Here is a 57,671-nt window from a genome sequence, read left to right as displayed (position 1 = left end):
ATCGATGATCTCCACAACAACGGGGCTACCCTCGGTATACTCTGGGAGAACACCTATGTTGGCGTACCCTTTATGGTACCGGCCAAAGAGATGACCATGAAAAGCATTGAGACGGTCATGAACGGTCCTTCTGCAAACGACTACTTCGCCGCGGCCACTTTTTACTTCCAGGAAGGTGAAGACCTAGGAAAGGCCAAGCAGTGGATAGACAAGGCGGTATCTATGAACCCCAATGCCTTCTGGATGATGCGGGCACAATCCCTTATCTATGCAAAAATGGGTGATAAGAAAGGTGCGATAGAAGCCGCTAAAAAATCTCTGGCTGCTGCGAAAGCCGCTAACAATGCCGATTACGTTAAGATGAATGAGGATTCCCTGAAGGAATGGGGTGGCATGTAAAATGATTTTCGGAACTCGATATGAACCCTTGCTTTTGCAGGGGTTTTTTATATCTCTACGGCAGGGTTTTTCAGTATTCTGTCAAAGCCTTCAAGGATCATTGCGAGGACTATGACCAGGGTACATCCGAAGGCATTCAGCCAGAGATAAGACATCCAGTCGCCCATAAAGCCGAAGATCACAACGGCCTGGGTGATGATAGCTGCAACAAAGACTGCATTCCCCTTGACGAACTTCAGGAAGAAGGCCAGCAGAAAGATGCCCAGAACATTCCCGTAGAAGATGGAGCCTATGATATTGACCAGTTGGATGAGGTTGTCGAACAGGTCGGCCACCCCTGCAATCACAATGGCAATGATCCCCCATACCAGGGTAAACCCTTTAGAGGCCCGTACGTAATGTTTCGGGGTCATTTCTTCCTTTCTGTTACGTTTGTAGAGGTCTAATGCCGTAATGGTACCCAGGGCATTCAACTCTGAGGCCGTGGACGACATGGCGGCAGACAGGATCACGGCCAGGAGCAACCCGACCAATCCTCTCGGTAAATTGTTGAGAATAAAGTGGATAAAGACGTAATCCTTGTCATTGGTCTCCACCAGGTTGTCTGCCTGGGTAATAAGGAGTTTGGCCTTTTCCCGGTTCACCTTCTCCTTCTGATTCACAGCGAGGATATGCTGCTTAGCTTCTACGGTAGCCGCGTATTCCTTTAATTTTAAGGCCGCATAGAATTCGTCCTGGGCCATGATCTTTTCGGTCTCTATCTCGCGATGCCTTTCTTCCAGTTCCCGATAGTCATCCGCGTATTCCGAATTTTCTACGGCGATACGGGCTGCGGGATTAAAATTCAGAGGAGAGTGGTTGTACTGATAGAAGACGAATACCATTACGCCCACAAGTAGGATAAAGAACTGCATCGGGATCTTCAGCAAGCCGTTGAATACCAGGCCCAGCTGACTCTCCCTTACTGATTTTCCGGACAGGTAGCGCTGCACCTGACTTTGGTCTGTCCCGAAATAGGCGAGTGCCAGGAAGAATCCACCAGTGATTCCGCTCCAGAAAGTATACCGGCTGGAGGTATTCAGGTCAAAATCGAGGATGTTGAGTTTTTCGCTGGCCCCTGCCACTTTTAAGGCATTGCCGAATGACAGCTCCGGGGGTAGGGCGCCCAGGATAAAGAAGAAGGCGACAAACATCCCGGTCATGATGATGATCATCTGTTGTTTCTGGGTGACGCTCACCGCTTTGGTTCCCCCTGAGACCGTGTAAATGATCACCAGGATTCCGATGATGATATTCAGGGTCAGAAGGTCCCAACCCAGAACGGCAGAAAGGATGATGGAAGGGGCATAGATGGTTATCCCGGCCGCGAGCCCCCTTTGGATGAGAAAAAGGATGGCTGCCAGGGACCTGGTTTTCAGATCGAATCGCTTTTCCAGGAATTCATAGGCGGTATACACCTTAAGCCTGTGGTACATAGGGACAAAGACCATGCAGATCACGATCATGGCCAGGGGTAGTCCAAAATAGAATTGCACAAAGCCCATCCCGTCGTGAAAGGCCTGCCCGGGGGTGGAGAGGAAGGTGATCGCACTAGCCTGGGTGGCCATCACGGAAAGCCCGATGGTCCACCAACGCGCCTGATTTCCCGCGAGGACATAGTCGCTGACGTTCTTGCTTCCCCGGGTTTTCCACACCCCGTAAACCACGATGAACAACAGGGTACCCGAAAGCACAAACCAGTCTAAATTCCCCATTTTAGGCGTTTGAGATCATGATGTAATAAAAAACAAGGACGTAGATGATATTCAGGATGATCACCAGGGAGTATTCCCGTTTCCATTTACTTACTTCTTCCATTATTTGCCCTTTACCGGATTTTCCTGTGGGAGTTTCGCCTTGTTCTGGGAAAGCATGTTCGCAAACAGCTTGAAGGCACCCGGCACTCCTGCCGGTAGCTCCCTGAAGAAACTGAGTCCGGTATAAATGTACGTTCCTTTTCCGTAGGAGGCAATCAAAAGGCTGCCTTCTTTTGGAGTTTCTCCCTGGTCGGCCATGGACAGTACAGGTATAAATGCTTGGTCCCACTCATCCGGAAAGTAAAGTCCGCGTTCCTGTACCCACCCTTCAAAATCGGCCTTGCTTACCTTGTTGGGAAAGCTCATAAGGGGATGTTCGGGGTGCAGGATCTCCACCGGAGAGTCTTCTTCGGTGACGCGGTCTCTCGATATGTGTAAGGAATAGGGTGCCAGGTTTTCGAAATCGAGGCCACTTCTGCCAGAGGTGTTGTACTGTACGATCAGGTTGCCACCTTTATGGACGTAATCGAGCAGTGCATCCTGTTTGAATCGCATCTCATCCACCACATTGTAGGCCCTGATACCGACTACGATGGCGTCGTAATTACCCAGGGTACCCATCTGTATTTCCTCAGGCTTTAGCTCATGTACGGTGTAGCCTATTTGTTCCAGGCTGCTCGGGATTTCATCTCCTGCACCCATTATATAACCTATGTTCTGCCCCGCTTTTTTTATGTCGAGCCTAACGACCTTGGTTTCCGCTGGGAGCAATACCTCCTGAGTGGGGATATGGTCATAGGCGATCGTAACCAGTTCTTTCATCAGTTTAACGCCATCAACAGTCATTACAGGGGTAATGATGCCTTCGCTTTCCTTCTCAGGGGGTGTTACCATGAATGAGAAAACCTTTTCTTCCCCTTTTTTCTTCATGCTCACGGGATATTGCATCCTGTCTACATGCCATCCCGAGGGTACTTGCAAGCCCAGGCTTCCTTCCAGATCGTCTTTGAGGGCGCTGACCACCACATCGATCTGTCTCGGAGAAGCCTGGTCAAAGATCAGCACCTTGTCGCGTATCGAAAGGGATGCCGGTGGGAGGATGTTAAAAGGACTGTAAAGCTCCCCCTTATCCGGACGTGAATACCTGTAAATGACGGGTCTTGAGATCCTGAGGGACGTTCCGTTGATCTCAAGGTCGAAATCGGCAATGAAGGCCGGAGGGGTCTCAGGACGACCTATCAGTTCGAAGTCGTCTACCCTGTACATACCCAGGCTCCCTTTTTCACTCAGCCAGTAAGGGCTTGTAAACGAAGTGGAAGAGGGAACTTCGAAGGTCAGGGTGTGATTTTCCTTTTCGTTATTCTTCAGAACTGAACCGGGTTGGGTCGTTGCGAGTTGGCCAATGCTCACTTTATTTAATACGACCGATGCATCGCTTCTGTTGATGGCCTCAACTTCCACCCGGACCCTGCTTTCAGGGTTTGAATATGGCGCATCCGAAGAGGCTTCCAAATACAACCCCGTCACCTGGGTGATGAGTTCTTTTAATTCGGCCAGTTTTATCTTTTTCCAGTGCTCGTCCTTGATATTTTCGAGTAGTCGATAGGCTTTTAGCAAGGCATTGAGGTGGATGGAGGGATTCTTGAAATCGAAGTTCTCTTCCACTTCGTAAAGGATCTCGCCTATGGCTTTGCCTCCCTCGATTCGGGACCAGGAGGTGTCAATCCCCTCAAAAAGGTCGGTAGGATTATCACTGGGCATCTCGCCCTTTAGCAATTCTATATATTCCTCTTCGCTTCCCCTTGTGGTGGGCCTTCCAAATCCCTGGCATCTGTGCTGACTGCTCGCGATGGATGCGATCTCGTTGTTAGACAGACCCAGCATGGGATAAAAGACCCCCGTATTCAGTTCTATCAATCTCGACTTATCAGCTTTTTCAAAGTTTTCCTGACTCCCATAGAACCACCAGGAAGTATTAAAGAAGAGCCTTTTGGGAGACCATGGCTCCAGTTTTGAAAGTTGTTCCGGGTAGGCCTTGGGATCTGAGACCAGGTCGAATGCCTCCATACTTAATATGGCCGAAGAGGTATGGTGGCCATGGGTAGATCCCGGGGTTCTGTGATCAAAGCGATTTATGATCACATCGGGTCTGAATTCACGGATTATATGCACGACATCTCCCAGGACAGCTTCCTCGTCCCATATTTTAAGCGTCTCATCGGGATGCTTGGAGTAGCCAAAATCATTGGCCCTGGTAAAGAATTGTATTCCCCCATCGACGCGTCTGGCCGCGAGCAATTCCTGGGTCCTCAGTACCCCCAGAAGTTCCCTGAGTTCCGGACCGATGAGGTTTTGTCCGCCGTCTCCCCTGGTGATGGACAGATACCCCGTCCTGGCATGTACCTCGTTGGAGAGGTAAGAGATCAGGCGGGTATTCTCATCGTCAGGATGAGCCGCAATATACATGGCCGAGCCTAAAAAATTGAGTTTTTCGAGGCTGTGATAAATCTCGGTTGAAGAAAGTTTGGCCGGACTCTGCCCAAAGTTCGATTGAAAAAATAGAAACAGACAGATAAAGGTCCGAAATCTCATACCCATAAAACGGATTTTTATTCGGTCCTCAAAGATAGAAAGATCATAAAGCTTTGGCCTGTTTTTACGACTTCTTTAACAGCTCAGATGGCGTCACTGCCTTCATTTTCAATGATTTCATCAGAGACCACGCATACGGCTTTCTGAAGCATCAGGTTGTTCGGATAGGTGACCAGTTGGCCGTTGTCCTTTCTGAGGTGGATGTGATAGGCCCTGATATCCTCTATCAGATAGGTGCCGGAAGTTTCGAGATCCTTGTCCATGATCTGGATCCGATCGCCAATTTTAAAGGGAAAGGAGAAGAACAGAATGATCCCCGCAGTGACGTTGCTCAAAATAGACCACTGGGCGAAGAGCGCCACTCCGATCACCGCAAATACGGAGGAGAGGATCAGCCCGAGTTCTTTGATGTTAACTCCCCAGATCAGTATCAGGGCCACCACGGCAAGTACCGTGAAACCAAAGGAAATATACTTGCTGACCAGCCTGGTGCGCGCCTGATTCAACTCGCTGATACTGCCTACCTTCCGAACGGTCTTGTGTGTCAGGAAGCGGAGAATGACCACCACGACCAGGATGATCCCTGAACTCAGCAATTCGCTGTAATGCCCTAAAATAAAGTCTTCCATATAAATTAAAGTCCCAATGTATCCCGCAAAGATACATCCTCAGTTCCATTTTGGCGCCAGTAAGGTGTCTTAAGGGAACTAATTTTCCTTGCTTTTGTGGTGAGAACTTTGGAATTCGACCCAAATCCGCTGGGATAGGTTTCCTCCCAGCTATCTATGGTATAGGGGAATTCCTCATCGAATCGGATGATCAGTTTGCGTTCAAGCTCGGGATAGTTCAGGGTATACGTGAAAAATCCGTCTTCCCGAACGAGTTGTGCGTCTGTTTTATAGGCCTGTACAGGTTTGTGCACCAGTCTCAGGTAGTCAAAGGATGGGATCATGGAAACAGTACCGACCGGGAGGTCCTCCGGGCGGATCCTGATTCTTGTCCATATCTCGTTTTCAAGAGGTACTTTATCCAGGCTGATCTGCTGGTCTCCCTCCGATTCGAAATACGAGTAGGTACTGACCTCAAATTGGTCCCTGTTGTTGAGTTGGGCAAATACATGTCCGCACCACTCCTGAATGGAGGAGGTCACTTTGAGGGCATGCTGGTTGTCTGTTACGGGATAAAATGTGCTGCTCATCACGGAATAGGGGTAGATACCGGTAAGGAAGTTCTTGGTAGCATTGAGTTTCAGGACGGATATGTTGGAGGGGGAACTCGCATCTGCCTTTACCTGTTTCCCTGGTACAAAAGGCTCCGTCACATAGATCAGTACGGCTTTGCCCGGGCGCAATTCGCCGTAGCGGGCCTGCTGGAGTTCGTAGGAGGTTATTTCGGCTTCGCCAGCATACCAGTAGTCCTTAAAAGGCTGGGTGAGGGGTTTGGGTTTGATCTGTTCTTGTTGTACCTCGTCTTCTTGTTGTGCCATTTTCTTCTCCACCTTCCGGCAAGAGGAAAAAAGGGCGATAAACAAAAGAAAAAGGATTGAAATTCTATTAGAAATAAGAAACATAAACGCTTTTTTGCGAAAGTACCCAACACAGTTCACCTCGCCATGGCCATTAACGTTTTGTAAACTAAATGCGTGGGCAATCCAACCACATTGGAATAGGATCCCCTGATTTCCTCAATCGCCACCATCCCCAGCCACTCCTGGATCCCATAGGCCCCGGCCTTATCCATGGGTCGGAATCGCTCTGCGTAAAAACGGATCTCATGCTGCGTCAACTCTCGGAACCTGACCTCGGTGGTGCTGTTCACCACTCGCTGGTCCTCCTTAGTCGTAAAGCACACCGAGGTGATCACCTCATGCCAGTCGCCTGAGAGTCTTTCCAACATCTCAATCGTCTCCTTCAGGTCCGATGGTTTTGCCAGGGAGGTATTATTATGCCAGACCACGGTGTCTGCAGTGATAAGTATATCTTTCTCCCTGAGATCTGCTTTTAAGGAATCTGCTTTTAGCACGGACAGATAGTCAGAGATCTCCGCACCCCAGAGATGGGAAGGATACTGTTCGTCTACGGGATTGCGAACCACTTCGAAGGAAATGCCCATTTCTTTGAGGTATTCCTGCCTTCTGGGGGAACCTGAGGCGAGCAGGATCCTGTAACTCCTTAGTCTTACGCTGAGTGGATCCTCAATCATTGGCAGCACTGAAATTTTGGAACCAATCTCCCCTCACTTTCAATACCTGTTCGATCACATCCCTCACACAACCCTCTCCGCCTTTTTTGTGGGAGATATATTTGCTGATGGCCTTGACCTCCGGGGTAGCGTTCTGAGGGGCACATGGCAACCCTGCCTTTTGCATGGCGGGGATATCCGGTATATCATCCCCCATGTAAAGGACCTCCTCCGGATCTATGGTATGCTGATCCATATACCTGGCCAGGATCTCTGCTTTGTTGTGTGTCCCAAGGTAAACGTCTTCCACTCCGAGCCCTTTCAACCTTTTGGTGACCCCCTCGTTGGTCCCTCCGGAAATAATACAGATCCGATACCCTTTTTGGATGGCGGTCTTAATGGAATAACCGTCCTGTACGTTCATTTTGCGAAGAAGTTCACCTTCGGAGGTTACCAGTACCAGGCCGTCCGTAAGAACACCGTCTACATCAAAGATAAAAGTGGTTATGTTTTTGAGTTGGGTCTTATAACTCTTTTCCATAGGTATTTTGGATTGATTTGCTGAGTAGTTCGTAGATCTCCTTCAGGCGGGGCGACCTGAGCATTTCGAGATGAGCATCCATGGTCTTGTTGTCCCCTCTGCGGGCTGGTCCGGTCTGAGCGTCATATGGCGACTGGGACAAGACCTTGGTATAGCTTTCGCGTATAAGCGGCCGGATCAGATCGAAATCCACCCCGTGATCCTCACAGATCTCCGAAGAGAGAAAGAACAAATGATTGCTGAAATTATTTGCGAATACCGCTGCGAGGTGGAGGTGTTTCCTTTGGTCCGAGTTGATGTGTTCTACACGTGGAGAAATGAAATGTGCCAGTTTTTCCAGAATGAGGTAGTCCTCTTCCTCTGAAGCTTCAATACAGATGGGGATATCCATCATTTTTTCGGGCAGGATCCCGCTCAGCGTCTGAAGAGGGTAGAGTACTCCACGCCTCACCCTGGCCGGGAGTACCTCCATGGGGATGCTTCCGGCTGTATGTACCAGCAGTCCACTTCCTATCTCCAGACTGTGGGCCACCTCCCCAATGGCCTCATCACTGATGGCGAGGATGTACACATCTGCCTTTTTGATCTCCCGGAGATCAATGCTTACGGCTGTACGATCCCTGAAGTGTTCCAGAGCCTTATCACTTCTTCCCAGAACCTGCACTATGGCCACTTCGGGATGATCGGACAGGACTTTGAATAGGAACTTAGATATGTTCCCGGTTCCGATAAGGGTTACCTTGAGCATGCCCAAAAGTACAATTTTTGGGAGGGAGTTGCTTTGAAAAGAATTAACAAAAATGTTTAACTTTTTATACTGCCAACCGGCAGGCTAAAAGGTAAAAAGGCTGTATTTTTGCGCCTGAATATCACTAAAGTGAATTGGTTTTATGATTAAGACCCTGAAGAAGATCCTTTTTTCCACTCGTCTGATGGCGGTTCTTTTCCTGTTGTTCGCTGCAGCTATGGCCATAGGCACCTTTATGGAGAGCATGTACAGCACTGAAACTGCAAAGATCTACATCTACAACGCAAAGTGGTTCGAGATCATCATGATCTTTTTCGTGATCAACTTCATCGGCAATATGTTCAGGTACCGCCTCCTGCAGTGGAATAAATGGCCAGTTCTCCTATTACATATTTCCTGGATCCTGATCATCGTGGGAGCGGGGGTTACGCGCTACATCGGCTATGAGGGGATGATGCCCATACGTGAAGGGAATACCGAAAACATTTTCTATTCGGACAAGACCTATCTGACCGTCCTCGTGGACGGGGAAATGGAGGGGGAACTCAAGCGAAAACCTTTGCAGGACGATCTTATAGTCACCCCGGAAGGAATTCAATCATCCCTTCCCTGGAGAGATGATTTCAACGGTCAGGATTTCGAGATCTCCTTTGCCGGTTTTATCAAAGGGGCTAAAAGAAGTCTGGTCCCTGACGAGAACGGAACCAACTTTCTGAAGATCGTTGAGTCGGGAGACGGAAACCGACATGAACACTTCCTTTCGGAAGGGGAAGTGGCCAATGTTCACAACGTGCTTTTCGCCTTGAACAAGGAAACCGAAGGAGCCATCAATATTTACTGGGACGGTACTTCTTATCAGATCAAATCCCCATTTGAAGGCAGTTTTATGCGGATGGCAGACCAGTTTCAGGGAGACCTCCTGAAAGACAGTCTGCAAACCCTGCAACTGCGTTCCCTGTATTCGCTCGGGAACATGCAGTTCGTCTTTCCGGAACCCGTGATCAAAGGATCATACGGCGTAGTGCAGGTACCTGAAGAAGAACAGACCCCGAACACTCAGGACGCATTGATCCTGGATATCACCACCGGGGGAGAGACCGTGAGAAAAGAGGTGTTGGGGGGTAAGGGCAGTAGCAGCTACATGGACAAATTTACCTTAGGCGGACTGGATTTTACCCTGGGATATGGTTCCAAGATATACGAATTGCCTTTTAGCATCAAACTCAACGATTTTATCGCTGAGAAATATCCGGGTACCGAAAAAGCCTATGCCTCCTTTATGAGTAAGATCACTGTGGAGGATGAGCGCCCTTTCGACTATGACATCTACATGAACCATGTCCTGGACCACAAAGGGTATCGATTCTTCCAGGCGAGCTTCGATCCCGATGAAAAAGGGACCGTCCTTTCGGTAAACCACGACCGACCCGGAACATGGATCACCTATACGGGATATTTCATGCTCTATCTCGGTTTATTGGGGATCATGTTCTTCGGAAAAACGCGGTTTAAGGACCTCGCAAACTCCCTGGAAAAACTGAAAAAGAAAAAAGCGACCCTCACGGCCGTTTTGTTGATAGGGATGCTACTGCCAATGAATGCACAGGTAGCGCCACAAACTGCGGATCACGTCCATACTTCCGGCCCTAGCGAGACCGATCTCGATTCTATGTTACGGGCATCCACCATCCCGGACGAACACGCAGCCAGGTTCGGTAAGCTCATTGTGCAGGATGAAGGAGGCCGAATGAAGCCTATCAATACCTTTGCATCGGAACTACTCAGGAAATTGAGCCTCAAGGATGCCTATAAGGACCTCAACGCAGATCAGGTTTTCCTCTCCATGATGCTCAATCCGGCCCTGTGGTACAATACGGATTTTATCGCGCTCGACAAGAAAGCGCAGAATGACAGTATCCGCAAGATCATCGGGGTTCCGCAAGGGCAGAGGTACATTAAGGCAACGGATTTTTTCGATGCCCAGGGCAGGAACAAATTGGGACCTTATCTACAGGAGGCTTTTGCCACAAACACACCCAATAAGTTTCAACAGGATTTCAAGGATGCTTATTTCAGGCTGAGTTTGCTAGACAGAACTCTTAGCGGGGAGATCCTGAAAATCTTTCCCCTTCTGGACGATGAGAACAACAAATGGATCTCCGCCACGGAATTCCGCAGCGGCAGATTCCAGGTTAGCGATTCCCTCTATGCCAATTTCATTCGCAATGTAGTACCCTATTATCTGATGTCTCTCAGGGAGGCAAAGGTTACCGGGGATTACACCGAAGCAGATAAGATACTCAAGGCTTTCTCACAAAATCAGAAGAATCACGGCTCAGAAGTACTGCCGTCAGAAAACAGAATTGAGGCGGAGACCATCTACAACAAGCTCGACATCTTCAACAGGCTTTACAAATACTACGCCCTGGTCGGGATCCTCATGTTCCTGGTACTCGTCTTAAGGATCTTTAAGGAGAGGGAGATCTGGAAGATCGCCACGTATTTCTTCAAAGGGGTGATCTACCTGTTCTTTATTTGGCATACAGCCGGACTCATAATGAGGTGGTATATTTCTGGCCATGCTCCCTGGAGCGATGCCTACGAGAGTATACTGTACGTTTCCTGGGCTACCCTGGCCATGGGTATCTCCCTGGGCAGGAAGAGCGATATGACCATAGCGGCCTCCACCTTTGTAACCTCCATGCTGCTCTGGATCGCACACCAGAGCTGGGTGGATCCGTCCATCGCCAACCTCGTCCCGGTGCTCGACAGTTACTGGCTGATGATCCATGTGGCGGTGATCGTCGGGAGCTACGGACCCCTTACCGTAGGAATGATCCTCGGAGTGGTCTCCCTCCTGCTTATCATCCTTACCAACAAGAGTAATAAGGCTAAGATGGATCTCAACCTCAAGGAACTGACGATCATCAATGAACTGGCCCTTACGGTTGGGGTGATCATGCTGACCATAGGAAATTTCCTCGGTGGGCAATGGGCTAACGAAAGCTGGGGTCGATACTGGGGCTGGGATCCCAAAGAAACGTGGGCCCTGATCTCCATATTCATTTATGCGTTTGTAATCCATACCAGGCTTGTTCCCGGACTCAGAGGCAGGTGGACGTTCAATTTTCTCAGTATCATCGCTTTTTCCTCAATTATGATGACCTATTTTGGGGTCAATTTTTACCTGGTCGGCCTGCATAGTTATGCGAGTGGGGCACAGGTCATTACCCCTTCATTTATATGGTACACGGTAATTGGGGTTATGCTGCTCGGGGCCGTTAGCTACTGGAGGTACCGCGTGAATTACACAGATTAACGGCTGTTCTCTCATCGTAACGCGATTTTTTGCAACTTTACGGCTTCAATACCCACCTTAATAATGGCTACCATGCCCATGGGTATGGCGGCTATGCTGTCCTATTTGGTTTAGATACTATGTGCGATGGAACAGAAAGCATCCGTTAATCCCATGTCGAAATTGTTTTCGAGCTTCATGGATGCGGTAAAAGGCAAACAGACCGATTTTACCAGCGGGAGCATCCGCAAGGCTATCTTTATGCTTTCGGTGCCCATGATCCTCGAGATGATGATGGAGTCCATATTCGCTATTGTCGATATAGCCTATGTTTCCAGAGTAAGTGTGAATGCCGTGGCAACCATAGGGCTTACGGAGTCGGTGATCACTCTGGTATATGCCCTGGCTATCGGATTGAGCATGGCTGCTACGGCCGTGGTAGCCCGCAGGATAGGGGAGAAGGATGAGAAAGGCGCGGCAAGGGCGGCTGTTCAGGCGATTTTCCTGGGAATCTTTATCTCTGTGGTCATTGGATTGGTAGGGTTGCGGTTTTCAAAAGAAATTCTCTCCCTTATGGGTGGTTCTTCCGATCTTATTTCCGAGGGTCACGGATATACTAAATTTCTGGTGGGAGGAAATATCACTATTGTTCTCCTGTTCCTCATCAACGCGATCTTCAGGGGTGCAGGGGATGCCTCCGTAGCAATGTGGACCCTCATTGTATCCAATGGGTTGAATATCATCCTCGACCCCATCTTTATTTTTGGCCTGGGGCCTGTTCCGGCTTATGGGGTCACCGGTGCTGCCATCGCGACGAATATCGGGAGGGGTAGTGCGGTCCTTTTCCAGCTTTACATCCTCTTTAAAGGGGGCAGCAGGATCCGGCTTGCGTTTTCCGATTTAGTATTAAATCTCAAGGTGATGTTCAACCTGGTGAAAGTTTCCCTTGGTGGGATCGCTCAATTCCTGATCGGCACCTCCAGTTGGGTCTTTCTGATGCGACTCATGTCCGAATTCGGGAGTGAGGCTCTGGCGGGGTATACAATTGCCATCCGGGTGATGATGTTCACCTTTATGCCAGCATGGGGCATGAGTAATGCAGCCGCGACCCTGGTAGGTCAGAACCTCGGGGCTAAAAAACCCGACCGGGCGGAGAAGTCGGTTTGGATCACAGGCAAATACAACGCCATCTTTATGTTTCTTATCTCCCTGGTATACCTTGTTCTGGCAAGACCTATCATTGCTGTTTTTTCGGATGTGACCCCCGTAGTGGAAAATGGCGCTCTCTGCCTTCAGGTCGTGGCCGCAGGTTACATTTTTTATGCATATGGTATGGTGGTCACCCAGGCATTTAACGGTGCCGGCGATACCCGAACCCCAACTAAGATCAACTTTATCGCGTTCTGGCTGGTGCAATTGCCGTTCGCGTATCTGGTATCTCTCTATCTCGACTGGGGGGTTCTCGGGGTGTATCTGGCCATCCTCCTGGCCGAGGTACTGCTTTCGGTCATGGCTGTGGTATGGTTTAGAAAAGGATCCTGGAAGCAAACCGTGGTTTGAGCTAAATTTGTACCTTTAACACCACCAAAAAAGGCCTTATGAAGACACAGAAAAAGGGTCTCAACACCATATGCACCCATGTGGGAGAGATCGAAGATACGTTGTTCAAAGGAGCGGTCTCTCCCTTGTTTATGAGCACTTCGTATGCGTTTGAGGATGTCGAAATCAAAAGATACCCCCGGTATTTCAATACCCCCAACCAGGTGGCATTATCCCAAAAGATAGCTGCCCTGGAACACGCAGAGGCGGCTATGATCTTCGGGAGTGGGATGGCAGCCATCAGTACAGCCCTCCTTTCCTTCCTACAGGCCGGAGATCACGTGGTCCTTCAGCAAATGCTCTACGGAGGTACCTACCACCTGATCACCGAACAGTTCGAAAAATTTGGAATCGAATACACCTTTATCGACGGGTCTGACCCTGCAGCCTTTGCGGATGCTATCAAGCCTACGACCCGTGTGGTCTATATTGAGACACCTTCCAACCCCCTTTTGACCATCACGGACATCAAGGCGTTTGCTGAAATCGCTAGGGAGCACGGTATCGTCTCAATGATTGACAATACCTTTGCGAGTCCGGTGAACCAGAATCCGATCGATTTTGGGATCGATGTGGTGATCCACAGTGCCACCAAGTATATGGGAGGCCATTCTGATATTCTAGCCGGCGCAGTGGCATGTTCAGCGGAGCATATGGAGCGTATTTTCAACCTGGCCAAGAACCTTGGGGGAAGTCTTAGTGACTACACGGTCTGGTTACTGGAGCGGAGCATTAAGACCATGGGGATCCGCGTCAGAGCTCAAAATGAAAATGCCGGAAAACTGGCAGAATGGCTTAGCCAGCACCCCGATATCAGCCATGTGTACTATCCGGGGCTTAAAGATCACCCGGACCACGAGATCGCAAAAAGGCAAATGCACGGCTTTGGGGGGATGATGTCATTTGAATTAAGAGAACAGATAGATGCCTCCCTTTTTCAGAAATCCCTGAAACTCATTAAATCTTCCATGAGCCTTGCTGGAGTGGAGAGTACCGTACTTTCTCCTACTCAGACCTCTCATGCTTTGCTCACTGCTGAAGAACGTGAAAAACAGGGTATCAGAGATGGCCTTATACGCTTCTCTGTGGGCATCGAAGAGGTTGAAGATCTTAAGGAAGATATAGAACAAGCCATTTTGGCGGTCAGGAAAAAGGGTGTAGCCGCACCTTCCCATTAATATCACGATTTTATGAAATTAGATATACTTGTATTTGGCGCCCACCCCGATGACGCGGAACTGGGCGCAGGAGGAACCATTGCCAAAGAGATATCCCTGGGGAAGAAGGTAGGGATCATCGACCTGACGAGGGGTGAGCTCGGAACCAGGGGAAGTGCGGAGATCAGGGACAGGGAGGCAGAGGCTTCTGCGAAGATCCTGGGGCTTAGTGTCAGGGAAAATATGGAATTCGCGGATGGTTTTTTTGTAAATGACCAAAAGCACCAACTCGCCCTTATAAAAAAAATAAGGACCTATAGACCGGACATTGTCCTTTGCAATGCAGTACACGACAGACATATAGACCACGCCAGGGGAAGTGAACTGGTAAGTCATGCCTGCTTTCTAAGTGGCCTGATCAAGATCGATACCATGGCAGAAGGGGATGATGAGTGGCAGGAGGCCTGGCGTCCGAAACAGGTCTACCATTACATACAATGGAAAAACCTGAAGCCTGACTTTGTAGTGGATATTACGGGATTTATGGAAAAGAAGATGGAAGCGATCGGCGCTTACTCCTCACAGTTCTACGATCCCAAAAGTAAGGAGCCCAATACGCCTATCAGCAGCAAAAACTTTACCGATAGCGTTACCTACAGGGCCCGTGACCTGGGCAGGATGGTGGGTGTGGAATACGCCGAAGGTTTTACCGTGGAGCGGTTTATCGGGGTGAAAAGTCTCAGTGATATCTTTTAACTGGCCTGGCTGTATTTGTCTTCGGCCTTGGGCAGGGTGAAAAAGAAGGTACTTCCTTTTCTCAATACGCTCTCTACCCAGATGGTGCCCCCATTCTTTTCCACCATCTCCTTGCAAAGGGATAATCCCAGTCCGGTACCTTTTTCATTGTTGGTTCCGTAGGTGGTAATATTGGAGTTCTTTTTAAAGAGTTTTTCGATGGTTACCTTATCCATCCCAACGCCCGTATCCCTTACGGATACTTCCCACAGATCGTTCTTTTCCTTTGCCGTGATCGTGATCATTCCGTTGTCTGGTGTGAATTTAAGGGCATTGCTGATCAGGTTCCTGATCACGATGTCTATCTGGTTACTGTCGGACCAGATCAGGGTATTACCTGAAAGCTCGCTGACGATCTTTATGGATTTGGATTTCGCCAGTTCCGAAAGCAAATTGATATTGTCGTCTACCAGGGATTCAAGCGCAAAAACACTGGGTTTGATCGTTGCTCCGTTCATCTGGGAGTTACCCCAGGAAAGCAGGTTGTTGAGGGTAAAATAGATATGGTCCACATCGCTTTTTAGCTTGGGGATGAACTGAAAAAATTCATCCTTGGTCATTTCCCCGTCACTAAACATCTGCAGTAATCCCTGCAGAGAGCCGATAGGCCCTCTGAGATCGTGACCGATGATGGAGAAAAGCTTGGTCTTTGTATCGTTGCTGTCTACCAGGGCCGCTTCGTGTTCTTCCAGGATCTCTTTCTTTGCCTGCAATTCGGCGTTGAGCCTCTTTTGGATCTTTTCCGCCCTCTTTATAAAAAAGGTAATGATGGCAAAGATGATCAGGACAATGATGGCCGCATAGATGAGGCCGCGTTGCTTGGCCAGGGCTTTTTGGTTAGCTTCGATAAGCTCTTGTTTTTGCTGATCGTATTCGGCCCGGGTCTTGAGCAGGGTAAGGCTCTTTTTGTTTTCCGTTCGGTGGAGGGTCTCGGTAATGTCCTGGAAGATCTCGTGAAAGGCCAGAGATTTTTCAAAATCCCCGTTTTTCTTGTTGATCTTGTATAACGTATAGGCGCAGTCCCTAATTCCTTCCGGAAATTTGATCTGATTGGAAATATCATAGGCCTCCATGGCGTATTTCTGAGACAGGCTGTCAATTCCTTGTCCAAGATAAGCTTCCGCTATACCATTGTACAGGTGGATCTTTCCCCTGTCGTCATCCAGTTCCTGGTGAATCAATTCGCCTTGTTTGTACCAGTAAAGAGCCCACTGATACTTATTTTGCTTGAGATAGACCTTGCCCTTGGTTTCGTACGCATAGGCCAGCCAGTCCATTACGCGGTGTTTTTCAAAAATGGAAATACTTCTGTTCACATTGAACATTGCATAATCGAGTTTCCCCATTTCGGCATAGAGGGAGGCCAGGTTACTCATGGTCTCTGCTGAACTGATATCATTGCCTATCTCATCGTTCAGTTTTTTTGCTTTCTGGTAGAAAATCAGGGCTTGTTCGTGATCTTCCTGGGACTCGTACAAGGCTGCGATATTTTCATTCAGGATGGACAACATTTCCTTTTCTCCTTTTAGTTCAGCCATCTCAACCCCTTCCAGGTAGTTGTTCAGGGACTTGGCATAATCGCCGTTATAGGAATATTCTGTTGCCAGGTTGTTGATGATCCTCAGGGTCAGGGCATTGTCCTCCATATTCCTCGACAGGATCAGGGCCTTGGTGAAATTGTTGATGGCCGCATCCCGTTCTCCTTTGTCAGAGTAATAATCGCCCTGACGCAGGTAAGCCATACTTTGCCCTCTTGTGTAATCGGCTTTCTTGCTGTATTCAAGGGCTTTCTCAGACAGGCTGAGCAGGCTGTCCGCATTGTAGAAACGAATTTCTTTTGCCAGGTCATTCAGGAGGTCGATATAGAGTGTATCGGTGACCTTGAAATCGATTTTGTCTTGCTGTTTTTTGATCTCGGCACGCAATTCTTCAACCTTCGACGCCTGAGCATTGCCTGGCGATGCAGCAAGCAAAAACGCGAGGCAGTACAAAGCTTTACAAAAGCTTTTGGATCGGCCGGAAAGAGAAATTGCCAGAAGGCGCATACCTTATAATATCAAACAGTCATAAAAATAGTTCTGGAGGGAGGCCTGTTCTAATAATTGTTGTGAAATGCCATTTTTTGTGTGTTATATCGATATTTGTGATCTTTTGGCCGAAATAAACACCTATTTATTCATAGACGAAAAGCGGAGTGGTTCCCTTCGTTTTGCATGCTCCCTTTGAAAATATCGATGGTTTTATGTTGACGTATTGCGTAAAAAAAATTACCTTTGCCACCGCTTATTGATGGTGGTTGTAGCTCAGTTGGTTAGAGCGCTGGATTGTGGTTCCAGAGGTCGCCGGTTCGAGCCCGGTCTTCCACCCAAAAGCTCGAAGTCCCGCTCATCAAAAGCGGGACTTTTCATTGTATCCCACGCACCTGCCGGATTACACGTAAAAAAAAACCCGCATTTTTGCGGGGTTTTTTGTTATACGATCTGTGATTTATTTGGGACCTTCTATTTCGAAAGCTTATCGACTTTCACTCTTTGATCCCGGTTTGCCACTGCCCAGGCCGTATGGAAGATCAGTCGGGCACGATTGGTGAGCAGGTCGTAATTGATTTTGTCCGGAGTATCCCCGGGACGGTGGTAGTCATCGTGTGTGCCGTTGAAGTAGAAAATGATAGGCACATTGTTCTTCGCAAAGTTGTAATGATCACTTCTGTAGTAGAACCTGTTGGGGTCATTCTCATTATTGTAGGTATAATCCAGGCTGATCTGGGCATACTCTTCATTGATCCTCTCGGAAAGGCTGTGTAGTTCTGAACTGAGCTTGTCAGAACCGATCAGATAAATATAGTTGCGATCGCCTTTCCTGTTGGGGTCTATTCGGCCGATCATGTCGATATTCAGGTTAGCGACCGTTTTTTCCAGGGGAAAGATAGGATCGTAATCCGTGTAGTACCTGGATCCAAGCAGGCCTTTCTCTTCTCCGGTAACATGAAGGAATACTATGGAGCGTTTGGGTCTGTTCCCCGCCTCAACTGCTTTCTGGAAGGCCTCTGCGATCTCCAGAAGGGCGACCGAACCTGAGCCGTCGTCATCAGCCCCGTTATTGATACTTCCATCTCTGGAGATTCCTATATGGTCCAGATGGGAGGAGATGACCACGTATTCATCGGGTTTTTCAGAACCTTTGATATAGGCCACTACATTCTCCGTATCGATCTGCTCATTGTCTGATTTCAGGGAAAGCGCTATGTCCGCCTTGCGAATCACAGAGCTTTTCAGATCATCCAGATTGGGTATAATGGTTTTAGCCATGGCTTCGCTTATAAATACCGTGGCGGCCGACTCGTCCTGATCCTTGATGATCATCCTGCGACGGGTACTTTTCTTACTCTGTTTGTAATACGCCAGAATCTGATCAAAATAATCCAGATCCAGATATAAAACGGCCCTGGCCCCTTTGGCCCCGGCCACTTTAGCCTTTCTCCCGGGAGGATCTTCCGTGATCACACTCCATTCAGAGGGTTTATCGGATCCGGAAATCACATAGGTGCCGTCTGCATTTTTCGGTTCGCCAGATCTTATTAAAAGTATTTTCCCGCGCACGTCGAGATTTTGGTAGTCCGAATATTCAGGGGTGTCTATTCCGTAGCCTGCATAGACGATTTCATCGAAAGAACTTTCTATGGGATCAGACGGGGTAAAATCTTCTCCGGCCGTGAAATTCTTCCCGTTTATAACCATGTAACCTTCGGGAAGCACCGGAATCTCCAGAGGTACCTTCTGGAAATAGTCCCCGTTTTCCTGTGCGGCGGGAATACCGAGGTCCACATAATGCTGACGCAGATAGTTGACCGCTTTTTTCTGGCCTTCCTTGCCGGTTTCCCTGCCTTCAAATTCATCCGAAGCATAGGTATACAAGTGATCTTTGAGTTCTCCCTCTGTAATGGTGCCCGCGTAGAGAACCGGGTCAGCAGGAGAAATGGAAACAGCAGGTGCGCTCGATGTCTTGCTGGTAGAATTACATGCGGCCACACAGATCAGGCCCATTAGGTACAAATACTTTGTCATCACGGATTTTTAAGTGGCCCAAAAATAGGTAAAACTCTCAGAATATGTACCAAAAGTGTCTTAAAATTCCCGGGCGTTACTCTTGTGAATCGCTGAAAATCAAGTGCTTCAGGCATGAAATCAAAAGTTGAATTCGGAGGGTGGAACACTTGTGTTTGCAGAGAAAGTAATGTACTTTGCATCTCTAAGTCCAAGCAATATGAGAGTAGTATGGGAAGGGGTCATGCCGGCTGTGACCACGAAATTCACGAAAGAGGATACCCTGGACCTCGACCTATTCCTGAAGAATATAAAAGTACAGGTGAACGCAGGGGTCAGCGGGATCATCCTAGGTGGCACCCTCGGGGAGGCGAGTACCCTGGAAGAGGGTGAAAAGGAAATCCTGGTCAGGACAACGGTAGAGAGCGTGGGAGAGGATGTACCTGTGATCATCAACATAGCGGAGCAATCCACGAAAGGGGCTATCCGGGCTGCGGAAAATGCGGCCAGGTTCGGGGCTGACGGCTTGATGATGCTGCCTCCCATGCGCTACAAAGCCAATGAAAAGGAGACCGTCACCTACTTTTCAGTGGTGGCTGATAGCACGGATCTTCCCATCATGATCTACAACAACCCTGTGGACTATGGGATAGAAGTGACCCTCCCCATGTTCGAGAAGTTGTTGCGCTTTCCGAACATACAGGCCGTCAAGGAGTCTACGCGCGATATCACGAATATCACCCGCCTGCGAAACCAATTCGGGGACCGCCTGAAAATTCTCTGCGGGGTGGATACACTGGCGTATGAAAGCCTGGTGGCCGGGGCAGACGGTTGGGTAGCCGGCCTGGTATGTGCTTTTCCCGAGGAGACCGTTGCCATCTACCATCTGGCTAAAACGGGACACTACAAGGAAGCACTCGCCCTTTACAGGTGGTTTATGCCTCTGCTCGAACTCGACATCAGTCCGCAATTGGTGCAAAACATCAAGCTGGCTGAAGTAGCTACCGGCCTGGGCAGTGAGTACGTGAGGGCACCAAGGCTTCCTCTCCAAGGGGCGGAAAGAGAAAGGGTTCAACGGATCATCGATACGGCTCTGACTAACAGGCCGGCCTTATCTGGTCTGAACCTGACGAATTAGAAGAAAAGAAAATGCTCGACGGAAAAAATATCATTGGATACAACAGGACCCAGAGGGGAAAGGTCACCTTCAAAACCATCAATCCCATTTTGAATCGGGAAAACGAGACGGTATTTTATGAGGCTTCCAAAGAGGAGGTCGAAGAAGCCGTAAAACTCGCACACCATGCGGCCCCTTTTTATGCGGAGTCTGGAAGAGAGGTAAGGGCCGCTTTCCTTCGGGGGATCGCTTCGGAGATCTCCGCCCTGGGGGATGACCTGATCGGTCTGTATTGTTCAGAATCAGGATTGCCGGAGGGCAGGGCAAAGGGGGAACGCGCCAGGACCATTGGCCAGCTGGAATTGTACGCCGGCCTGGTGGAGGATGGATCCTATGTTCAGCCCAGTATTGATACAGCCAAACCCGATCGGAAACCCAACCCCAAAGTAGACCTCCGGAAGATGATGGTTCCTATCGGTCCCGTAGTGGTCTTCGGGGCCAGTAATTTTCCATTGGCTTACTCTTCCGCCGGTGGGGATACGGCGAGTGCCCTGGCTGCAGGGTGCCCTGTGATCGTAAAAGGACACCCCATGCATGCAGGGACAGGGAATATGGTCTCCTCCGCCATCGCAAAAGCGGCTCGGAATCTCAATCTGCCCGAAGGTGTATTTTCTCACCTTAACAGCAAGGGCCACGAGGTAGGGGAGGCCCTGGTGAAACATCCGCAGGTCAAGGCTGTCGGCTTTACAGGAAGTCATGGAGGAGGGAGGGCCCTGTTCAATATTGCCGCATCCAGGAAGGAACCCATCCCTGTCTTTGCGGAAATGGGAAGCGTGAATCCCGTTATCCTGCTGCCTGAGATCCTTAAAAAAGAAAAAGAGAAATGGGCCGGAACCATTGCCGGATCGGTGACACTGGGTAGCGGACAATTCTGTACGAACCCGGGGATCCTGATGGGAATAAAAAATCAGAACCTGGATCTTTTTTCTGACCTCCTTTCCCAGGAGATCCTTAAGGTGGTCCCTTCGTCCATGTTGCATCCTGATATAGCGGATAAATTCAACAAAGGAAAAGAACAGGCCAGGCTTCAGAAAGGAACGGAAGTGATCGCAGAGCATACCCAACCCGTTGAGGCCAATGTGGGCAGGCCGACGATATTAAAAGTTAAGGCCTCCGAATTCAGGGAAAATTCCAAGCTGCATCAGGAAGTCTTTGGACCTTTTTCCCTCCTGGTAGAATGCCGGGACATAGAAGAACTGGAACGATCCGTTGCTTTGATTGAAGGACAACTCACGGCTTCTGTTATCGGTACTCCTGAAGAAATGGAGGGATACGATTTTCTGCTGAGACAGCTGAAAGACAGGGTAGGCCGACTCATCTTTAACGGGGTGCCCACCGGAGTGGAGGTTTGCGCCTCCATGCATCACGGCGGGCCGTATCCGGCCACTACAGATAGCAGATTCACCGCTGTAGGGGAGGACGCCATCAATCGCTGGCTCAGGCCGGTGTGTTTCCAGAATTGCCCGGACTCCCTTCTGCCGCCGGCCCTACAGAACGCCAATCCCCTGAACCTACTCAGGCGCTTAGACGGCAGGCTTTCACACGATAAAGTATAAGAATCCATGGCGCTTCAGACATTTTATTGCGTAGACGGACATACTTGTGGAAATCCGGTTAGGTTGGTGGTCAAAGGAGGTCCGGAGCTCAAGGGTAAAACCATGAGTGAGAAAAGACAACATTTTCTCAGGGAATACGACTGGATCCGCAAGGGCCTTATGTTCGAACCCCGGGGTCACGACATGATGAGCGGGAGTATCCTCTATCCTCCGGTCGATCCCGAAAACGACTTCGGAATCCTCTTTATCGAGACTAGTGGATGCCTGCCTATGTGCGGTCATGGCGCCATAGGCACTATCACTATGGCCATCGAGGAAAAGGTGATCCTTCCCAGGACTCATGGGGTGGTGCGAATGGAAGCCCCGGCCGGAACAATCGTGGCCACATACGGGATGGATAAAGGAAAGGTCTCCTGGGTAAAACTCGAAAATGTACCCTCTTATTTGGCAGCAGAGAAATTGGAAGTGAACTGTCCTGTATTAGGTCCTCTGACCTTTGATGTTGCCTACGGAGGGAATTATTACGCGATCATCGACCCACAAGAGAATTATCCCGGACTATCGCATTTTAGTGCGGGACAACTTGTCCAACTCAGTCCGGCCATACGCCAGCGAATCAATGAAAAGTATCCGGATCGATTCGTACATCCGGAGAACCACACGATCCGGGATGTGAGTCACCTCATGTGGACAGGAACGCCCATCTCCTCTACTTCAACTACCCGTAATGCGGTATTTTACGGAGACAAGGCTATCGACCGTTCCCCCTGTGGTACGGGTACATCGGCCAGGATGGCCCAATGGTACGCCCAGGGCAAATTAAAGGAGGGAGAACCCTTTGTACACGAAAGCATCATTGGTTCTACTTTTACAGGGACTGTAGAAAAGCAGGCCCGGGTAGGGGAGCACAAGGCAATCATCCCCGGTATTCAGGGGTGGGCCAGGACCACCGGGTATAATAGGATCACCATCGATGAGGCGGACCCTTTTGCCTGTGGTTTTCAGGTCATTTGACCCCTTGTAGTGCGCCGACCTATCAGCCCAGTACTTGTCTTTCCATACCCATAAAGGGCTGGTCGTAATACCGAACCCCGGTAGCTTTATACATGGCGTTGGCCAGAGCACCCATTGCCGGTGGAAGGCCAGGTTCACCCAGTCCCGTTGGGGCGATCTCGTTTTCTACAAAGAACACCTCTATCTCCCGGGGCGCCTGTGAGTGACGGATCAGCTTATAGGTATCGAAATTCATCTCCCTGGGCGATCCGTTCTCGAAGGTGAGCTGACTGTACATGGCGTGGCCAATTCCATCGACCACACCTCCCTGAATCATATTCACGGCACCATCAGGATTCACCACTATGCCGCAATCCACGGCACACCAGACTTTTTGTATGACCGGGTTTCCGTTCTCCATCACCATGTCGAATACTTCAGCTACATAGGTGGAATGACAGAAATAGGCGGCCACACCCCTGTGCACACCCGGCATGGGGGTTCCCCAGTTTGATTTTTCCTTGACCATCTTCAGGACGCCGGCATAACGCTCTGCATCGTAGTCATATTCACCTCCTACGGGATCCTTGATGGCGCGATCGAAAAGTTCAAGACGGAAGTCGATCGGATCTTTTCCAGCGAGTTCAGCGACTTCATCCAGGAAGGATTGTTCCGCTCCTGCCGTAAAATTGGACCGTGGGGCTCTCCAGGCTCCGGTAGTCACATTGGTAGGAGCCATGATTTTTTCGGCAGAATAATTCTCCACTGCTCCGGCCGGGAACCTGTTTGGGAATACTGGGCCTTCAGGCAATCCGGCTCCTCTAACTGAGAAGGCGATGAGGTTGTTATTCTCGTCCAGTCCCGCTTTGTACACGGAACTGTAGGTAGGCCTGTAGGTACCCTGGGACATATCGTCCTCACGGGTGTAAATCAATTTGACAGGCCCCCCTATTTTTTTAGATATGGCGGCCGCTTCCAGCCCGAAATGCACATAGAGACGGCGTCCGAAACCTCCTCCGATCCGGGTCATATTCACGGTAATGTTCTCAATGGGCATGTTCAGCATCTTTGCTACGGAGCCTTCGAGAGCTTCCGGGGTCTGGGTAGGCCCGATGAGTTCTGCTCCGTCAGCGGTGACATGGGCAAAGAAGTTCATGGGTTCCAGGGTATTGTGGGCGATGAAGGGACAGTTATAGGTGCGCTCGATGACCTTGGCCGCCTTCCTGAAGGCGGCATCCGGGTTTCCGTCCCGCCTGCTCTCCTGAACCTGTCCTTTTTCCAGGGCGTCGGCAAGGCGTTTTTTGTGCAAAGCGGTACTCTCCAGTTCCCCTGTGGTCTGCCATTTTACCCTCAGTGCTTTTTTGGCCTGCATCAGAGGCCAGGTAGAATCACCTACGATGGCTATGAGTTGGTGGAATCCTTTTTCGTCAAACATTCCGGGTTCGTTGATGGAAGTATCTATGACAAAGGCATCATCTACGCCGGGCATGGCTTTGATCTCGGCTTCATTGAAATCACCTACCGTCATCCCGAATGCCGGGGCGTGGGCGATCATAGCCAATTTCATCCCTTCTCTGTGGAAATCAAGGCCAAAGAGAGGTTCTCCTGTGACGATCTTTTTTCCGTCCACATTTTTCTGGCTGGTCCCAATAAGTTTGAAATCCTTGGGTTCCTTGAGTTCTACTTCCTTCGGAACTTCAATACCCACGGCTTTGGAAGCTATTTCACCGTATGTAACGGAACGATCCCCATTGATTTCCGTGATCACTCCCTCACTGGCGCTGAGATCAGCTACATTAACTCTCCACTCCTTGGCGGCCGCCTCGAGCAGCATTCTTCTTCCGGTAGCTCCGGCCATTCGCAAGGCATTCCAGCTCAATCGAATAGATAAACTTCCTCCGGCAAACTGATTCTGGTAGAATCCCGTATTGAGGGGTGCCTGTTCCACGACCACGTGGTCCCAGGGAACATCGAGTTCTTCGGCCACGATCATGGGCATGGAAGTCCGAACGTTCTGGCCGATCTCCGGGTTAGGAGAGTAGATGGTAACCAATCCGGTATCCCCGATCTTGATATAACCGTTGATCTCATACCATTCTTCGGGCAACGGGAGTCCCTCTGCCATTTCCGGAGCGTTGGGTTTACATCCATTCAGCCAGCTGAAACCGATGAGCATTCCTCCACCGGCTGCAGCCGATATCTTGATAAAGGAACGTCTGTTGTATTGTGTCTGTATCTTGGTCATGATCTATGAGTTTATTGGGCCTGTTTTGATCAGGCGGATTGGGTTTTGGCAGCAGTCTTGATCGCCTGTTTGATTCTCACGTAGGTACCACAGCGGCAGATATTGCCATCCATGACGGCATCAATGTCTGCATCAGAAGGGCTGGGATTGTTCTTTAGCAAAGCGGCTGCAGACATAATCTGTCCGGCCTGGCAGTAACCGCATTGGGGTACGTCGTGTTCCAGCCACGCTTGCTGTACCGGATGGTCCCCCTTTTCAGAAAGGCCCTCTATGGTGGTGATCTCCTGGCTGCCGACCACGGCGACAGGCAATTGACAGGAGCGTACTGCCGCATTGCCGAGGTGAATGGTGCAGGAACCGCATTGAGCGATACCGCATCCGTACTTCGTGCCTACTAATTGGAGGTGGTCCCTGAGTACCCACAGCATAGGGGTATTGGGATCCACGTCTACATCAACGCTTTTTCCGTTGACCTTCAGGGAATACTTTGCCATAATATTTTTGTAAGGAGTTGATTACGTTCAAGATAATAAATAATTCCTTTATCCGTGGTATTTTCAGGTTTTCACGGGAATAAAGTTATCAACATCTACGGAGGAGAAAACGTTTGTGAAATGCTTAAACCGGATGACTTGAATGGGATGCTCAGGCCGACTTCAAATCTCAAAAAAATCTTCTGAGAACAAAAAAAGCTTCCTATATTTGCACCCGCATCGGAGGAATGGCAGAGTGGTCGAATGCGGCAGTCTTGAAAACTGTTGAGGGTCACACCTCCGGGGGTTCGAATCCCTCTTCCTCCGCAAAAGAAAACCCGCAACGAAGGTTGCGGGTTTTTTATTTCCCTTCGCCTGTGAAGCTCGCTTCAAAAAGGCGAAGGGAAATAAAAATACCCACCAAGCGGAGCTTGGTAAGGGTTTTCATGCTTGCCTGGGATTCCCAATCTGGGATCAACGCAGTTAATCCCTACATAATCGAAACCCACCAAGCGGAGCTTGGTAAGGGTTTTCATGCTTGTTCAGGATTCCCTAAACGGGATCAGCGCAGCTAATCCCGATAAGATTTTGAGATTCTGATAAGGTGTAGCCGTGCCACCGCACCGGCTGGCCCCTCGCTAATAAAGGTCTGCAAGACCTTTTTTGGACGCTCGGTCCGGGTTTTTATGCTTGCCTGGGATTCCCAATCTGGGATCAACGCAGTTAATCCCACATGAATAGGATCAAGAATCAAAAGTGGACTGGCCACCGCACCGGCTGGCCCCTCACTAAAAAAGGTCTACAAGACCTTTTTTGGACGCTCGGTCCGGGTTTTCATGCTTGCCCGGGATTCCCAGAAATGGGATCAGCTCAGCTAATCCCTGGGATACTTTTCTTTTTATTTAATTACCACGGACCTCTGATTGCACGATGCAGCCTTCAGATGTAATTTGAATTTGGGGTGGGGATAGCAGCCCCGGAAATGTTCGGCTGATAGATTTAAATTTAAAATATGTGATTGAAGTTCAACCTCAAAAGATCAGTGAATCTATTCTCCAATATTATATTTTAGAAGACCTGTTTTATGGGATTAATCTACAATTCATATGTTCTTGGTCCTGATTGTATTATGCAGCCCTGGGGTTTAATTTAAGATTGGGGTGGGGTTAAGAACCCCGGGAAAATTGATTTATCAGCCGGTAGATCGCAAGGGAGTGATCGACCCCGGTTAGAGGAACCATTCGAATTGACAGGAAGGTCCGTTAGAAAGAATTTTTAAATAAGTATACGATGTAAGCTAGCCTTCTTCTGAAGGGTACTGCTAACCCTCAATTGGGATTACAATTGGTAAAGTTGGGTTTGGGAAGGGTCCATTGGGGGTTGTTAATACTAAACTCAAAACAAGAGGTTACATTATCCACGTTCCAGCCACTCAGATCCTGGTTGAATTGGGTATTAGAAAACATGTTAGCCATATCAGTAACATTTCTCACATCCCAGTTCCCGATAGGTTGGTTAAATGACTGATTTCCATTAAACATATAAAACATTTCAGTAACGTTGCTCACATCCCAGGCACTGATATCTTGGTTGAAAGTTGTATTACGAAACATCGTAGTCATTATGGTAACATTGCTGACATCCCAGATACCAATATCCTGGTTGAATGGGGAATAAGAAAACATACTGAACATAGTATTAACTTTACCTACATCCCATTTACTTATGTCTTGGTTGAAAGGAGTATTAGTAAACATAATTGACATATCAGTGACATTACTGACATCCCAGGAACTGATATCCTGATTAAAAGGCGTTTCCAAAAACATACGAGACATATTCTCTACCTTACTAACATCCCATGCGCTTATATCTTGGTTAAACGATGACTTTTCTAACATACTATTCATATTCGTAACATTCCCGACATCCCAGGCACTGATATTCTGGTTAAACGGTGTTAAACTAAACATAGCCACCATACTTGTTACATTCCCGACATCCCAGGCACTAATGTCCTGGTTGAATCTAGAAGCACGAAACATCAGACTCATATCCGTAACATTGCTTACATCCCAGGCACTGATATCCTGGTTGAATGGGGACTCTTTAAACATTCCATACATATTTTCAACATTGCTGACATCCCAGGCACTGATATCTTGATTAAATTCTGACCATCGAAACATTAAAGACATGTTGGTTACATTACTCACATCCCAGGACCCTATATCCCGATTGAATGTTGATTTTTGACCCTGACCTTCAAAAAGATTACTCATATTAGTAACCTTAGTGGTACATAGGGTAGTGACATCAGCACCCTGACTTACCATTCCCCGCAACATCTCCTCATCCACAACTGTATAGGTAATGCCATTGACTTCAAAAGTGTCGCCAACATTGGCCGAGGGATCGCATTTAATGGTAATGCCGTTGGGGGCTAAATAGATGGGGTCTTCAGTGGGATCTTTGGCACATGCCAGAATAAGTGCCAGGGATATCAAAACAGCTACTATGTTAAGAGCACATTTCATTACGGATTCCTGAAATTTCTGACCAATCTTTAAATGTATTCTAAACCTGATTTCCAACCAATGATTTCTGTCAGGTAGCCTAAATAGTGAACGGCTGAAAAAGCATGAGGAATTTGGATTAAAGCAGTGGACATAAATAAAGTATAGAAATTGTAAAGTCGACCATCAATTCATCGACAACCGACACCTTTTTTCGGATGAAATACAGGGCCATAGTTCTTGCTTTTAACATATGGTTTCCGCAGCATATCACCGGTCGATTTTTATGGTCGATTCACCGAAACTGTGAAAATTTATTAGCAAGACAATGGATTTTATGCCATTCATCGAAGTTTTACCAAAAAATCCTGTGAAAAATTGATAATACGTTGGAGGGGACTCTTGCGAAATTTATCCTGATGAACCCCAATATCTTACCTTATGAAGAATTTTACTCTCTGTTTACAAATCGTTGCGGCGGGATTGATGCCGTTGCTTTGCAGCCCTGTCCAGGCGCAGCAAAACAAATTTATCTCTAAGGAACTGACTAAAAAAATTGAGGCCGACAAGCGTATCGAGGACTATCTCGAACTCTCAAAGCTGGGTTATTCCGAAAAGGAGATCTTTGAAGACCTCGGTAATGCCAATTTCCTGGCTGAGAAGTACGCCACCGCTGCTTTCTGGTACCAGAAGCTGATAGACCTCGTCGGAACCGAGGAGATCTCTAAAAGTTATATGGAAAGGTACCAGGTTGCCATGCACAAGGCAGGGATCGCGAACTTTGAAAAATCCGTTTCCCAAACCGACTGGTACTCCGATATCCGAAAGGAATATCAGGGTGGTCGGGATGAGATGGTGGCGGAATCCACTCCTTCCAAAAAGCAGAACTTCCAATTCAAACCCGTGGATCCCCTGCAAAGGGAACGCGCTCTGGAATCCCTGCACCAATTGGCGGGAATCGACAAAGAAGGATCGGACATACAAGGCCCGGAATTTAGAGTGCCCGCAAAGGGATATACTCCCCCTGTCGCCCTCTCAGCAGACGGCCGGACAGCCTATTTCAGTAAAGCCGTTTATCTGAAGCCTGAAGTGGGTGTGTTTTCTAAAAAGGAACCGGTACACAAGATCTACCGGACCGAGTATCAAAACGGGCAGTGGATCAATGTGACCGAGGTCGGTATTGTCCCGAAATACGCGTCAGCCTTGCATCCTGCAATTTCTCCTGACGGGCAGCGACTCTTCTTTGCCTCTGATATGCCGGGCACCTTTGGGAAGTACGACATCTACGTGGCCGATATCCGAAAGGATGGTAGCTTCGGCGTTGCCAAGAACCTGGGTGAAAAGGTAAATACCAAAAAGAATGAGATGTACCCTAACCTGGTGGGTGATAACCTGCTTTTCTTCGCTTCCAATGGAAGGGAAGGGATGGGTGGACTCGACCTGTTCGCCGTGCAGGTGGAAACCCGAAAGGTAGGGGTGGCCGTGAACCTCGGCGCTCCCTTCAACAGTTCTCAGGACGATTTTGCACTGAGCCTGAAAGCAGAAGAAGGCCTGGCGATCATCATGTCTAACCGGGGTGCTTTGGATGCACAAGTCCGTCAGCTCGTATTTTCAATGAAAGAAGAGGGGCAGGACAGGACCACCGCAAAACGGAAATACGACTTTATGGAATTGCTGCCCATGGACCCCAACAGTGTATACACCAATATTTATTACGAAGACTAATCCGAAAGATCTGAAATATAAATACCTGCCAAATCTTATCGCATTAAATAAGGATTGACCGGATCCAGGAAGGCTTCGGGCAAGAATTCAAGGGAAATCATGAAAGAAATACAATCGGTCGGATATCAGTGGGGTTCATCTGCTCATTGCCAGTGTCCTCTATCCCCGGGCACAAGTGGCGTTCAGATGGTACCAGCCAATCAGGCAAACGCTCCTATCGGATGCCAGGCAATGATATGACCCGGAGAACAGGTTGTATTATGTATATCTGACCGATTTTTTCTTTCAAACAGACCAAAGGAGATCATGCGAACAAACTGGAAATTGGTAGCGTGGGATAGGGTCTGATTAGCCAGGGGTAAATACCCTCAAAACCTGCAATTTTACCGACCACCGGGTCGGTTTTTGTAGCTGATTTCCGATGAAATACACTCTTTTCTTACATTTTATCGAAAAAAACTGCATTTCCTAGGTCGGAATAGGGGTAATCTGTAATTTTTCTTTCAGTAAACGATACAACCCCAAATCTTTACCCTATGGAAATGAACTCTACCTACAGTTTTTTCGAATGGAGTATCCAGACCTTCCATTCCCAACTTCATCTGACTTCAGGACATCGCTCAGGACAGCGTAAAAAAGCAATGAAAAGAGCACCTTCTTTCGGGAATACCCATCCGAAAGACAAGGTTCATGTGGCTAACTGCTGAGCCGGCCCCTTCGCAGGTTTAATCTACCTGCTTCCTTCGGGTATTGGTCCATCCATTGCCTGCCCGTCTTTGACCAAGGGATTTTTATGTTACCGATCCGTAACGCGTAATTTCCCTCTGGTATGTTCGGGTTCTGCAGGGACCATAAGTGTATCCTAACCCAAAAATTGTGAAGATGAACAGAACTACTTTAAAGGTTATTGTAATCGACAGCGATCCGAGATTTCACGAAAGGTATAGCTACTATTTCAGCAGTTACCGGGAATATGACCTGGCCGGGATGTACTGGCGGGTCGAGGACGCTCTGGCCGACTTCGACAGGGTCTGTCCCGATATCGTTCTCTCGGAAACTTCCTTTTCCGGCCTGTCCGGTATCGACGGACTTAACGAATTCCAAAAAGCGGAGAATCAGGCTGTTGTGATCATGGTGAGTCTGGAGGATCAGTACGAGATGATCATGCAGGCATTCCGCCACGGAGCTGAGGGGTACCTGACCAAACCCGTGGGTAAGAAAAGGCTCAGACAGGCATTGAATGCCGTTCGGAAAGAAGGCGCTGCCCTTAGTCATGATGTGGCAAAGAAGCTCATCAGCATGTACCGTAGGAAGACCTACCAGCATTTCTCGGAACGTGAGAACCAGATCATAGAATGGCTTAGCAAAGGGGCCACGTATAAGGAGATCGCAGATCAACTTTACGTCACCCCGAGTACGGTCAACTTTCACATTCAGAACATCTACCTCAAACTCGACGTAAATTCTAAATCCGAGGCCCTGAAAAAGATACGCCAGATGGACGCGGCTTAATCGATGCTGTAGGTTTTATTGCTTATCTTTCAAAGGATAAAAGCAAAGTCAAAGCCAGTCCTTCCTGAGGTGAAAGCGTTTACGATCACAAAATACGGACCTCCTGCTGAAGTATTTCACATGGTGGATATTGAGGCACCCACTCCTAAAAAGAGGGAGGTAAAAATCAGGGTTTGCGCCACTTCGGTCAACGATTATGATTGGTGTATTTCTTCGGGAAAACCTTGGGAATACCGTCTTCTCTTTGGCGTTTTCCGACAGAGAAAAAAGCTCCGAATCCCAGGGATGGAGGTGTCGGGCATTGTAGAGGAGGTGGGTAATGAAGTTGCGAAATTCAAAGTTGGAGATACCGTTTATGGAGATATCTCGTATTACGGTTTTGGCAGCTATGCCGAATGGCTATGTATAGACGAAAGGGCTCTGGTACATAAACCCGGATGGATGAGCTTTGAAGAAGCTGCAAGCATTCCGCATGCATCCATGCTGGCCTTACAGGGACTTAGGGCAGTAGGTGAAATCACGGAGGGGATGCAAATCCTGATCAATGGCGGAGGCGGGGGTATGGGTACTTTTGCCGTACAGATATGGAAGCATTACCAAGCGCATGTGACCGGGGTGGATTCTGCAAATAAGCTGGATGCCATGAAAACTCTGGGCTGCGATGTTGTGATCGATTATAAGAAAGAGGATTTCACGCAGGGGAATCAAAAATATGACCTGATCCTCGATTGCCGTACCAACCGATCGCTATGGAAATACCTGAAAGTTCTCAAGCCAGGAGGAAAGTATGTGACCGTTGGGGGTGCATCGGGAAAATTATTGCAGATGCTCTATCTCAATCCCATTCTGAAGGTTTTCAGCAGAAAACGTGTAAAGTTGGTCATGCTCAGGTCTAATGAGGATCTTGATTTTATACAAAAACTGATCGAAAAGGGCGGTATCAGGTGTGTGATCGATGGTCCATTCCCCTTTGAGCAGACCCCCTTGGCAGTTCAGCGATTTGGGGAATCAGCTCACCTTGGCAAGATCGTGATCTCGATGGAGCGCTAAATCCCTGCTGCCTTACGACTCCTCTTTAGATCATTTGAACCCCGTCTTATCCAAACAATTGGCCCAGGCCGGAGGGTTGGTGCAATAACCACCCCGAGACGCTATGCCTGTTTTTCCTCGACGGTAAAACCCTGTGCGGGACCTCAGCACTTTTAAACAATACACAGCGGGCATCCAGAGGTTCCACGATGACCGTGTCACCGTTTTTCTGAAATATTTCCAGTTCTCCTCCGTCTCCTTTCTGCCAGTTCTCGTTCAGGTAAAATACCATCGTGATCAAGCGGTTACTTCGATGGTCGAACTGGTCCAGGTGTTTCTCGTATCCTGCTCCAGGCGGATAGACCGCATAGTGGAATTCATATCCCGACAGGCTGAGGTAACAATATCTGTTAAAGATATGCAGGGTCTCGTCCACAAGACCCCAGAACATTTTCATGTGGATATCCCTTTTTCTGTCGAGCCAGTAGGTATAATCCCCTCTGATATCCTGACGGATTATTTGTTCATGGGCAGCTCCGATCCCCGCTTTGGTAAAAGAGGAAAGATGGGTCTCAAAGCCCACCTTAATTTCGGCCAGCACATCCGGTTTTAGAAACCCGTCGACAACTACAAAATCCTTTTCGGAGAGCTCATCCACCCAGGCGAGCCATTGCTCCAAAGTATGATTATCTAACACTGCATAACAAAAGCCAGCGAAGATAATGAGAATTCCTTTTCAGCTGCTTGAGAAAACTCAGCAGTAAGCACAGATTTTACGGAATCCGATCTAATCGCACAAATGGAGTTGTTCCCGGTGTAGTTTTAAAAACCTAACCTTAACCTCCTGGTAGGCCTATGAGATTTTTACAATTTCGTTATCTTACCGTTCCACTCCATGTGTTTGTGGGGATTTCTGTTTTCTCAAAAAGGAATCACATCATTAAAAGGAACTAATGTCAACTAGAAAATATGCGATTGTAGGGGGAACCAGCTATCTGATTATTTTTTTTGCAGCTGTATTTGCCAACTTCTTTGTGATAGAGCGTATCCTGGCATCACCATTGGAGATGGTTCAGGAAAACGGGATGACGGTTCGCTTTGGTATCATGGCTTTCCTCCTTACCGTCGTCTTTGATGTGGTGGTGGCATGGGCTTTGTACGAACTTTACAAGAACCATGTTCTGACCTTCCCCAGCACCCTGTTCCGTATGATGCATGCCGCCCTCATGGGTATCGCCATCTTTTCGCTCCCACTTGTCTTTCAGAAAAATACAGAAGCGGAAATCTTGTACCAGGTAGATATATTTAATAACATCTGGCCCATAGGGCTCTTCTTTTTCGGGGTTCATCTCATCCTTTTAGGAATCATCATTGGAAAGCCTAAGATCATAGGGTTCCTTCTTATCGCTGCCGGGTTGATGTATATGGTGGATACCTCTGCTCGCTTTTTAATGCCGGATTACCAGGAACACGCAGACGTTTTCCTCCTGCTCGTAGCCATACCCAGCGTCATTGGCGAGCTGTCCTTCGCCATTTGGTTGTTGATCCGCGGAGGAAAGACCGCCTGAAGATATGTTGAGGAATAGAAGGTACCCACGACCTCTGTCCAGGGAGAATCCCTGGTCATGTTGCCGATTTTTTTGAAGTACATTGGAACCCATCTAGAATTTAGCCCGATGAAACTCGTATTCATTATCAACAACAAGCAAGACCGGCTGAGAAAGCGCCTTCCGGAGTTACTCTATCACTTTGATAACAAGTATTCGGGCCAGGTGGAATTTTTATATACACAGGGAACAAAGCACGCCATTGAATTGGCTAAGAAGTCAGCAGAAATGGGATGCGACTACCTGATTGCTGTAGGGGGGGACGGCACCCTGCACGAGGTGGTGAATGGAGTGATGCAGAGCGGTGTGGGGGATGAAAATTATCCCATTATAGGCCTGCTTCCGTGGGGTTCTGCCAATGACTTTGCCAGAACGGCCGGGCTGACTCCTTCTGTTGAAAGTCTCGCAAGGTCCATTGACTCTCATTCCATTCGCAGGATTGATGTCGGACAAATCCTATCCTCGAGAGTACCGGAAGCCCGTTATTTTATTAATGTGGCAGGGATCGGCCTGGGCCCGGAAGTTGTACTGCAGATGGAGAGGTCAGAGCCCAAGCTGGGTCCGGCCTTGCATTACTTCGGCAGTATCGTAAAAGGATTTCTCAAATACAGAAAGAAGAGGGTTATCTGCTCAGCAGGCTCATGGCGATACGAGGGAAGGTTACTACAACTGGCGGTAGGGAACGGACGATATCTCGGCCATGGTATCTGTATTACTCCGGATGCGCTTCTGGATGACGGAAAATTTGAATTAGCCATTTTCGGGGATCTGAGCCTTTGGGACTATCTCAGAAAACTCGGTAAATTGAAGAAGGGAATAAAAATCGACCATCCTGAAGTGCAGTATCACAGTGCGGATTCACTCAGAATGGAAAGCCCTGATTCATGCGGGATCGAAGCTGATGGGGAATATGTGGGTTTGTTACCGGCAAACATAAAAGTGCTACCCGGCGCCCTGCGTTTTTTGTTTCCTGCCTGATTGCTAAAGGATTCCTCCAGGCAAGGTAGGTCAGTAGGTCTTGACCGTAAATCCGAAGGTCAAAAACCTGTCTTCTTGTTTCTGACCCGAGATGACCACGCTTTCAAAGGTGTTGATATAATTGAGTTTTACATTTAAAAAGGACCATACGGGCAATTCCAGGCCCAGATCGGCCTGCCACCTGTAATTATCGCTTTGACCCAGTGAGGGTTGTATGTAACTTTCATGACTGAGGATCAGTTTGTCCTTGAACAGATAGTATTTTCCGTTGACCCAGAGCGTTGCCCGCATCGTGCGGATGGTTTCCTGCCCGTCATAGGAAGACCTGTTGAAAGAAGCTCTTGAAAAATCCGTGCGTTCGTATTCGCTGGAAACAGAAAATTTAAGCCAGTTCTTGTTCTGTTGAAGAAGCTGAAAGGAAACTCCGGCGCCCGTCAGGAGCCGCAGATCGATTTCCCTTCGAAAATTGGTACTCACGAAGCCCAGGAGAAATGGATAGATCTTGCGTTCCGGGTTGAAATACAAAAAATTGAGGCTCAGAATATCCTCATCGGCCTTTTCCCTGCCAAACTCCTGGTAGATATAGGAATTTCTTGTTTTAAATACCCCTTTTTTCCAGGGTTTAAAACTCAGATCCGATTTTGCCCTGAAGATCAGGGTTTCCACATTCCCTCCCTGCCAGAATCCGGTGATGGAAAGGTTCGCCTTAAAATTCAGGGTGTCACTCTCATTGATTTGTCCTAGTAGGATAACCGGTAAGCACAGGAATATAAAGACGACTTTATTCATACGTTCTGAATTCAATGCTCAGATTCCTGAGACTAAAACAGCACAAGGCTGTATTGCGAACGAAACTCATTAAGTGATCCGCCATGGATGATCTCAGTACTTTACTTTTTCTGGGTTCCAAACATACTTCAGCATTCGTGAATTTCAAAGTCGGAGGGTTTATTGTGTTATTTCAATTTGATTTTTGAAAGTGTTTCGGATCCTTCAGACAGGTTCTCCCTGTCTGTTTTCGGGACTTTCCCGAAAGGAAAGACAGTACCAGAAGATAAATATTCATGTATGCTTTTCATTAGATAGCCTTTCTTTATATCTGATTCAGTATTTTAGGAAACTGACTCGTATTCGTCCTTGAGGTAATAGTCAATGAAGTTTGGAAATCGGTATTAAATTCATAAAATGAAAAACACTTTTATCAGCCTATTGGTTCTTTTCGGGGGCTTTCAACTTTTTGCTCAGTCTATCATGGATCCAGATGATGCCCTTCTGGAGTTAACCGGGGATCGACAAAATACGGGGATCACGGCTGGCTATTCCGTCAAGGGAATTACGAAATGGACAGGTTCCGCCGGGTATGCATGCCTCGAAGACAAAAGACTATTCAGCATAGACACGCCTACGAGGATCGCCTCCATCAGTAAGAATTTAACCGCTGTGGCTCTGATGCAACTGGTGGAGAAGGGAATGATGAACCTCGATACACCTATCGGAAATTACCTCCCGAATCTACCGGAAGATAAAAAAGAGATCACTGTGCGCCAGTTGATGTCTCATACTTCGGGTATTCCCCAATATCGGGACGAGTCGGAAATTGAAAATACGGCGCAATTCGCTTCCCTGGAGGCAGCCATGAAGGTCTTCATAGATAGGCCTCTACTGTTTGAACCTGGAACCAGCTATTTTTATACGACTTATGGCTATGTGATCCTGGGCAGAGTGATAGAATCAGTGAGCGGTCTGCCTTATCGCGAATACATGAAAACGCAAATACTCGAGGTTGCGGGTATGACCCATACCGGTATTGAAGGCTTGACAGAAGATCGCGAGAACGCATCCTGCCTGTATCACAACAATGGGAGGAAAGTCAGGAAGGGTAAGAAAAACAACCTGAGCAACCGTGTTCCTGGGGGCGGATTTTACAGCACACTTGAGGACCTTATTGCATTTGGGAATGCCCTTCTGGATGGAAGGCTGATCAGTCAGGAAAGCCTGGAGGCCATGCTGGAAATTCAACCCGTTGAATACAAGGGTAATAAATACGGACTAGGGTGGTACCTCTATGGTCCTCCACCAAATGAGAATCTGGTAATCGGACATAGCGGAGGACAAACGGGATGCACCAGCCAGCTCATGATCATCCCAAAATCGGAAACGGTGGTGGTGGTACTTTCAAATACCTCAGGCACGTATCCGGATATCGCGACCTTTGCTTCCAAATTGATAGGTTTTTCTGAAGCACCAAAAAAGGGGTGATTTCCATACGTTCCGAACTACAATCGCTTGAATTTGAATAAAAAGTTGTTCCCTTCCTTAAAAAGAAAATCTATTTTTGAGGTCCCCAAGAAGGAAAAGCACATAGAGAATAGTGCCTTCACGGGAAACAATAACATAAGAATTCACGAACCTTCCCCTGGTAACCATGATCACGGTTGATCTAGACAAGGCAAGAAAAGAACTGGAATCAGGAGGGATCATCGCCCTGCCTACGGAAACCGTCTATGGCCTTGCCGGAAATGCCCTGGACGAAGACGCTGTGGGTAAGATCTTCAGTACAAAGAAGAGACCCCATTACAACCCGCTTATCGTCCATATCAAATCTGCGGACTACCTCCCACAGGTCGCCCGCGATATTCCGGATGTGGCCTACCACCTCGCCAGGTCATTCTGGCCTGGTCCGCTGACTCTGGTGCTGAAGAAACAACCCAATATCCCGGATGCAGTAACCTCAGGGAAGGATACGGTGGCGGTCCGTGTGCCGGACCACCCGCTTACCTTAGAGCTGTTGGAGCAACTCGACTTCCCCCTGGCGGCTCCCAGCGCGAATCCCTTCGGCTCGATCAGCCCTACTTCCGCGGCCCATGTAGAAAAGTATTTCGGGGATACGCTTCCGGTGATCCTGGACGGGGGTGAATGCCGGAAAGGTATAGAATCGACCATCATCGGTTTTGAGGGGGAAAGGCCCGTGGTCTTCAGAATGGGATCCCTTTCCCTCGAGGAGATAATGGAGAAGGTAGGGGAGATTTCCTTTAATACAAAAAGTGTGGACCAGCAACCCTCTGCCCCCGGGATGCTTCTTCGGCATTACGCTCCGGTTACAGATACGTACCTGACCGAAGACGTCAGAGGCCTCGTCACCCTTCATCCCGATAAGAAGATAGGGTTACTGCTCTTCCAAGAGAAAATAAAGGGCATAAAGGCAGCAAACCAGGAAGTCCTTTCCCCCACAGGAGATCTCGAAGAAGCCGCACATAACCTCTATGCCGCCATGCATCGCCTGGACAGCCTGGACCTGGATATGATCATTGCAGAACGATTTCCCGATCATGGCCTGGGCAAGACGATCAATGACAAACTGGAAAGGGCCACACACCGGGATGAAGCGAATTAGGTAAAGAAGCGGCTTATGGAGAACGACGAATATGCTTTGCCCCCTGAGACTCGCATCGGTCACGTACACCTGAAAGTTTCGGACCTGCAGCGGTCGCTCGACTTCTACTGCGGCCTTCTGGGCTTTGAACTCACCACCACTTATGGGGAAGATGCGGCCTTTATCTCTGCCGGGGGGTATCACCATCACATCGGACTGAACACCTGATTTAGCGAAGGGGCCGGACCAAATCCGAAGAGAACCGTAGGTTTGTTTCACACGGCTATTGTATACCCTGGGAGGAAGGACCTGGCTGCGATCCTCCATAGGCTTCGGGAGGCCGGATATCCGCTGACCGGAGCATCTGATCACGGGGTCTCAGAGGCTCTCTACCTCGACGATCCGGACGGGAATGGGGTGGAACTCTACTGGGACAAACCCCGGGAAGAATGGCCAAAAAAGCCGGATGGATCCCTGGAGATGTATACCCGACCACTCGACCTGGTTTCCCTCCTGAAAGAGATCCGCTGACCCACAACTTTTTGCCGAATTTCTGAGACGCGCGTTGAAGAGGGCAACCGGAATTTTCTTACCTTCATAGTCCTATGAGGACACGAAAATTATTTACGTTCGGTTTCTTTATATGCAGTTTCATCCTCATATTTTGTCAGGATCCCAGAGTCCGGCATGATCCCAGGCTAGTCGGTGGTCCCTGTGAGGGCTGCGAAGCTGTATTTGAATACGGGGACCGTAGGCTTACGCCTGTAGACACCCTGCCCGACTTCCATTCCGGGGGGCAGCAGATCAAGGTGACAGGGACTATCTACAGGGCGGATGGAAAAACACCGGCCCCTGATGTAGTCCTGTACGTATACCACACAGACGGTTCCGGCCTTTACTCCAAAAGAGGAGATGAAAAAGGCTGGGGGCGGAGGCACGGATACAACAGGGGTTGGATCAAGACAGATCAAAAGGGCCGCTATACTTTTTTCACCATTAAGCCCGGCACCTATCCCGACGGGACTGAACCGGCCCATATCCACCCAACGATCCTTGAACCGGATGGAAAATACTACTGGCTGGAGAGCTACTATTTTGAAGGCGACCCTTTGCTGACCGAAAAGGAGACCCATCCACCATCCCCGAGAGGAGGGAGTAATGGCATTTTAAGACTTTCAATGAAAGGTAACCTCTGGGTGGGGGAACGCGACTTTATCCTGGGAAAGAACATGCCCGACTACAGATCACCGTGAATTTACAGGTTGGGGCCATGGAAACATTTGATACATTTAGGGGATAACCCTTGCGACCAATTATTAACCCGCCTGAAAAGGCATTAACCAATCGAACATGAAAAATCCATTTAAAATTTTACCTGGAATATCCGTTCTGGGATTGTTTACATTCCTCCTCCTGTCATTACAGAGTTGTCTTCCGAAAGAGAAGGAGACGGTGAATGAAATGAAGGAAGAAGTTCTTATAAAGGCTGAAGAACCGGAATACTTTCAGCTTCGTCCCGAGGTGGAAAAAGCCTATGGTTATACGCATGCCGTCAGGATCGGTAACAGTATAAAGGTTTCAGGGGCGGTCAGCATGGACGATCAGGGTAATCCGACCGCTGTGGGCGATTTCGCCCAGCAAATGAAGAACTGCTATGCAGACCTCGACAAGATTCTCAAACACTTTGGCTGTACCTTCGACAATGTGGTGGTAGAGAACATTTTCACTACGAATATGCCTCTACTCCTGGAGAATGGAGCATTCAGAGCTGAGATCTACAAGAACAAATTCCCTTCAGGGTCCTGGCTGGGGGTGAAGGAGTTGGCCCTGCCGGAATTCATGATCGAGATCGAACTGGAAGTACATAAACCCTGATCGTCCACGTTCTATTATACTCATTGTAACAGGACCTCTCCCTGAACCCACGGGGTCATGAGCGGGGTCTATAGGATATTCAAGATCGACAGATGTTAACAGCCATACATCCTAAATTGCCGATGCGCAATAAGGATATCACCCGGGATTTTTATGTGAATCAGCTGGGCTTTAAGGAATTCGGAGCAACTGACTTCGAGGGCTACCTGATGTTGGAAAAGGACCACATTCAACTCCATTTCTTCGAATTCAGGGAACTCGATCCGAAAGTGAATTACGGACAGGTGTACATCCGAACGGATCATATAGACCAGCTCTACAATTCCCTGCTTGCAGATAATGTGAAGATTCATCCCAACGGGCCATTGGAAGACAAACCCTGGGGGCAGCGCGAATTTTCCCTCCTGGACCCCGATACCAATCTCCTTACTTTTGGACAAAGCATGAGCGGATGACAGGCCGCTGTATTCCATTTTTGTTGGATGGAGGCAACAAATGGGTGAATTCTTCGTCAAGCCGTCTTTGACTTAGTACCTTTGCACCTTTAAATCGTAAACCATAGAAAAAGGAACATGGGAAAAGTAAAAGCGAATGATACCATAAGGGTACATTACACAGGAAAATTAGCGGACGGTCAGATATTCGACAGTTCACTGGAAAGGGAACCCCTGGAGGTGACCCTGGGCCAGGGGGCTTTGATCCCCGGATTTGAAAAGGGGCTCATCGATATGGAAGTGGATGAGGAAAAGACCATCCTTATTCCGAAGGAAGAAGCCTACGGAGAAGTCATGGAAGAATTATTCCAAAAGGTCAGCAAAAATGACCTGCCCGACACCATAACCCCCGAGGTTGGGATGGGCCTGGTCGCTACAAGGCCGGATGGTTCAGAACAGCAATTAAGGGTGGTCGATGTTCAGGAGGAACACATCGTTATAGACGCAAATCATCCCCTGGCCGGGCAAGACCTTACTTTCGATCTCAAATTGGTTGAAATAAAATAATCCTTTTTTTGAAAGGACCTTTATGGAACCACGTGACCACTTTTAGCGGCACGTGGTTTTTTATTGGAAGAAAGAACGAAGTGACCCTTGATACCAGCCTTCAATTGGTCAGGCTGGAATATCCTCGTATTCTTCTTTGGCTACCGAAAACTTCTTTTTGAATTCCACCTTTTGAACCTGTTTTCGTTCCCATGCCGTAGGGCTGCCAAAGAGGATGTTCCAGGTCTTTAGCGGGCGATTCCAGATATCCCTGATGAGATCTCCCCAGGCGTGGAAGACCAGATAGACGGGGTTGAATGAATCCACCGGTTTGGTGATCCCGTAGACTGCCTGTTCCTTCTCTTCCTGGAAAGTGCCGAAAATGCGATCCCATATGATCAGCGTAGAACCGAAATTCTTGTCGATATAATTCTCGTTGGTGGCATGATGGACTCGGTGGTGAGACGGGGTCACGAAAATGTATTCAATGGGCCGGGGAAGTTTTCGTATGAGTTCGGTATGTATCCAGAACTGGTAGAGGATCTCGAGTTGATGAACGATGATGAATACCACCGGGTCGAAGCTCATCATGAAAACGGGTACAAAAAATACCAGTTTCAGGTTTTGAACCCAGGACAGCCTGAAAGAGGTGGAGAAATTGTAGAACTTGGAGCTGTGGTGTACCACGTGGGTAGACCACCAGAAACGTTGTTTATGTGAGATCCTGTGCGACCAGTACCGGACGAGATCCAGGGTGAAAAAACACAGAATATAGGACCACCAGGTATGGGGGATGGTCCAGGGGGTCAGATTGTAGCAGACCACCACAATGTAAAAGATCCCGACCTTGGTAAGGGCATTGACAAAGAGGTTCCCGAATCCGATGGCCGAGGAAGCGAGGAAATCCTTGCCGTGATAGAGCTTCCTCTGTTGTTTGTAGGAAAAATAATATTCCAAAGCCACCAGGCTGAACATGATGGGGGCGGCTATCCAGATAATCGTGTTAAAATTTAATTGGAGGAGTCCTTCTAAGGTAAGTGTGGCGTTTTTGATAAAATCCCGTGCTTTATGCAAAGCTATCATATAAAAACCGGTTTCCCTCCCAAAAGGAGAAAAATTACTGGAATCGTGAAGGAACCAGGGGATTAGCGGTCAACAAAAACCGGAATACCCTCACGGCAAGACGGTCTGTAGGCGGAAATTTTTTAACTTGAGGGGGTATAGCAACACAGATATCGTGAAAGACACAAGCCATCACGACGAGAGAATCGCCAATATGATCTTCTCCTCGGTCTATCCTCATTACCTGGCAAAGGTTGAAAAAAAGGGCAGGACGAGAGAGGAACTCCACGAGGTCATCGAATGGCTTACCACCTTTGATGAGGCCACTTTGCAGGAACACATCGCTAAGAAATCAACCTTTGAACAATTCTTTGACAAGGCTACCCTCAATCCGAATGCCGGAATGATCAAAGGGGTCATCTGTGGGTACCGCGTAGAGGAAATTGAAAATCCGGTCACGCGTCAGGTCCGATACCTCGATAAGCTCGTGGATGAATTGGCGAAAAGCAAGGCCATGGATAAAATCTTGAGGAAACCATAATCACTAATAAAGTAGAAATATGAAACTAGGCGCTTTCTCTATCAGCCTGAGCGTAAAGGACCTCAAGGCATCCAAAGATTTTTATGAACATCTCGGGTTTCAACCCTTTGCGGGGGATCTTCAAAAGAATTACCTGATCATGAAGAACGGGGATACCCTAATAGGGCTTTTTCAGGGTATGTTTGAGAACAATATCCTCACCTTTAACCCGGGCTGGAACCAAAGTGCTGAGAAACTACCGGTTTTCGATGATGTCCGGGAGATACAGAAGACTTTGAAAAGCAAGGGAATCACACCGGTAAGCGAGGTGGATGAAAGTGCTCAGGGCCCCGGCAGTTTTGTGGTGATGGACCCGGACGGGAATACGATCCTCATAGATCAGCATGTTTGAATGAACACCATTGAATTCAAGATTTTGACGGATAGATGAGTGGAATAAACTCTCTTATCACTTTTCGCCAAATATGCCCTAAAGCGTGTAGATCAATCTAAAGGTTACGAAACGAGGCTGAATAAAGGTCTCGGAGGAGAATACGGAGATGTTATTGGCACTGTTCCTGACCTGTGAATCTATATCGAGCAGGTTGGTGGCCCGGATCTCATATTCCCATTTAGCATCCCTGTCTTTCCGGTAGGAGAGGGTTGCATCCCAGTTCTGGAACGATTGGGACTGACCGTTGCCCAGGTCCTGATTGGTATAGGTGTAATTGGTACGGAAGGTGACGGACTTCCAGATATAGGCATCGAATTCAACGGAAGGCGCATTGGTGACGAAGGTGGTCTTTCCACCTCCCTGATTATTGTTCGTCACACTGTAGCGATACTGTAAACTCACATTCGGTGCTACTTTATAATTGGTCCGAAGCTCCGGTGTGTAGGTCTGGGTATACCCTTCATTCAGCGACTGCTGCCCCTGGATAAACTGATTGATCTTGCTGTAATTGAAGCTGGCATTGAGGGAAGCCCGGATCTTTCCGAACGTGCGCTGCACTCTACCAAAGACATTCACATTCTCATCCGCAAAATTCGAATTGAAAAAGGTACTGGTTCGGATCACACTTTCAAAATTCGTCAGGCTGCGGATCTGATCGATATTGCTGGTATAGGCGGCACGCGCGAAGACGTTGGTATAGTTGAAAAGGTTAAAACTGCTGTAGAAAAGACTGACGTTGTGCGACAAGGCGTTTTGCAGGTCGGGCTCACCGAATTGGATGTTGTTGAAATTGTTCAGGACCAGGCCTCTCGCCAGGCGGGTCACGTCTGTAAACTGATTACGCATGTCATAACTGAGGGTGAGCGCCTCGCTTTTTTTGAATTGGATACGGGTCTCAAAATCGGGCAGGAACCGAAAGAAATTATCCTGAAAGAGCTCACCGAACTGGGTATTCTTATTGCCGTAGGCGTGAACGGAGAATCCAGGGGTGATCGTAAATTTCCCGGTTTTTAGCCTGTAGTGGGCCCCTAGGTAGATGTCGCTGAAGACGTACTCCGTATCATTGACAGCCAAGCCGTCATTAAAGGTGGGGGTAGGATCGAACTGAGTACCATCCTCCAGGAACTGGAAGATGTCCGAATTGAATTCCTGCCTGCTCAGAATGGTGCCCAGGGTAAGATTCAAATTGCTTTGGGCATTTAGGATATGGTAATAGTCGAGTTTGGCATCCAACTGGTTAGATTGGATACGCCGGTTTTGATTCAGATCATAGGTATTCTGGGACGTATCCAGCCCGAGCGCTTCTGCAGTAGGGTCGAAAGCGTCTGCTCCAATGGGATCATTGACCAGCAGTGCATTGTAAAAGGGATCCTCATCACGAATCAGATGCTGAGCTTCCAGCGCAAAAATATTGTTCTCATCCAGGGTGTAGTAATAATTGAGATTCTGGTTGATGCTGAATGGTTTTACCCTGTCCGACTGAAGTGTATTCCCCACTACAGAAGAAAAAAGTGTCTGATTTTGAGCATCATTTGAGATACGCCCTAAAATATCGTAATCGAGTTGGTTGTTCAGGTTGGGTTGGAAGGAAGCACTGAGTTTTAAAAGGCCCTGATTAGATCTTTCCCTGCTCGATTGGTCCGTGGCCTCATCGGGAATGCCAAGCTCCGGATCGGTATATCGGATAAGGCTCGTCTCCCTCGAGAGGATTCGACTGCTGTTATAGATCAGGAATCCACTGAGATCCAGGGATTCCGTAGGGGAGTAACTGAAATTGCCGGTTGCCAGTTTGTTCTCGATCTCCAGTGCATTGTTCTGGGAGGTCAGAAAGTTAAGGCTGTTATCCCCCAGATTGAGGTCTGTGCCGCTGGTGCGACTCGGGGATCGGAAGCCTCCCCCGAAATTTCGGATGTCCCTGCGGGTGAGGGCTACCTCCCCCGTATTGTTCAGGTCCCCTATAAAGTTGAGGCTGTATTTCGGGCTGTAATAGAATAATTTGGGCTGAAGCAGATAGAGCTCATTGTTAGGGGCTGTCCCGGCACCGGCCGTTATATTGCCGAACCAGAAGTTTTCCTTCCCTTCCTTGAGCTTGATATTCATGGCCACATTATCCTGGTTGTTAGCTACGCTGCTCAGTTGCCCCACTTCCGAATAATTGCGCAGGACCTGGATCTTGTCCACGGCTTTGGAAGGGATATTTTTGGTAGCCAGCTTGGTATCCCCGTCAAAGAAGTCCTTTCCGTTTACCATGATCTTGTTCACCACCTTGCCTTCTACTTCTACCTGTCCATCCTCGTTGATCTCAACACCCGGCAGTTTTTCAAGCACATCTTCCAGTTTCCTTTCCGTGCCATTTTGAAAAGAATCCGCATCGTATACCACGGTGTCACCTACCACGGAAACAGGAATCTCCGAGACGACCTCCACGGCATCAAGTGCGTTTTCCAGGGCCAGGAAGAATTCCCTGTTGATATCCTCCCCTGAGGTTTGAACGACCTCTTTTAAAGTTTTCATCCCCACATAGCTGATCTGGATCTCAAAGGTTCCGTTCTCGGCGAGTTCTAATCTAAATCGTCCTTGCTCGTTGGTGATTGCATAGGAGGCCAGTTCGTTGGTTGTAGTATCCAGGGCAATCACGTTGGCCAGATAGAGAGGCTCATTCAGTGAGTCCCTCACCACACCGTCGAATCTGACCTGCGCCAGAGATAACTGTGTGATCGCAAGTAAGAGGAATAAGGGGAAATACTTCATGTAGTTGTGGAAATGGATAGAGTGGGAAAGGTTGAAAGTTATTAACGGCTTCTTCTCCTGCCGCGGTTATCCCTCATTTCCTTCATTTTGTTCGTGATAGTCTCCTTGTATTCCATTTTGGTGATCTCTTTTCCTTTTTCAGGAGCTTCGATCTCCAGTCTTTCCCTTGGATTCATCACGATCTTGGAGCACAGCATGATGGTATTTCCGGCGCTCACCTCCAGGATGAGTCCCGGAAGTCCCCAGTATTCCCCTGGCCCGTGTCCCACAGGGATCTGAGGGGTGTACCAGGCCTCAACTTCAGTCATGTCTGTTTGGACTTCGGATGATTCTTCATCCGATTCATCGTTTTCGTTCCTGAGTTGGCCCCAGGAAAAGTCGTACCAGGTGAGCTGATCCGTTGGAATCTGGGCAGTCGCCTTGATGCATAGATAGTCGCCGATCTTTTTGGTTTCCTTACCCATTTTCCAATCTATGGTTGGGAGTTTATCCCTTACCAGGAATAGTTTACCGTAAAATTCCTGACTCTGTACCAGGGATCCTTCGGAGATGTTCTTGTATTGCTCTCCGGGTGAGAAATTGCTGCCCCAGGAATCTGTGGCACCGGATATGGCATCGAGTTTATCCTTTTCGTCAAAATGGGATTCCTCCCGATTGAAAGATAGAACGTACGTCTTCTCCAATCTGTTTTTAAGTCGTGCCTGTACCTGCTTTTTCTGAGCCTCACTCATCCGGGCTCCCCAGGAACCCAATTCCAGTTTTGATTTCGAAAAATAGGTGGCCTGACCCTGAAAATCCTGGCTGTACATGGTGGTAGATGCGATAAGTACCGCGAGGATAAGAAAGAAGGAAGAAGTATAGGATTGCATGGTTAATTTGTTAAATTGTTGAGCGAATATAGTTAAACATTAAACAAAAATTTCGAATTTATTAAAACATTAACACGCGAGCCAAATACATTGAATACCTTTAAAGTTAATTAGTAAGGGCTAGTTCTGCTTGTATGTTCACTACTTTAACATAGTACTTTATTGTTGCCTTTCGGTTAATGGCTAAGATCCTTGTAAATCGGCTAGTAAAACAATCAATTCTTTGCCCGGCTGAAACCCTTTCCTTGATCTCTTTTTGGGCAACAAATAGTATCTTCGCGCCTGTTAATCTTACTTATTTGAGCGTTTATGAAGGTTAAAATTGCCGTCTTCAACACCAAACCCTATGATCAGGAATATTTTGATCGATATACCAATAAAGAAGAACTCCAGTTCACCTATTTCGATTCCCCATTGAACAGGGATACCGTTAACCTGGCCGCAGGATACGAGGTGATCTGTGTTTTCGTGAATGATACCCTGGACAGGACCACCGTTGAACAGTTGGCAGAAATGGGGATAAAATTGATCGCCTTGAGATGTGCCGGATACAACAATGTGGACCTGGATGCAGCCAGGGAGAAGGGGATCAGGGTAGTTAGGGTACCCGCCTATTCACCTGAGGCAGTGGCAGAGCATGCCCTCGCGTTGATCCTCACCCTGAACAGGAAGACCCACAAGGCATACAACCGGGTTAGGGAAGGCAATTTTTCCTTGAACAAACTCATGGGTTTCAACCTCCACGGGAAGACTGTGGGCGTGATCGGTACCGGAAAGATCGGTGCCACCTTCTGCGGGATCATGCAGGGAATGGGGTGCCGTGTGATCGCTTTTGATCTTTATCCCTCAGAAGAGCTGAAAGCACGGGGGGTGGAATTTAAGGAGCTGGAAGCGGTTTTCAGAGAATCGGACATCATTTCCCTTCACTGCCCGCTCAACCCGGAGACCTGGCATATGATCAACCGGGATTCACTTTCGAAGATGAAGGACGGAATCATGATCATCAATACGAGCAGGGGCGGACTGATCAATACCCAGGATATACTGAAAGGGTTGGCCGACAAAAAGATAGGCTTCCTGGGGATCGATGTGTACGAACAGGAAGAGAACCTCTTCTTTAAAGACATGTCCGAGATGATCATCGAGGACGACCTGATCCTCAGGCTCAACAGTTACCCCAATGTACTGATCACCTCTCACCAGGCGTATTTTACCAGGGAGGCCATGGAGGAGATCACCCTGACCACAATCGGTAATATCACGGAATACCGTGAAGGCCGGGCACTTACCAATGAACTTACCTGACAACAAAAAGATCCAATGAGCTTAACTTACAACTTACATTTTAATAGATTTCTGTTATGTACTCTTTTCACTGTGGGTCTATTTTCCTCAGAATCCTGCATATCTCAGGGCGAAAAGCAGGATGGCATTTATACCTTCAAACAGGGAGACCCCAATGGGATCGGCAAATGGTATATGGGCCGGGAGATTGCTTACGTGATGGGGTATCAGGGCATATCCTGGCTCGAACGACCCGAACGGGGAAATGAAGAAAAGACAAGTCTACTTCTCGAGAATATGGAGATCGGACCAGGGGATGACATTGCAGATATCGGGGCGGGTTCAGGGTATCATGTATTTAAAATGGCCCAAATGACCCAGGAGGGAACGGTATATGCCGTGGATGTACAGGAAGGGATGTTAGTCGCACTGAGGGCGAAAAAGGAGCGTGAAAAAACAGCAAACGTCGAGGTTGTCAAAGGGAGCGAGAAAGAGATAAACCTGCCAGCCAATTCGGTCGATAAAATCTTGATGGTGGATGTTTACCATGAATTTGCCTATCCCGTTGAGATGATGACGTCCGTTAAAAAAGCGCTGAGACCTGGAGGGAAGTTGTATTTGATCGAATACAGGGGAGAGGATCGTGAAGTTCCTATCAAAAAAGTTCACAAAATGACCGAGAGTCAGGCTGTCAGGGAAATGGCGGCCGCGGGTTTCAAATTAGAAAAGAACATCGGCAACCTGCCCTGGCAGCATTGTATGGTGTTTATCAAAGAATAATGTTTCTACCTTCCAGAACCTTATGTATAAACCCCGAATTGTCAATACACCTGAGCGGAGACTGATTGGTTTCCGTACTACCATGAGCCTGGCTGAATTTAATATTGCTGAGCCGTGGGGACGATTTATGCCAAGAAGACAGGAGATTTCCGGGCAACTAAGCAGTCATCTTATTTCAATGACCCTTTATCCTGCGGGATATTTTGAAAGATTGGATCTTAGGAACTCTTTTGAAAAATGGGCAACCATGGAGGTGTCTAATGACCTGGAGGTTCCTTCCGGTATGGATGAGGTGGTAATTCCCCCGGGACTCTATGCACTTTTTCTGTATAAAGGTCCCTCATCAGACAGAGCCGTATTTCAATATATCTTTAACACATGGTTGCCTGGATCGGGATACGAACTCGATGACCGGCCTCATTACGAGATCTTAGGGGAGAAGTACCGCAATAACGACCCCGAATCCGAAGAAGAGATCTGGATCCCTATCCGCGAAATGAATCAGTAAGGAAGTCCTTCCCTGACTTTGATCTTTCCGGAGCGAACCAGATTGGGATCCGAAAGAGCTTAAAAATTCGTATATTTAGATATACATAAACTTCTAGTAATGAGCATTTCCTTAAAAAATATCGGTTTTATTGCGCTGGGCACCGCCCTTGTACTTTGCATCCCTCTTCTGGCGATGCAGTTCACCCAGGAGGTCCGATGGAGCACTTCTGATTTTGTCGTGGCAGGGATCTTGTTATTCGGGCTGGCATTCCTGTGCGACCTTACCTGGAGGAATATCGGGAATCGGACATTCAGGACCCTTTTGCTCATAGGAATTATCCTCTTGTTTTTCCTGACTTGGGCTGAGTTGGCCGTAGGTGTTTTCGGTACTCCTTTCGCTGGTAGCTAAGAAAAGAAATTACCTCCATGTCTCCCAATGGGCCGGATCCCATACAGTAATTGATTTCTGATCCTATTTTTATAGGTTGATAGAGCCTGGTTAAGGAAAGAAATTGTCTCCATCTCACTCCGCTTATTAGTATTTTACCGCGTACTTTTGCTTTATGGAATACTGGTACTATTATCCCCTCTTGGTAGTGGTGGGTTTTATCGTCGGTTTTATCAACACCATAGCCGGAGGTGCCTCCCTGATCTCCTTGCCGGTATTGATCTTTATGGGTTTACCGCCCTCCGTAGCTAATGGTACAAATCGGGTAGCTATTGCGTTCCAAACGGCTATTGGGGTGGCTGGATTTAAAAGTAAGGGCGTGTCCACCTTTCCCTTCAATGTATACCTGGGGATCTCGGCCCTTTTGGGTTCTATCCTGGGGGCTTCCATTGCCGTGGATATAAAGGGAGAGACGTTTAACCGTATCCTGGCCATCATTATGATTGCGGTGGTCCTCATCATCGTGTTCAAGCCCAAGATCAACCTGGAGAACGTACAGGAACGCCTGACGGGGAAATACCTCTGGCTGGGCATGCTCGCATTTTTCTTTATTGGGATCTACGGGGGGTTCATCAACGCCGGGATCGGATTTGTGATCCTCTTGTTTCTTCATTACTTTCACAAGATGAGCCTGGTCAGGGCCAATGCCACCAAGGTGGCCGTGGTCTGCATCTATACTCTTGCCGCTTTGGCGGTCTTTGTGTACAACGATAAGGTGATCTGGCAGGTAGGGGCAGTTCTGGCCATTGGAAACGGCTTAGGGGCCTGGTTCTCTAGTCGGGTTTCTGTAAAAAAAGGAGACGGGTTCATCAAGACCTTTCTGGTGATTATGGTCATAGCGATGGCGATTAAATTATGGTTTTTTACTTGAGCATATGGATAGTATTGAAAAGCTAAAATGGCGGTATGCGGTCAAGAAATTCGATTCAGGGGCGATCCTCGAACAGGAAAAGATAGACCGGCTCATCCATGCCTTTAACCTGACGGCCACCTCCTATGGTCTGCAGCCTATCAGGCTGGTCGTACTCAAAAACAAAGAGATTCAGGGGCGTCTGGTGAAACATACCTACGGACAACAACAGGTGGGCCAGGCCTCTCACGTGCTGGTCATTTGTATTGAGACGAACGTCGACCAGGAATACATCACACAATATTTCGAAAGGGTGAAGTCAGTCCGTGGAACCCCTGAGCAAATACTTACCCCGTTTAAAAAAGCACTGGTAGACAGTTTTTCCCAAAAACAGACCGAGGAGATCAGGCAATGGGCTACCAACCAGGCTTATCTGGCCATGGGTAACCTGCTTACGGTATGTGCACTCGAGGAGATCGATGCCTGCCCTATGGAAGGTTTTGATCCCGGCTCCTATGATGAGGTGCTCGACCTGAAACCACAAAACCTGACCTCTGTATTGGTCCTTCCTGTTGGGAAAAGGGCGGAGGATGATTTTTTCTCTACCCTCAAAAAGGTCAGGCGGGACCTCTCAGAAACCATCATTCATATAGAGTAATATGCCGGGATTTGAGATGTTTGGAGCCCTGGAACGGGCCGAAGTGCAAGATGTTTTAGACTCTGGCGTCCTCATGCGCTATGGCTTTGACGGCATGCGCAACGGCCACTGGAAGGCTAAGGAGCTTGAAAAGGCTCTGGCTGCCCGAATGGAAACCAGATACGCCCAGGTGGTAAGCAGTGGTACGGCTGCCCTCACGGTGGCACTGGCCAGTGCTGGGATAGGGGCAGGGGATGAGGTCATTATTCCCACCTTCACTTTTGTGGCCAGCTTTGAGGCTGTTTTATCCGTGGGAGCCATCCCTGTCCTCGCTGACATCGATGATACGCTCTGCCTGAATCCGGAGGCCGTAGAGAAGGCCATTACCGAAAGGACCAAAGCGGTCATGCCGGTGCATATGTGCGGCTCCATGGCCGATCTCCGCCCCCTCAAAACCATCTGTGAAAAGCGAGGACTCCTACTGATCGAGGATGCATGCCAGGCCATTGGAGGCAGTTATGAAGGAAAACCGCTGGGGAGTTACGGAAACCTTGGGTGTTTTTCCTTCGACTATGTAAAGACCATCACCTGTGGAGAGGGAGGCGCCCTTATCACAGATAATGAAGCTTATTATCTCAATGCAGACCACTATTCGGACCACGGCCATGACCATGTGGGAAGTGACCGGGGGGCCGAGACCCATCCCTTCCTCGGGTATAATTTCAGGATCTCTGAATTGAATGCTGCGGTGGGGGTGGCACAGGTCAGGAGGTTGGACGATTTCCTGAGGATACAGGAAAAGCACTACAGGATCCTGGAAAGGGCTGTTGCCGGGCTCGAGGGAATCACCTTGAGGAGGGTGCCTGAAACGGGTATACAGAACTATTCCTTCCTGAATTTCTTTATGCCCTCTGAAAACCTTGCGCGGAAATCTCATAAGGCCCTCCTAAAAGCTGGTATAGATGGCTGTTTCTACTGGTATGACAACAACTGGCACTACTACAGAAAATGGGAGCACCTTACAGGAGCTAAAAGTCTGGGGCCGCTAGGGGGGGAGGTTAAAAGTTATTTGGACCGTCTCCAAAGCCAGGTCTTTTCGGATTCCGATCACTGGATGGGCAGGAATATCTCATGCCTTGTTAAACTGGGCTGGAATGAAGAGGAAGTGGAGCAGAGGGCTGCAGCCATGCACAAAACACTCAGTGAGGTGTTGACAACGGTTTAATAGGGGACATATTCCACGATCTCCAGGCCATACCCTACGATACCCACCCTTTTGGTCTGCCCACTATTAGTCAGGATGCGCATCTTGCAGATGTGCAGGTCGTGGAGGATCTGTGCCCCGATCCCGAAATCCTTGGTATCCATGTCTATTCCCGGGGCTTTCATCATCCCCTTGGCCTGGTTTTCCTTCAGACCTTTGAGTCGACTCAGCAAATTCAGTGATTCACTGGTTTGGTTGATGAAGACAATGGCTCCCGTTCCTTCCTGGTTGATAGCCTGGAACATATCGTCCAGCTTTTTTTCGGCATTGTTGGTGAGGGTACCTAAGATATCGTTGTTGACCAGGGTGGAGTTGATCCTGGTCAGTACGGCGTCATTCCGTTTCCAGAACCCTTTGGTCAGTGCGATATGTACCTGTTCATTGGTGGTCTGCTGGTAGGCGTGAAGGGTGAATTTTCCGAATCGCGTTTCTACATCAAAACATTCCTTTTTTACGATCAGGCTGTCATGCTGCATGCGGTAGGCCACCAGGTCCTCTATCGAGATGAGTTTCAGATCGAATTTTCTGGCGACCTCCACCAGGTGTGGAAGCCTGGCCATGGTCCCATCCTCATTGAGGATCTCCACGAGGATCCCTGCGGGCTGAAATCCTGCCAGTCGGGCCAGGTCTACTGCTGCTTCGGTATGGCCGGTCCTGCGAAGCACACCGCCGTTCTTCGCCCTCAGGGGGAAGATATGGCCGGGCCTGCCCAGTTCATGGGCTTTTGTATTGGGGTCGACCAGCGCCTTGATGGTCTTGGCCCTGTCGTGGACCGAAATACCCGTGGTACACCCATGCCCGATAAGGTCTACCGAGACCGTGAACTGGGTGTGATGCATTACCGTATTGTTCTGTACCATCATGGTCAGATCCAGTTCTTCGCATCTCGCCTCTGTCAGGGGTGTGCAGATCAATCCCCTCCCGTGTTTGGCCATGAAGTTGATCATCTCGGGACTCGCCATCTCGGCTGCCGCTATAAAATCGCCTTCGTTCTCCCTGTTCTCATCATCGACTACTATGACGACCTTTCCCTTGCGGATGTCCTCAATGGCTTCTTCGATGGTATTCAGTTCTATTTTCTTCTCCTTGCTAACCATCATGGGGTTTTGCGTTTAAATCTTTTGCGAATTCCTTCGGCCATGGTATCCCACACGTGTCCAAAACTCATCAATCCCCGATCGGCCGTGGCCCTTCGCGTGAGAAATATCCCCAAAGGTAACATTATTAGGGTAGATAACCACGCCCCCAGAACAGGGTGTATATTGCCTTCTTTGGCGTAATTGCCTGCAAACACGCCGATAAAGTAATAGGTCAGGAACAACACGATGGCGATCACCATGGGAAGGCCTAGGCCTCCTTTCCTGATGATCGCACCCAAGGGTGCGCCCACGAAGAACAGGATGATGCAGGAAAGCGCCAGGGCGTATTTTTTATGCAGAGACAGAATATGCATATTGTAGATCTTGTACTTGTTCTCAATGTCCTGTTTCTTTCCACTCACAGAATTCAGGATATTGGAGATAGCATTGGAAGCCGAACTGATGATCTGCCGCTGCTGGTATTCCTGGTAAAGGCCCAGGATGTCTGCGGTATTTGCGACCCTTTCCTCAGTCTTTAAACCTGCTGGCAAAGAATCTCTTTGGGGGGCCGTGTAGGATTCGGCCGTTAGGGAGTCATTCTCAGCCAGGGGGGTAAATGCCCCCAGCCTGGTGACGATGTTCTTGGAAAAGGCACCTACTACGGTCAGGTTGTTCTCCCGGATGGAATCTATATCCTTTTTAAGCCGGGAGATGTTCTTCATCTTATCGGTCCGGATGTTGCGTTCTTCCTCCAGGTCCTGTGTGTTTTCCGGAACCTCAATATTGATGGTGTAGGTGTCGAATTTCGCCTTGGCAAAGGGGAAGTGCTTGCGATCTTCGGCGGCGTTGGGAACCAGTTCCTCGTAGTAATATCCGTCTGAGAGGACCAACTGGATAATATCAGATTCTTCGCTGCTGATCAGTTCACCCGTATTGGCCTTGATCACGGTATTGTTTTTCTGAAGGTTGGATTTTTTGTGGATGATCACGTTTTGCAGATACTTGTCGTTATCTCCGAATTTGTTGTCCACCTTGATGTTCATCCCCTCGAAATCACTGAAAACACCTTCTTCAATGACAGCCGCGGGTTTTACCTTGGCTATGTTCCTGCGGAGGTTATAGATTTTCTGTTCAGATGCCGGTATAACCGTATTGGCGAAATAAAAGGTCACCCCTCCGAGAATGGTCACCAGTGCGATGAGGCTCAGCATAGATCGCTGCAGGGAGATCCCGGATGCCTTCATGGCGGCGAATTCGTAATTCTCGGCCATTGCCCCGAACGTAAGGATAGAAGAAAGCAGGACGGTGAGTGGGAGTACCTTTTCCGTCAAATTTGGCATCAGGTAAAAGAGAAATTTCCCGATGATGATGATATCCAGCCCCTTCCCGGCTATATCGTCAATGAAGAGCCATATCGTCTGGAAGATGAAAATGAACATCAGGATCACAAACGAACTTAGGAAGTTGTAAAGGAACCGACTGAGTATATACTGGTCTAGGATCCGCAAGATGCTAGTTTCTAATTATATAGTAGCCCTCTTCTTCGTATTTGGCCTCGTTAAAAGTAAACAAGGTTTTTGACAACGGCTGGTTGGTTTTAAAAGAATTAACAGTGATGGTGGTCTTGGTACCGTTCTTCCCCGTTTCGATGAGTTTGTAGATATGTTTGGTCTGGGCATCTATCCCCAGGAGGATATTTGAGATCTCCGAATGCGTGTCAATGGGTGTGAGTTTGACATACTGTATCTTTCTGCCCTGTACGTTCTGCAGGATGTCCCAGGCGTAATTGTACCCTTTTTTATAAAAGGTCAGCAGTTTGGATGGGGTGATGGTATTTTCGTCATCGGAGGGGTTCTCAATGGTCACCTCCTCGTTCTCCGGGACAACGGTATAGACCTTTTTTCCGTCGAAAAGCTGCTGTGAACCCAGATAGTTGAAAAGGTATTTGTCTCCCTGTATGGTAACATCCCCCCGGGTTTCCTGGTTGATATTGGCCTCTTTGTTCTCCAGGGTATATCTAAAGTTCACCTCTATATTGTCATAGCCCTGTACCTTGTTGTACACCTCGTCCAGAAGCGCCTTTGCCTTGGCTGCCTCCTGGGCAGACATTTGGAATCCCAGGTTCAGGATCACCGATAGAATGATAATTTTTTTCATCTTTTATTTGGTTTCTTCATTCAACATTTTTTCCAGGGTATAGATATCCGGAACTAATACCGCGCGGGCTTTACTGCCTTCAAAAGGGCCCACAATGCCCGCTGCTTCCAGCTGATCGATGATACGGCCGGCCCTGTTATACCCCAGCTTTAGCTTGCGCTGGATCAGGGAGGCCGATCCCTGCTGGGCGGTGACGATCACCTCCGCGGCATCCCGGAACATGGCATCCCTTTCCGATATATCATAATCAATACCTGTGCCAGAGTCTTCCCCGGAATATTCGGGTAACAAATGGGCGCTGGCATACCCCCGTTGCGATCCAATATATTCTGTGATCTTAGCCACTTCGGGAGTATCTACAAAGGCACATTGTATGCGGGTGATGTCATTTCCCTGGGTAAAGAGCATGTCCCCACGGCCAATAAGCTGGTCGGCACCCTGAAAATCAAGGATGGTGCGGGAATCGATCTTGGAGGTCACCCTGAAAGCGATCCTGGCCGGGAAGTTGGCCTTGATAATACCGGTTATGACATTGACCGACGGGCGCTGGGTGGCGATAATCAGATGGATCCCAATGGCCCTGGCCAACTGTGCCAGCCTGGCAATGGGGGTTTCCACCTCCTTGCCGGCGGTCATGATCAGGTCGGCGAACTCGTCGATCACCAGCACGATATAGGGCAAAAAGGTGTGGCCGTCATTGGGGTTTAGCTTTCGGGCCTTAAATTTTACGTTGTATTCCTTGATGTTCCTCACCATGGCCAGTTTCAGCAGCTCGTACCGGTTGTCCATTTCTATACAAAGGGAATTCAGGGTGTGGATGACCTTGGTATTGTCCGTAATGATCGCTTCTTCCGAGTCAGGCAGTTTAGCCAGGTAATGCCTTTCGATCTTGTTGTAGAGGGTGAGCTCTACCTTTTTGGGGTCGACCAGGATAAACTTGACCTCTGCTGGGTGTTTTTTGTAGAGCAGGGAGGTGAGCACAGCATTGAGCCCGACGGATTTTCCCTGTCCGGTGGCCCCCGCCATGAGGAGGTGGGGCATTTTAGCCAGATCCACCACAAAGGTCTCATTGCTGATGGTCTTTCCAAAGGCGATGGGCAGTTGCATTTCCGCTTTCTGGAATTTGCTTGAAGCTATGACAGACCTCATGGAAACCGTGGTCGCTTTTTTATTGGGTACCTCGATACCGATGGTCCCCTTTCCGGGGATGGGTGCAATGATACGGATCCCCAGGGCAGCCAGGGAGAGGGCTATGTCGTCTTCCAGGTTCTTGATCTTCGAGATGCGGATCCCGGCATCCGGGACGATCTCATACAAGGTAACGGTAGGCCCTATGGTGGCTTTGATCTGTGCGATCCCGATCTTGTAATTCTTGAGGGTCTCGACGATCTTGTTCTTGTTTTCTTCCAGTTCCTCCTGGTTGATGGTGATCCCTCCGGTGGATCCATGGGGGTCCAGCAGGTCGAGGTGCGGAAACTTGTAATTGCTCAATTCGAGTGTAGGGTCGAATTCCCCGAAATCGGCCACGAGTTTCTCCGACAACAGATCGCTTTCTTCCTTCTCTTCGGCCACAGTGTTGACCTCCATGGCGATATCATCTTCGTCTGTATCTGTCTTACCCCCTTGTGTCTTGGGACTTTCCTCCATCACCGGATCGAGATGGGGAATATCTTTTTTATGCGTATAGGTGTCGAGGATCACTTCGGTTTCTTCTTCTGTTTCCACAGGACCTGTTCCGGACGGAGAGTTTTTTTTGAAATCGGCCGCAACAGAAGCTGATTTGCTCCTGAAGAAACGGGCGACACCTTCCGGGGTGAGTTTAAACAGCCTGACCAGGAT

The 57,671-nt window shown here is 48.5% G+C and carries 49 protein-coding genes, 2 tRNA genes and 1 pseudogene (2 of these 52 cut by a window edge); 31 read left to right on the top strand and 21 right to left on the bottom strand.

Translation table 11 applies throughout. The features are described from left to right. Positions 1-399 carry the 3' end of a DUF2911 domain-containing protein gene (locus GWK09_RS13170; protein WP_163693920.1) on the top strand. 444 nt of this gene lie to the left of the window's left edge, so the window shows 399 of its 843 coding nt (coding positions 445-843); its start codon lies beyond the left edge, outside the window; its stop codon occupies positions 397-399. 47 nt (positions 400-446) lie between these two features. On the opposite strand, the gene GWK09_RS13165 is transcribed toward GWK09_RS13170, so the two are convergent. From GWK09_RS13165 to GWK09_RS13135, 7 genes are all read right to left on the bottom strand, one after another. Beyond that, entirely contained in the window at positions 447-2,153 is a 1,707-nt protein-coding gene (locus tag GWK09_RS13165; protein WP_163693919.1) for a sodium:solute symporter, read from the bottom strand. Between the two features lie 102 nt (positions 2,154-2,255). Beyond that, the gene (locus tag GWK09_RS13160) at positions 2,256-4,787 is read right to left on the bottom strand and encodes a PIG-L family deacetylase (RefSeq protein ID WP_394367583.1); all 2,532 of its coding nucleotides are present in this window, start codon (positions 4,785-4,787) and stop codon (positions 2,256-2,258) included. 83 nt (positions 4,788-4,870) lie between these two features. After that, complete coding sequence (locus GWK09_RS13155; protein ID WP_163693917.1) at positions 4,871-5,416, bottom strand: mechanosensitive ion channel domain-containing protein; 546 nt, start codon at positions 5,414-5,416, stop codon at positions 4,871-4,873. A 5-nt stretch (positions 5,417-5,421) separates the two neighbouring features. Further along, a complete protein-coding gene (locus GWK09_RS13150; RefSeq protein WP_239530937.1) occupies positions 5,422-6,273 on the bottom strand; it encodes a septum formation inhibitor Maf in 852 nt (283 codons plus the stop codon). 116 nt (positions 6,274-6,389) lie between these two features. Further along, entirely contained in the window at positions 6,390-6,989 is a 600-nt protein-coding gene (locus GWK09_RS13145; RefSeq protein ID WP_163693915.1) for a Maf family nucleotide pyrophosphatase, read from the bottom strand. After that, entirely contained in the window at positions 6,982-7,509 is a 528-nt protein-coding gene (locus GWK09_RS13140; RefSeq protein ID WP_163693914.1) for a KdsC family phosphatase, read from the bottom strand. Before GWK09_RS13140 ends, GWK09_RS13145 begins: the two co-directional genes overlap by 8 nt. Beyond that, complete coding sequence (locus GWK09_RS13135; RefSeq protein WP_163693913.1) at positions 7,493-8,257, bottom strand: Rossmann-like and DUF2520 domain-containing protein; 765 nt, start codon at positions 8,255-8,257, stop codon at positions 7,493-7,495. Before GWK09_RS13135 ends, GWK09_RS13140 begins: the two co-directional genes overlap by 17 nt. A gap of 142 nt (positions 8,258-8,399) precedes the next feature. On the opposite strand from GWK09_RS13135, the gene ccsA reads away from it, so the two are divergent. The 4 genes from ccsA to bshB1 all read left to right on the top strand — a co-directional run bounded on the left by ccsA (position 8,400) and on the right by bshB1 (position 15,067). Further along, complete coding sequence (ccsA, locus tag GWK09_RS13130) at positions 8,400-11,576, top strand: cytochrome c biogenesis protein CcsA (protein ID WP_163693912.1); 3,177 nt, start codon at positions 8,400-8,402, stop codon at positions 11,574-11,576. 126 nt (positions 11,577-11,702) lie between these two features. Then, positions 11,703-13,115: an MATE family efflux transporter gene (locus GWK09_RS13125; protein WP_239530936.1), complete on the top strand. Its 1,413-nt coding sequence runs from the start codon at positions 11,703-11,705 to the stop codon at positions 13,113-13,115. A 38-nt stretch (positions 13,116-13,153) separates the two neighbouring features. Then, positions 13,154-14,332 carry a trans-sulfuration enzyme family protein gene (locus tag GWK09_RS13120; protein ID WP_163693911.1) on the top strand — a complete coding sequence of 393 codons (1,179 nt, stop codon included), beginning with the start codon at positions 13,154-13,156 and terminating at the stop codon, positions 14,330-14,332. 12 nt (positions 14,333-14,344) lie between these two features. Beyond that, the gene (bshB1, locus tag GWK09_RS13115) at positions 14,345-15,067 is read left to right on the top strand and encodes a bacillithiol biosynthesis deacetylase BshB1 (protein ID WP_163693910.1); all 723 of its coding nucleotides are present in this window, start codon (positions 14,345-14,347) and stop codon (positions 15,065-15,067) included. Here the strand turns inward: bshB1 and GWK09_RS13110 are convergent. After that, complete coding sequence (locus tag GWK09_RS13110; protein ID WP_239530935.1) at positions 15,064-17,079, bottom strand: tetratricopeptide repeat-containing sensor histidine kinase; 2,016 nt, start codon at positions 17,077-17,079, stop codon at positions 15,064-15,066. The genes bshB1 and GWK09_RS13110 overlap by 4 nt on opposite strands. A 318-nt stretch (positions 17,080-17,397) precedes the next feature. Between GWK09_RS13110 and GWK09_RS13105 the strand changes: the two genes are divergently transcribed. After that, positions 17,398-17,473 (top strand) — tRNA-His (locus GWK09_RS13105). 134 nt (positions 17,474-17,607) lie between these two features. Here the strand turns inward: GWK09_RS13105 and GWK09_RS13100 are convergent. Next, entirely contained in the window at positions 17,608-19,170 is a 1,563-nt protein-coding gene (locus GWK09_RS13100; RefSeq protein ID WP_163693908.1) for a M28 family peptidase, read from the bottom strand. A 199-nt stretch (positions 19,171-19,369) separates the two neighbouring features. Between GWK09_RS13100 and GWK09_RS13095 the strand changes: the two genes are divergently transcribed. The 3 genes from GWK09_RS13095 to GWK09_RS13085 are packed head-to-tail and all read left to right on the top strand — an operon-like array spanning position 19,370 to position 22,896. Continuing rightward, positions 19,370-20,287, top strand: coding sequence for a dihydrodipicolinate synthase family protein (locus GWK09_RS13095; protein WP_163693907.1), 918 nt, complete (start codon positions 19,370-19,372; stop codon positions 20,285-20,287). Positions 20,288-20,298: 11 nt separating this feature from the next. After that, the gene (locus GWK09_RS13090) at positions 20,299-21,882 is read left to right on the top strand and encodes an aldehyde dehydrogenase (NADP(+)) (protein ID WP_163693906.1); all 1,584 of its coding nucleotides are present in this window, start codon (positions 20,299-20,301) and stop codon (positions 21,880-21,882) included. A 6-nt stretch (positions 21,883-21,888) separates the two neighbouring features. Further along, positions 21,889-22,896: a 4-hydroxyproline epimerase gene (locus tag GWK09_RS13085; RefSeq protein ID WP_163693905.1), complete on the top strand. Its 1,008-nt coding sequence runs from the start codon at positions 21,889-21,891 to the stop codon at positions 22,894-22,896. A gap of 22 nt (positions 22,897-22,918) precedes the next feature. On the opposite strand, the gene GWK09_RS13080 is transcribed toward GWK09_RS13085, so the two are convergent. Both GWK09_RS13080 and GWK09_RS13075 read right to left on the bottom strand, forming a co-directional pair. Next, on the bottom strand, positions 22,919-25,120 hold the full coding sequence (locus GWK09_RS13080; protein WP_163693904.1) for a xanthine dehydrogenase family protein molybdopterin-binding subunit: 2,202 nt from the start codon (positions 25,118-25,120) through the stop codon (positions 22,919-22,921). A gap of 29 nt (positions 25,121-25,149) precedes the next feature. After that, a complete protein-coding gene (locus GWK09_RS13075; RefSeq protein ID WP_163693903.1) occupies positions 25,150-25,614 on the bottom strand; it encodes a (2Fe-2S)-binding protein in 465 nt (154 codons plus the stop codon). A gap of 221 nt (positions 25,615-25,835) precedes the next feature. On the opposite strand from GWK09_RS13075, the gene GWK09_RS13070 reads away from it, so the two are divergent. Then, positions 25,836-25,920, top strand: a tRNA-Ser gene (locus tag GWK09_RS13070). Between the two features lie 1,001 nt (positions 25,921-26,921). On the opposite strand, the gene GWK09_RS13065 is transcribed toward GWK09_RS13070, so the two are convergent. Next, positions 26,922-28,187, bottom strand: coding sequence for a BspA family leucine-rich repeat surface protein (locus GWK09_RS13065; protein WP_163693902.1), 1,266 nt, complete (start codon positions 28,185-28,187; stop codon positions 26,922-26,924). 363 nt (positions 28,188-28,550) lie between these two features. Here GWK09_RS13065 and GWK09_RS13060 point away from each other — a divergent pair, with 363 nt between their 5' ends. From GWK09_RS13060 to GWK09_RS13045, 3 genes are all read left to right on the top strand, one after another. Then, on the top strand, positions 28,551-29,834 hold the full coding sequence (locus GWK09_RS13060) for a TolB family protein (RefSeq protein ID WP_163693901.1): 1,284 nt from the start codon (positions 28,551-28,553) through the stop codon (positions 29,832-29,834). Positions 29,835-30,716: 882 nt separating this feature from the next. After that, positions 30,717-31,346, top strand: a complete 630-nt coding sequence (locus tag GWK09_RS13050; protein ID WP_204260454.1) for a LuxR C-terminal-related transcriptional regulator — start codon at positions 30,717-30,719, stop codon at positions 31,344-31,346. Positions 31,347-31,415: 69 nt separating this feature from the next. After that, the gene (locus GWK09_RS13045) at positions 31,416-32,396 is read left to right on the top strand and encodes an NAD(P)-dependent alcohol dehydrogenase (RefSeq protein WP_163693899.1); all 981 of its coding nucleotides are present in this window, start codon (positions 31,416-31,418) and stop codon (positions 32,394-32,396) included. Between the two features lie 46 nt (positions 32,397-32,442). On the opposite strand, the gene GWK09_RS13040 is transcribed toward GWK09_RS13045, so the two are convergent. Continuing rightward, positions 32,443-33,054, bottom strand: a complete 612-nt coding sequence (locus GWK09_RS13040; protein ID WP_204260453.1) for a 2OG-Fe(II) oxygenase — start codon at positions 33,052-33,054, stop codon at positions 32,443-32,445. 274 nt (positions 33,055-33,328) lie between these two features. Here GWK09_RS13040 and GWK09_RS13035 point away from each other — a divergent pair, with 274 nt between their 5' ends. Beyond that, on the top strand, positions 33,329-33,943 hold the full coding sequence (locus GWK09_RS13035; protein WP_163693897.1) for a DUF4386 domain-containing protein: 615 nt from the start codon (positions 33,329-33,331) through the stop codon (positions 33,941-33,943). A gap of 108 nt (positions 33,944-34,051) precedes the next feature. Further along, positions 34,052-34,960 (top strand): diacylglycerol/lipid kinase family protein, encoded by a 909-nt coding sequence (locus GWK09_RS13030; RefSeq protein ID WP_163693896.1) that lies wholly within the window; start codon positions 34,052-34,054, stop codon positions 34,958-34,960. Between the two features lie 30 nt (positions 34,961-34,990). On the opposite strand, the gene GWK09_RS13025 is transcribed toward GWK09_RS13030, so the two are convergent. After that, positions 34,991-35,749 carry a DUF481 domain-containing protein gene (locus tag GWK09_RS13025; protein ID WP_163693895.1) on the bottom strand — a complete coding sequence of 253 codons (759 nt, stop codon included), beginning with the start codon at positions 35,747-35,749 and terminating at the stop codon, positions 34,991-34,993. Positions 35,750-36,145: 396 nt separating this feature from the next. Here GWK09_RS13025 and GWK09_RS13020 point away from each other — a divergent pair, with 396 nt between their 5' ends. The 7 genes and pseudogenes from GWK09_RS13020 (at position 36,146) to GWK09_RS12990 (ending at position 41,209) form a co-directional block, all read left to right on the top strand. Continuing rightward, positions 36,146-37,219 (top strand): serine hydrolase domain-containing protein, encoded by a 1,074-nt coding sequence (locus tag GWK09_RS13020; RefSeq protein WP_163693894.1) that lies wholly within the window; start codon positions 36,146-36,148, stop codon positions 37,217-37,219. A 166-nt stretch (positions 37,220-37,385) separates the two neighbouring features. Continuing rightward, entirely contained in the window at positions 37,386-38,354 is a 969-nt protein-coding gene (locus GWK09_RS13015; RefSeq protein WP_163693893.1) for an L-threonylcarbamoyladenylate synthase, read from the top strand. Positions 38,355-38,369: 15 nt separating this feature from the next. After that, positions 38,370-38,864: pseudogene (locus GWK09_RS13010) on the top strand (VOC family protein). Between the two features lie 74 nt (positions 38,865-38,938). Continuing rightward, complete coding sequence (locus GWK09_RS13005; protein ID WP_163693892.1) at positions 38,939-39,586, top strand: dioxygenase family protein; 648 nt, start codon at positions 38,939-38,941, stop codon at positions 39,584-39,586. 97 nt (positions 39,587-39,683) lie between these two features. Beyond that, complete coding sequence (locus tag GWK09_RS13000) at positions 39,684-40,208, top strand: RidA family protein (RefSeq protein WP_204260452.1); 525 nt, start codon at positions 39,684-39,686, stop codon at positions 40,206-40,208. A gap of 92 nt (positions 40,209-40,300) precedes the next feature. Beyond that, positions 40,301-40,663, top strand: a complete 363-nt coding sequence (locus GWK09_RS12995) for a bleomycin resistance protein (protein WP_163693891.1) — start codon at positions 40,301-40,303, stop codon at positions 40,661-40,663. Between the two features lie 117 nt (positions 40,664-40,780). Continuing rightward, positions 40,781-41,209: an FKBP-type peptidyl-prolyl cis-trans isomerase gene (locus GWK09_RS12990; protein WP_163693890.1), complete on the top strand. Its 429-nt coding sequence runs from the start codon at positions 40,781-40,783 to the stop codon at positions 41,207-41,209. A 108-nt stretch (positions 41,210-41,317) separates the two neighbouring features. Here the strand turns inward: GWK09_RS12990 and GWK09_RS12985 are convergent, their stop codons facing one another. Beyond that, positions 41,318-42,271: a sterol desaturase family protein gene (locus GWK09_RS12985; RefSeq protein WP_163693889.1), complete on the bottom strand. Its 954-nt coding sequence runs from the start codon at positions 42,269-42,271 to the stop codon at positions 41,318-41,320. 154 nt (positions 42,272-42,425) lie between these two features. Between GWK09_RS12985 and GWK09_RS12980 the strand changes: the two genes are divergently transcribed. Together GWK09_RS12980 and GWK09_RS12975 are read left to right on the top strand one after the other, a co-directional pair. Beyond that, the gene (locus GWK09_RS12980; RefSeq protein ID WP_163693888.1) at positions 42,426-42,791 is read left to right on the top strand and encodes a DUF2200 domain-containing protein; all 366 of its coding nucleotides are present in this window, start codon (positions 42,426-42,428) and stop codon (positions 42,789-42,791) included. 19 nt (positions 42,792-42,810) lie between these two features. Further along, on the top strand, positions 42,811-43,182 hold the full coding sequence (locus tag GWK09_RS12975; RefSeq protein ID WP_163693887.1) for a VOC family protein: 372 nt from the start codon (positions 42,811-42,813) through the stop codon (positions 43,180-43,182). A 78-nt stretch (positions 43,183-43,260) separates the two neighbouring features. Here GWK09_RS12975 and GWK09_RS12970 read toward each other — a convergent pair whose 3' ends face one another. Together GWK09_RS12970 and GWK09_RS12965 are read right to left on the bottom strand one after the other, a co-directional pair. Further along, a complete protein-coding gene (locus GWK09_RS12970) occupies positions 43,261-45,975 on the bottom strand; it encodes a carboxypeptidase-like regulatory domain-containing protein (protein WP_163693886.1) in 2,715 nt (904 codons plus the stop codon). A gap of 41 nt (positions 45,976-46,016) precedes the next feature. Next, positions 46,017-46,844, bottom strand: a complete 828-nt coding sequence (locus GWK09_RS12965) for a GLPGLI family protein (protein ID WP_163693885.1) — start codon at positions 46,842-46,844, stop codon at positions 46,017-46,019. Between the two features lie 309 nt (positions 46,845-47,153). Between GWK09_RS12965 and GWK09_RS12960 the strand changes: the two genes are divergently transcribed. From GWK09_RS12960 to GWK09_RS12930, 7 genes are all read left to right on the top strand, one after another. Further along, a complete protein-coding gene (locus tag GWK09_RS12960; protein WP_163693884.1) occupies positions 47,154-48,149 on the top strand; it encodes a 2-hydroxyacid dehydrogenase in 996 nt (331 codons plus the stop codon). 72 nt (positions 48,150-48,221) lie between these two features. Further along, complete coding sequence (locus GWK09_RS12955) at positions 48,222-48,908, top strand: class I SAM-dependent methyltransferase (protein WP_283401251.1); 687 nt, start codon at positions 48,222-48,224, stop codon at positions 48,906-48,908. 22 nt (positions 48,909-48,930) lie between these two features. Continuing rightward, on the top strand, positions 48,931-49,416 hold the full coding sequence (locus GWK09_RS12950; protein ID WP_163693882.1) for a GyrI-like domain-containing protein: 486 nt from the start codon (positions 48,931-48,933) through the stop codon (positions 49,414-49,416). 99 nt (positions 49,417-49,515) lie between these two features. Then, the gene (locus tag GWK09_RS12945) at positions 49,516-49,806 is read left to right on the top strand and encodes a hypothetical protein (RefSeq protein ID WP_163693881.1); all 291 of its coding nucleotides are present in this window, start codon (positions 49,516-49,518) and stop codon (positions 49,804-49,806) included. A gap of 154 nt (positions 49,807-49,960) precedes the next feature. After that, positions 49,961-50,716 carry a sulfite exporter TauE/SafE family protein gene (locus tag GWK09_RS12940; RefSeq protein ID WP_163693880.1) on the top strand — a complete coding sequence of 252 codons (756 nt, stop codon included), beginning with the start codon at positions 49,961-49,963 and terminating at the stop codon, positions 50,714-50,716. A gap of 4 nt (positions 50,717-50,720) precedes the next feature. Beyond that, positions 50,721-51,353: a nitroreductase family protein gene (locus tag GWK09_RS12935; RefSeq protein WP_163693879.1), complete on the top strand. Its 633-nt coding sequence runs from the start codon at positions 50,721-50,723 to the stop codon at positions 51,351-51,353. Between the two features lies 1 nt (position 51,354). Continuing rightward, positions 51,355-52,557 carry a DegT/DnrJ/EryC1/StrS family aminotransferase gene (locus tag GWK09_RS12930; protein ID WP_163693878.1) on the top strand — a complete coding sequence of 401 codons (1,203 nt, stop codon included), beginning with the start codon at positions 51,355-51,357 and terminating at the stop codon, positions 52,555-52,557. Here GWK09_RS12930 and ribB read toward each other — a convergent pair. The 4 genes from ribB to GWK09_RS12910 form a co-directional block, all read right to left on the bottom strand. Continuing rightward, complete coding sequence (ribB, locus tag GWK09_RS12925; protein ID WP_163693877.1) at positions 52,554-53,696, bottom strand: 3,4-dihydroxy-2-butanone-4-phosphate synthase; 1,143 nt, start codon at positions 53,694-53,696, stop codon at positions 52,554-52,556. The genes GWK09_RS12930 and ribB overlap by 4 nt on opposite strands. Then, positions 53,693-55,114, bottom strand: coding sequence for an LptF/LptG family permease (locus GWK09_RS12920; RefSeq protein ID WP_394367582.1), 1,422 nt, complete (start codon positions 55,112-55,114; stop codon positions 53,693-53,695). Before GWK09_RS12920 ends, ribB begins: the two co-directional genes overlap by 4 nt. A gap of 73 nt (positions 55,115-55,187) precedes the next feature. Beyond that, positions 55,188-55,832 carry a LolA family protein gene (locus tag GWK09_RS12915; RefSeq protein ID WP_163693875.1) on the bottom strand — a complete coding sequence of 215 codons (645 nt, stop codon included), beginning with the start codon at positions 55,830-55,832 and terminating at the stop codon, positions 55,188-55,190. 3 nt (positions 55,833-55,835) lie between these two features. After that, positions 55,836-57,671 carry the 3' portion of a DNA translocase FtsK gene (locus GWK09_RS12910; protein WP_163693874.1) on the bottom strand. Its footprint extends 522 nt past the window's final position, so the window shows 1,836 of its 2,358 coding nt (coding positions 523-2,358); the start codon falls outside the window, past its right edge — the gene reads right to left on this strand; the stop codon is at positions 55,836-55,838.

The organism is Muriicola jejuensis (assembly GCF_010671595.1).
GTDB lineage: Bacteria > Bacteroidota > Bacteroidia > Flavobacteriales > Flavobacteriaceae > Muriicola > Muriicola jejuensis.
The sequence above is the reverse complement of the archived record's forward strand: the minus strand, read 5'-3'. Positions and strand labels throughout refer to the sequence as shown.

What these genes read in the sequence shown, in the direction of transcription:
- GWK09_RS12930 (WP_163693878.1), top strand. Translation starts at nt 51,355, where the DNA reads ATGCCGGGATTTGAGATGTTTGGAGCCCTGGAACGGGCCGAAGTGCAA.
- GWK09_RS12915 (WP_163693875.1), bottom strand. Translation starts at nt 55,832, where the DNA reads ATGAAAAAAATTATCATTCTATCGGTGATCCTGAACCTGGGATTCCAA.
- GWK09_RS12940 (WP_163693880.1), top strand. Translation starts at nt 49,961, where the DNA reads ATGGAATACTGGTACTATTATCCCCTCTTGGTAGTGGTGGGTTTTATC.
- GWK09_RS12985 (WP_163693889.1), bottom strand. Translation starts at nt 42,271, where the DNA reads ATGATAGCTTTGCATAAAGCACGGGATTTTATCAAAAACGCCACACTT.
- bshB1 (WP_163693910.1), top strand. Translation starts at nt 14,345, where the DNA reads ATGAAATTAGATATACTTGTATTTGGCGCCCACCCCGATGACGCGGAA.
- GWK09_RS12970 (WP_163693886.1), bottom strand. Translation starts at nt 45,975, where the DNA reads ATGAAGTATTTCCCCTTATTCCTCTTACTTGCGATCACACAGTTATCT.
- GWK09_RS13025 (WP_163693895.1), bottom strand. Translation starts at nt 35,749, where the DNA reads ATGAATAAAGTCGTCTTTATATTCCTGTGCTTACCGGTTATCCTACTA.
- GWK09_RS12975 (WP_163693887.1), top strand. Translation starts at nt 42,811, where the DNA reads ATGAAACTAGGCGCTTTCTCTATCAGCCTGAGCGTAAAGGACCTCAAG.
- GWK09_RS13165 (WP_163693919.1), bottom strand. Translation starts at nt 2,153, where the DNA reads ATGGGGAATTTAGACTGGTTTGTGCTTTCGGGTACCCTGTTGTTCATC.
- GWK09_RS12935 (WP_163693879.1), top strand. Translation starts at nt 50,721, where the DNA reads ATGGATAGTATTGAAAAGCTAAAATGGCGGTATGCGGTCAAGAAATTC.
- GWK09_RS13155 (WP_163693917.1), bottom strand. Translation starts at nt 5,416, where the DNA reads ATGGAAGACTTTATTTTAGGGCATTACAGCGAATTGCTGAGTTCAGGG.
- GWK09_RS13090 (WP_163693906.1), top strand. Translation starts at nt 20,299, where the DNA reads ATGCTCGACGGAAAAAATATCATTGGATACAACAGGACCCAGAGGGGA.
- GWK09_RS13005 (WP_163693892.1), top strand. Translation starts at nt 38,939, where the DNA reads ATGAGGACACGAAAATTATTTACGTTCGGTTTCTTTATATGCAGTTTC.
- GWK09_RS13120 (WP_163693911.1), top strand. Translation starts at nt 13,154, where the DNA reads ATGAAGACACAGAAAAAGGGTCTCAACACCATATGCACCCATGTGGGA.
- GWK09_RS13050 (WP_204260454.1), top strand. Translation starts at nt 30,717, where the DNA reads ATGAACAGAACTACTTTAAAGGTTATTGTAATCGACAGCGATCCGAGA.
- ccsA (WP_163693912.1), top strand. Translation starts at nt 8,400, where the DNA reads ATGATTAAGACCCTGAAGAAGATCCTTTTTTCCACTCGTCTGATGGCG.
- GWK09_RS13100 (WP_163693908.1), bottom strand. Translation starts at nt 19,170, where the DNA reads ATGACAAAGTATTTGTACCTAATGGGCCTGATCTGTGTGGCCGCATGT.
- GWK09_RS13000 (WP_204260452.1), top strand. Translation starts at nt 39,684, where the DNA reads ATGAAAAATCCATTTAAAATTTTACCTGGAATATCCGTTCTGGGATTG.
- ribB (WP_163693877.1), bottom strand. Translation starts at nt 53,696, where the DNA reads ATGATGGTTAGCAAGGAGAAGAAAATAGAACTGAATACCATCGAAGAA.
- GWK09_RS13160 (WP_394367583.1), bottom strand. Translation starts at nt 4,787, where the DNA reads ATGAGATTTCGGACCTTTATCTGTCTGTTTCTATTTTTTCAATCGAAC.
- GWK09_RS13140 (WP_163693914.1), bottom strand. Translation starts at nt 7,509, where the DNA reads ATGGAAAAGAGTTATAAGACCCAACTCAAAAACATAACCACTTTTATC.
- GWK09_RS13030 (WP_163693896.1), top strand. Translation starts at nt 34,052, where the DNA reads ATGAAACTCGTATTCATTATCAACAACAAGCAAGACCGGCTGAGAAAG.
- GWK09_RS13020 (WP_163693894.1), top strand. Translation starts at nt 36,146, where the DNA reads ATGAAAAACACTTTTATCAGCCTATTGGTTCTTTTCGGGGGCTTTCAA.
- GWK09_RS13145 (WP_163693915.1), bottom strand. Translation starts at nt 6,989, where the DNA reads ATGATTGAGGATCCACTCAGCGTAAGACTAAGGAGTTACAGGATCCTG.
- GWK09_RS12990 (WP_163693890.1), top strand. Translation starts at nt 40,781, where the DNA reads ATGGGAAAAGTAAAAGCGAATGATACCATAAGGGTACATTACACAGGA.
- GWK09_RS12995 (WP_163693891.1), top strand. Translation starts at nt 40,301, where the DNA reads ATGTTAACAGCCATACATCCTAAATTGCCGATGCGCAATAAGGATATC.
- GWK09_RS12965 (WP_163693885.1), bottom strand. Translation starts at nt 46,844, where the DNA reads ATGCAATCCTATACTTCTTCCTTCTTTCTTATCCTCGCGGTACTTATC.
- GWK09_RS12945 (WP_163693881.1), top strand. Translation starts at nt 49,516, where the DNA reads ATGAGCATTTCCTTAAAAAATATCGGTTTTATTGCGCTGGGCACCGCC.
- GWK09_RS13150 (WP_239530937.1), bottom strand. Translation starts at nt 6,273, where the DNA reads ATGGCACAACAAGAAGACGAGGTACAACAAGAACAGATCAAACCCAAA.
- GWK09_RS13085 (WP_163693905.1), top strand. Translation starts at nt 21,889, where the DNA reads ATGGCGCTTCAGACATTTTATTGCGTAGACGGACATACTTGTGGAAAT.
- GWK09_RS13135 (WP_163693913.1), bottom strand. Translation starts at nt 8,257, where the DNA reads ATGCTCAAGGTAACCCTTATCGGAACCGGGAACATATCTAAGTTCCTA.
- GWK09_RS13075 (WP_163693903.1), bottom strand. Translation starts at nt 25,614, where the DNA reads ATGGCAAAGTATTCCCTGAAGGTCAACGGAAAAAGCGTTGATGTAGAC.
- GWK09_RS13035 (WP_163693897.1), top strand. Translation starts at nt 33,329, where the DNA reads ATGTCAACTAGAAAATATGCGATTGTAGGGGGAACCAGCTATCTGATT.
- GWK09_RS13015 (WP_163693893.1), top strand. Translation starts at nt 37,386, where the DNA reads ATGATCACGGTTGATCTAGACAAGGCAAGAAAAGAACTGGAATCAGGA.
- GWK09_RS12950 (WP_163693882.1), top strand. Translation starts at nt 48,931, where the DNA reads ATGTATAAACCCCGAATTGTCAATACACCTGAGCGGAGACTGATTGGT.
- GWK09_RS13125 (WP_239530936.1), top strand. Translation starts at nt 11,703, where the DNA reads ATGGAACAGAAAGCATCCGTTAATCCCATGTCGAAATTGTTTTCGAGC.
- GWK09_RS12960 (WP_163693884.1), top strand. Translation starts at nt 47,154, where the DNA reads ATGAAGGTTAAAATTGCCGTCTTCAACACCAAACCCTATGATCAGGAA.
- GWK09_RS12920 (WP_394367582.1), bottom strand. Translation starts at nt 55,114, where the DNA reads ATGTTCATTTTCATCTTCCAGACGATATGGCTCTTCATTGACGATATA.
- GWK09_RS13080 (WP_163693904.1), bottom strand. Translation starts at nt 25,120, where the DNA reads ATGACCAAGATACAGACACAATACAACAGACGTTCCTTTATCAAGATA.
- GWK09_RS13095 (WP_163693907.1), top strand. Translation starts at nt 19,370, where the DNA reads ATGAGAGTAGTATGGGAAGGGGTCATGCCGGCTGTGACCACGAAATTC.
- GWK09_RS13060 (WP_163693901.1), top strand. Translation starts at nt 28,551, where the DNA reads ATGAAGAATTTTACTCTCTGTTTACAAATCGTTGCGGCGGGATTGATG.